The organism is Olivibacter domesticus (assembly GCF_900109575.1).
Lineage (GTDB): Bacteria > Bacteroidota > Bacteroidia > Sphingobacteriales > Sphingobacteriaceae > Olivibacter > Olivibacter domesticus.
The window spans coordinates 1-57,671 of record NZ_FOAF01000007.1; the positions used below are offsets into that span (position 1 = coordinate 1).

Annotated in this window: 47 protein-coding genes (1 of these 47 running past the window's edge); 20 read left to right on the forward strand and 27 right to left on the reverse strand. The window is 38.6% G+C overall.

Features of this window, described 5'->3' with window-relative positions; genetic code table 11:
- Positions 1-901: 901 nt before the first annotated feature.
- The gene (locus BMY50_RS20225) at positions 902-1,444 is read right to left on the reverse strand and encodes an RNA polymerase sigma factor (RefSeq protein WP_093328237.1); all 543 of its coding nucleotides are present in this window, start codon (positions 1,442-1,444) and stop codon (positions 902-904) included.
- 181 nt (positions 1,445-1,625) lie between these two features.
- Entirely contained in the window at positions 1,626-2,639 is a 1,014-nt protein-coding gene (gene murB / locus BMY50_RS20230) for a UDP-N-acetylmuramate dehydrogenase (protein WP_093328240.1), read from the reverse strand.
- A gap of 223 nt (positions 2,640-2,862) precedes the next feature.
- Between murB and BMY50_RS20235 the strand changes: the two genes are divergently transcribed.
- The 7 genes from BMY50_RS20235 to BMY50_RS20265 all read left to right on the forward strand — a co-directional run bounded on the left by BMY50_RS20235 (position 2,863) and on the right by BMY50_RS20265 (position 12,648).
- On the forward strand, positions 2,863-3,480 hold the full coding sequence (locus tag BMY50_RS20235; RefSeq protein WP_093328243.1) for a TetR/AcrR family transcriptional regulator: 618 nt from the start codon (positions 2,863-2,865) through the stop codon (positions 3,478-3,480).
- 201 nt (positions 3,481-3,681) lie between these two features.
- Positions 3,682-4,221 (forward strand): TetR/AcrR family transcriptional regulator, encoded by a 540-nt coding sequence (locus tag BMY50_RS20240; protein ID WP_238383833.1) that lies wholly within the window; start codon positions 3,682-3,684, stop codon positions 4,219-4,221.
- 237 nt (positions 4,222-4,458) lie between these two features.
- Entirely contained in the window at positions 4,459-5,838 is a 1,380-nt protein-coding gene (locus BMY50_RS20245) for a TolC family protein (RefSeq protein ID WP_093328250.1), read from the forward strand.
- Positions 5,839-5,883: 45 nt separating this feature from the next.
- Positions 5,884-6,963, forward strand: a complete 1,080-nt coding sequence (locus BMY50_RS20250; protein WP_093328252.1) for an efflux RND transporter periplasmic adaptor subunit — start codon at positions 5,884-5,886, stop codon at positions 6,961-6,963.
- 65 nt (positions 6,964-7,028) lie between these two features.
- Positions 7,029-10,196 carry an efflux RND transporter permease subunit gene (locus tag BMY50_RS20255; protein WP_093328255.1) on the forward strand — a complete coding sequence of 1,056 codons (3,168 nt, stop codon included), beginning with the start codon at positions 7,029-7,031 and terminating at the stop codon, positions 10,194-10,196.
- Between the two features lie 178 nt (positions 10,197-10,374).
- Complete coding sequence (locus BMY50_RS20260; RefSeq protein WP_093328258.1) at positions 10,375-10,686, forward strand: DUF3817 domain-containing protein; 312 nt, start codon at positions 10,375-10,377, stop codon at positions 10,684-10,686.
- Positions 10,687-10,707: 21 nt separating this feature from the next.
- Positions 10,708-12,648, forward strand: a complete 1,941-nt coding sequence (locus BMY50_RS20265; protein ID WP_238383834.1) for an LTA synthase family protein — start codon at positions 10,708-10,710, stop codon at positions 12,646-12,648.
- Positions 12,649-12,688: 40 nt separating this feature from the next.
- Here the strand turns inward: BMY50_RS20265 and BMY50_RS20270 are convergent, their stop codons facing one another.
- The 5 genes from BMY50_RS20270 to BMY50_RS20290 all read right to left on the reverse strand — a co-directional run bounded on the left by BMY50_RS20270 (position 12,689) and on the right by BMY50_RS20290 (position 18,555).
- A complete protein-coding gene (locus BMY50_RS20270; RefSeq protein ID WP_093328261.1) occupies positions 12,689-14,560 on the reverse strand; it encodes an LTA synthase family protein in 1,872 nt (623 codons plus the stop codon).
- 17 nt (positions 14,561-14,577) lie between these two features.
- The gene (locus tag BMY50_RS20275; protein WP_093328264.1) at positions 14,578-14,967 is read right to left on the reverse strand and encodes an acyl-CoA thioesterase; all 390 of its coding nucleotides are present in this window, start codon (positions 14,965-14,967) and stop codon (positions 14,578-14,580) included.
- Between the two features lie 65 nt (positions 14,968-15,032).
- A complete protein-coding gene (gene lpdA / locus BMY50_RS20280; protein ID WP_093328267.1) occupies positions 15,033-16,436 on the reverse strand; it encodes a dihydrolipoyl dehydrogenase in 1,404 nt (467 codons plus the stop codon).
- Positions 16,437-16,606: 170 nt separating this feature from the next.
- Positions 16,607-17,146: a plastocyanin/azurin family copper-binding protein gene (locus BMY50_RS20285; RefSeq protein ID WP_093328270.1), complete on the reverse strand. Its 540-nt coding sequence runs from the start codon at positions 17,144-17,146 to the stop codon at positions 16,607-16,609.
- Positions 17,147-17,385: 239 nt separating this feature from the next.
- The gene (locus BMY50_RS20290; RefSeq protein WP_093328273.1) at positions 17,386-18,555 is read right to left on the reverse strand and encodes a hypothetical protein; all 1,170 of its coding nucleotides are present in this window, start codon (positions 18,553-18,555) and stop codon (positions 17,386-17,388) included.
- A 212-nt stretch (positions 18,556-18,767) separates the two neighbouring features.
- On the opposite strand from BMY50_RS20290, the gene BMY50_RS20295 reads away from it, so the two are divergent.
- Entirely contained in the window at positions 18,768-19,502 is a 735-nt protein-coding gene (locus BMY50_RS20295) for a head GIN domain-containing protein (RefSeq protein ID WP_093328276.1), read from the forward strand.
- Position 19,503: 1 nt separating this feature from the next.
- Here BMY50_RS20295 and BMY50_RS20300 read toward each other — a convergent pair whose 3' ends face one another.
- From BMY50_RS20300 to BMY50_RS20315, 4 genes are all read right to left on the reverse strand, one after another.
- Entirely contained in the window at positions 19,504-20,502 is a 999-nt protein-coding gene (locus BMY50_RS20300; RefSeq protein ID WP_139202304.1) for a hypothetical protein, read from the reverse strand.
- A 133-nt stretch (positions 20,503-20,635) separates the two neighbouring features.
- Positions 20,636-21,892 (reverse strand): 2-oxoglutarate dehydrogenase complex dihydrolipoyllysine-residue succinyltransferase, encoded by a 1,257-nt coding sequence (gene odhB, locus BMY50_RS20305; protein WP_093328281.1) that lies wholly within the window; start codon positions 21,890-21,892, stop codon positions 20,636-20,638.
- 11 nt (positions 21,893-21,903) lie between these two features.
- Positions 21,904-24,714: a 2-oxoglutarate dehydrogenase E1 component gene (locus BMY50_RS20310; protein WP_093328284.1), complete on the reverse strand. Its 2,811-nt coding sequence runs from the start codon at positions 24,712-24,714 to the stop codon at positions 21,904-21,906.
- A gap of 200 nt (positions 24,715-24,914) precedes the next feature.
- Positions 24,915-26,216 carry a DASH family cryptochrome gene (locus tag BMY50_RS20315; RefSeq protein WP_093328287.1) on the reverse strand — a complete coding sequence of 434 codons (1,302 nt, stop codon included), beginning with the start codon at positions 26,214-26,216 and terminating at the stop codon, positions 24,915-24,917.
- Between the two features lie 320 nt (positions 26,217-26,536).
- On the opposite strand from BMY50_RS20315, the gene BMY50_RS20320 reads away from it, so the two are divergent.
- Genes BMY50_RS20320 through BMY50_RS20330 form a run of 3 tightly spaced genes read left to right on the forward strand, consistent with a single transcriptional unit; the run spans position 26,537 to position 29,653 of the window.
- Positions 26,537-27,406 (forward strand): Rossmann-fold NAD(P)-binding domain-containing protein, encoded by an 870-nt coding sequence (locus tag BMY50_RS20320; RefSeq protein WP_093328290.1) that lies wholly within the window; start codon positions 26,537-26,539, stop codon positions 27,404-27,406.
- Between the two features lie 29 nt (positions 27,407-27,435).
- Entirely contained in the window at positions 27,436-28,356 is a 921-nt protein-coding gene (locus tag BMY50_RS20325) for a TIGR01777 family oxidoreductase (protein WP_093328292.1), read from the forward strand.
- Positions 28,334-29,653: a cryptochrome/photolyase family protein gene (locus BMY50_RS20330; protein ID WP_093328297.1), complete on the forward strand. Its 1,320-nt coding sequence runs from the start codon at positions 28,334-28,336 to the stop codon at positions 29,651-29,653. Before BMY50_RS20325 ends, BMY50_RS20330 begins: the two co-directional genes overlap by 23 nt.
- Here BMY50_RS20330 and BMY50_RS20335 read toward each other — a convergent pair whose 3' ends face one another.
- From BMY50_RS20335 to BMY50_RS20380, 10 genes are all read right to left on the reverse strand, one after another.
- Complete coding sequence (locus BMY50_RS20335) at positions 29,654-30,592, reverse strand: FKBP-type peptidyl-prolyl cis-trans isomerase (RefSeq protein ID WP_093328299.1); 939 nt, start codon at positions 30,590-30,592, stop codon at positions 29,654-29,656.
- A 55-nt stretch (positions 30,593-30,647) separates the two neighbouring features.
- Positions 30,648-31,217 (reverse strand): FKBP-type peptidyl-prolyl cis-trans isomerase, encoded by a 570-nt coding sequence (locus BMY50_RS20340; RefSeq protein WP_162276644.1) that lies wholly within the window; start codon positions 31,215-31,217, stop codon positions 30,648-30,650.
- A gap of 184 nt (positions 31,218-31,401) precedes the next feature.
- Entirely contained in the window at positions 31,402-32,973 is a 1,572-nt protein-coding gene (locus tag BMY50_RS20345; protein WP_093328304.1) for a DHA2 family efflux MFS transporter permease subunit, read from the reverse strand.
- A 102-nt stretch (positions 32,974-33,075) separates the two neighbouring features.
- The gene (locus BMY50_RS20350; protein WP_093328307.1) at positions 33,076-34,188 is read right to left on the reverse strand and encodes an HlyD family secretion protein; all 1,113 of its coding nucleotides are present in this window, start codon (positions 34,186-34,188) and stop codon (positions 33,076-33,078) included.
- 56 nt (positions 34,189-34,244) lie between these two features.
- Positions 34,245-35,591, reverse strand: coding sequence for a TolC family protein (locus BMY50_RS20355; protein WP_093328309.1), 1,347 nt, complete (start codon positions 35,589-35,591; stop codon positions 34,245-34,247).
- An 11-nt stretch (positions 35,592-35,602) separates the two neighbouring features.
- Positions 35,603-36,241: a TetR/AcrR family transcriptional regulator gene (locus BMY50_RS20360; protein ID WP_093328312.1), complete on the reverse strand. Its 639-nt coding sequence runs from the start codon at positions 36,239-36,241 to the stop codon at positions 35,603-35,605.
- Positions 36,242-36,599: 358 nt separating this feature from the next.
- Positions 36,600-37,199 (reverse strand): RDD family protein, encoded by a 600-nt coding sequence (locus BMY50_RS20365; RefSeq protein WP_093328314.1) that lies wholly within the window; start codon positions 37,197-37,199, stop codon positions 36,600-36,602.
- A 162-nt stretch (positions 37,200-37,361) separates the two neighbouring features.
- Positions 37,362-38,306 (reverse strand): LiaF transmembrane domain-containing protein, encoded by a 945-nt coding sequence (locus BMY50_RS20370; RefSeq protein WP_093328317.1) that lies wholly within the window; start codon positions 38,304-38,306, stop codon positions 37,362-37,364.
- 4 nt (positions 38,307-38,310) lie between these two features.
- Entirely contained in the window at positions 38,311-38,856 is a 546-nt protein-coding gene (locus tag BMY50_RS20375; RefSeq protein ID WP_093328320.1) for a PspC domain-containing protein, read from the reverse strand.
- Positions 38,857-38,892: 36 nt separating this feature from the next.
- Positions 38,893-39,615 carry an SDR family oxidoreductase gene (locus BMY50_RS20380; RefSeq protein WP_093328323.1) on the reverse strand — a complete coding sequence of 241 codons (723 nt, stop codon included), beginning with the start codon at positions 39,613-39,615 and terminating at the stop codon, positions 38,893-38,895.
- Between the two features lie 245 nt (positions 39,616-39,860).
- Between BMY50_RS20380 and BMY50_RS20385 the strand changes: the two genes are divergently transcribed.
- The 3 genes from BMY50_RS20385 (at position 39,861) to BMY50_RS20395 (ending at position 42,633) form a co-directional block, all read left to right on the forward strand.
- Positions 39,861-40,595 carry an MlaE family ABC transporter permease gene (locus tag BMY50_RS20385; protein ID WP_093328326.1) on the forward strand — a complete coding sequence of 245 codons (735 nt, stop codon included), beginning with the start codon at positions 39,861-39,863 and terminating at the stop codon, positions 40,593-40,595.
- A 99-nt stretch (positions 40,596-40,694) separates the two neighbouring features.
- The gene (locus BMY50_RS20390; RefSeq protein WP_093328329.1) at positions 40,695-41,447 is read left to right on the forward strand and encodes an ABC transporter ATP-binding protein; all 753 of its coding nucleotides are present in this window, start codon (positions 40,695-40,697) and stop codon (positions 41,445-41,447) included.
- A 289-nt stretch (positions 41,448-41,736) separates the two neighbouring features.
- Entirely contained in the window at positions 41,737-42,633 is an 897-nt protein-coding gene (locus BMY50_RS20395; RefSeq protein WP_093328331.1) for a class I SAM-dependent methyltransferase, read from the forward strand.
- Here BMY50_RS20395 and BMY50_RS20400 read toward each other — a convergent pair.
- Positions 42,623-45,298 (reverse strand): TonB-dependent receptor, encoded by a 2,676-nt coding sequence (locus BMY50_RS20400; RefSeq protein WP_139202305.1) that lies wholly within the window; start codon positions 45,296-45,298, stop codon positions 42,623-42,625. The genes BMY50_RS20395 and BMY50_RS20400 overlap by 11 nt on opposite strands.
- Positions 45,299-45,311: 13 nt before the next feature.
- The gene (locus tag BMY50_RS20405) at positions 45,312-46,202 is read right to left on the reverse strand and encodes a GLPGLI family protein (RefSeq protein WP_093328337.1); all 891 of its coding nucleotides are present in this window, start codon (positions 46,200-46,202) and stop codon (positions 45,312-45,314) included.
- 340 nt (positions 46,203-46,542) lie between these two features.
- Here BMY50_RS20405 and BMY50_RS20410 point away from each other — a divergent pair, with 340 nt between their 5' ends.
- The 4 genes from BMY50_RS20410 (at position 46,543) to BMY50_RS20430 (ending at position 51,088) form a co-directional block, all read left to right on the forward strand.
- On the forward strand, positions 46,543-47,193 hold the full coding sequence (locus BMY50_RS20410) for a DUF6266 family protein (RefSeq protein WP_093328339.1): 651 nt from the start codon (positions 46,543-46,545) through the stop codon (positions 47,191-47,193).
- Between the two features lie 234 nt (positions 47,194-47,427).
- Complete coding sequence (locus BMY50_RS20420) at positions 47,428-49,128, forward strand: GMC oxidoreductase (protein ID WP_093328342.1); 1,701 nt, start codon at positions 47,428-47,430, stop codon at positions 49,126-49,128.
- A gap of 12 nt (positions 49,129-49,140) precedes the next feature.
- Positions 49,141-49,362, forward strand: coding sequence for a DUF2905 domain-containing protein (locus BMY50_RS20425; protein WP_093328345.1), 222 nt, complete (start codon positions 49,141-49,143; stop codon positions 49,360-49,362).
- Positions 49,363-49,384: 22 nt separating this feature from the next.
- Positions 49,385-51,088: an FAD-dependent oxidoreductase gene (locus BMY50_RS20430; protein ID WP_093328348.1), complete on the forward strand. Its 1,704-nt coding sequence runs from the start codon at positions 49,385-49,387 to the stop codon at positions 51,086-51,088.
- Between the two features lie 24 nt (positions 51,089-51,112).
- Here BMY50_RS20430 and BMY50_RS20435 read toward each other — a convergent pair whose 3' ends face one another.
- Positions 51,113-51,892, reverse strand: coding sequence for a LamG-like jellyroll fold domain-containing protein (locus BMY50_RS20435; RefSeq protein WP_093328351.1), 780 nt, complete (start codon positions 51,890-51,892; stop codon positions 51,113-51,115).
- A gap of 262 nt (positions 51,893-52,154) precedes the next feature.
- Between BMY50_RS20435 and BMY50_RS20440 the strand changes: the two genes are divergently transcribed.
- On the forward strand, positions 52,155-52,367 hold the full coding sequence (locus tag BMY50_RS20440; RefSeq protein ID WP_262496935.1) for an FAD-dependent oxidoreductase: 213 nt from the start codon (positions 52,155-52,157) through the stop codon (positions 52,365-52,367).
- 13 nt (positions 52,368-52,380) lie between these two features.
- Here the strand turns inward: BMY50_RS20440 and BMY50_RS20445 are convergent, their stop codons facing one another.
- Positions 52,381-53,157: a LamG-like jellyroll fold domain-containing protein gene (locus tag BMY50_RS20445; protein ID WP_093328354.1), complete on the reverse strand. Its 777-nt coding sequence runs from the start codon at positions 53,155-53,157 to the stop codon at positions 52,381-52,383.
- A 697-nt stretch (positions 53,158-53,854) separates the two neighbouring features.
- Here BMY50_RS20445 and BMY50_RS20450 point away from each other — a divergent pair.
- The gene (locus BMY50_RS20450) at positions 53,855-54,895 is read left to right on the forward strand and encodes a hypothetical protein (RefSeq protein ID WP_202907894.1); all 1,041 of its coding nucleotides are present in this window, start codon (positions 53,855-53,857) and stop codon (positions 54,893-54,895) included.
- A gap of 42 nt (positions 54,896-54,937) precedes the next feature.
- Here the strand turns inward: BMY50_RS20450 and msrA are convergent, their stop codons facing one another.
- Together msrA and BMY50_RS20460 are read right to left on the reverse strand one after the other, a co-directional pair.
- Entirely contained in the window at positions 54,938-55,453 is a 516-nt protein-coding gene (msrA, locus tag BMY50_RS20455) for a peptide-methionine (S)-S-oxide reductase MsrA (protein WP_093328358.1), read from the reverse strand.
- 89 nt (positions 55,454-55,542) lie between these two features.
- Positions 55,543-57,671: the 3' portion of a DNA gyrase/topoisomerase IV subunit A gene (locus tag BMY50_RS20460; RefSeq protein WP_093328361.1), read on the reverse strand. The gene runs 625 nt beyond the window's last position; the window shows 2,129 of its 2,754 coding nt (coding positions 626-2,754); its start codon lies beyond the right edge, outside the window; its stop codon occupies positions 55,543-55,545.

Here is a 57,671-nt window from a genome sequence, read left to right on the forward strand (position 1 = left end):
CTGCTAAAAACAGTGATCTCTTGCTGACTACTTCCCAAGCAGCAAACTATCGAATCCTTCGATACATCTACGCCAACACAATGTTTAGTTGTTTTCATGATAAAATGGGTTAATGAGACAGCAAAAGCTTCCATCATCTTTTCTCGCATTTATACGGGATGCCAAAGCTCCCTAAGTACTGTTCAGACTCGGAGAAGCATTAGGAGATGGTGAATGATTCTTTTTTCGGGATATTACCTTCAACTCCCTGAAACAAAATATTTCTTCCCTTCTCCTCTTGCTATTTCTCCAGAAACTTAATGATTTCCAAACATACGAGAAGCAAAAGTTCAAGGCTACACAGCCCTCGCTAAAAATGGTTCCCCACTTGTTCCGTGAAGCCGTTCGCTACACTCACTTGTCACAGAACGGGCATCACTCGCTGAAACCATTTTATTAACGCTCGTTCTGTGAGGCCGGTCCTTCCTGCGCTCCAGAACCACTTCTAATGATACTTTCACCATTCTTGCCCGCAAAGACCCTCCGTTCTACAAAAAATCCGCCTTAGTCAGCCGCGGTTTGTAGGTGGATGCACTAACATTCTCGCAGCTGTCTACAGCGGGAGCTTTTGCTTCTTTTTGCGGAAAAAAGAAGGCTAAAATAAAAGTTCATTTTTATCAGCAACAAGAAATAAACAGAACCTATTCTTCGATGGAGACCTTAATAAATTTGTTTGATACACTTGGTCAATATCCAGAAAAATTATTTCCTAATAGGATATCATCTAAAAAAAAAGTGTAGAAGTCAGTAAAAATAAATTAGTAGTTTATTTACTTTCCGTAATAACAAACAAAAAAGCGGATTTGATAGATTATCAAATCCGCTTTTTGCCGACCTTAAACGGCGCTTACTTTATATTTAACTACATAGCAGCTGCTATATAGCCGTGCAATTTCATACCTGATTGATAAGGTTTTAACGACTTCTTTAAGGTTTTCCTAGCAACATGTATTCTGGTTTTCACGGTACCGATAGGAATAGCTAAGTGATCCGCTATCTCGTGATACTTATATCCTTCAAAATACATTGTAAATGGCACATAATAATCATCCGAGAGGTTTGCCATCGCTTGCTTAATATCGTCCATAACAAACTTGTTTTCTCCCATATTACCGGTAGCACTGTAAGCTAAATTGGCAGATGAGATTTCGTCAGATTTAGTTACAAAAGAACTAATTTTCACAAAACGACGATAATTGTTTATGAAGGTATTCTTCATGATAGTGTATAACCATCCTTTTAAATTAGTCCCTTCTCTAAACTTTTCATAATAAGTAATTGCCTTGAGCACAGTATCCTGAACCAAATCATTTGCATCTTCATCATCATGTGTAAAGTGTAAAGCATACATTTTCAACGAGTCGGATTGCTGCGTTACCATGGTGTTAAACTCTAGCTTTGTCATACTGTTTAGGGTTTGCGGAAACAAGGCTTTCCTTGTTACCAAGTTTAATACAATCGCATTTTAAATATCTTAGTTATTTATAATACATTAACAATAATATCCATGCAACTATCTCGCCAAAACAGTATGATAATTTCTGAAAAAAATAATTTTTAATAAATAGTTAATTTATATTTAAGGGTTATATTACATTAACTTCTCGTTCTAAGGTTATACCGAATCGATTTTTCACACTTTCAATTATTTGCTCAGAAAATTCATAAATCTCTAAACCCGTGGCATTTCCTTGGTTTACCAGCACAAGTGCTTGATTTTTCCAAGTACCTGTATTTCCCACAATTTTACCTTTCCATCCGCATTGATCAATTAACCAGCCGGCAGCAATTTTTACTCTTCCTATATCAAAAGGATAATACACTATGTCCACAAAATCAGACACTAGTCTGTCGAGTGTGTCCACAGAAATTATCGGATTCTTAAAAAATGACCCAGAATTTCCAATAGTTGAAGGATCAGGTAATTTACTTACTCGAATAGCAGCAACTACGGCTGAAACATCTTTAATTGTTGGCTGGGTTATTCCTCTTTTGCTCAATTCTTCATTAATTGCTCCGTATGTTGTATTTAGTTTCGACTGACTAGAAAGTAAAAGGTTTAGTTGAGTAATTAGAAATCTATTTTTGTACTCATTTTTAAATACACTATCTCTATAACTAAATTTACAATCTGCGCTATTAAATGTTCTAAAACTACCATTACGAATATCAAAGGCGCGGCAAGAATAGAAGACATCTTGCAACTCCACACCGTAGGCACCAATATTTTGGACAGGCGCAGCACCAGCAGTGCCCGGAATGAGGCTTAGATTTTCGATTCCTCCGAATCCATTATTAACGCAATACATCACTACATCATGCCAACGCTCACCACCGCCAATGCAAATCTCTATCCCTTCATTTATTGGAAAGGCGTGAAGACCTTTAATATTCATATGAACCACGAGTCCATCGTAGTCATCTACAAACAGCATATTGCTTCCGCCACCAAGAAATAGTAATTTTTCTGTTTCAAAAGCGCCATCATTATATAATGCTAAAAGATCTTCTTCGTGATTAATATGTACCAATTTTTTGGCAGTTGCCTCTACACCAAATGTATTATAGTGTTTTAAAGAAACATTATTCAATATACTCATTAAAATTTTATGTCGTTTTTATTTAAAAACCTTTTGTAACCTTAAAAACCGTTTCCTTCCCTATTGACTTTTTTTTTCAAATTTTCAATTTTTGCGTATATTTATATCAAATAGTCGAGAAAAGAAGGCTATGTAAAAAAAAGATTGTCATGATAATTTATTTCCAAAGATAAGGTTAATAGTAATTTATTATACATTCCTTTGCACCAACTACTTTAAGCTAATGGATAATCACGATAAAAAGCGTACCCTTATTATTGAAGCTGCCACTAAACGTTTCGCTCACTTCGGTATAGCCAAAACAACTATGACTGAAATAGCGAAGGACCTATCTCTCTCAAAAGCACTACTTTATTACTATTTCCCCGATAAAATAAGTTTATATGCAGCAGTGTTCGAAAGCATTGCTACAAAAATGTTCGATAAGATCGAACAAGGATTAATTGATATCAACAACTGTGAAGAAGCGGTATTTTATTTAATAGACATGCGTTTAGCATTCGCTATGAAATACTACAATCTTTTTGATCAAAGCTTAAATACCGTTACCGAATTGGCAGATGAATTGTCAAGAGTGATACAATTAGTCAGTGAGTTAGAAATAAAAACCATTGCAAGTATTTTTAATAAAGCGAATAAAAGCGGAGAATTAGTTGTTGATAAACCCGATTATATTGCCGAAATCTTTTTAAACGCCATGATAGGCATGCGCTTTTGCGTTTTAAAAGATAAAAAAGCAATGTTTATACCCACCAAAGAAGAATTTGACGAAATTTCAAAAATGCAAAAAAAACTGGCTGTTATTTTCATAAATGGCCTTCGGAATCAATTGTCAAATTAACGTCATTTTAACACAAATCTATTCTATTTTTTTATCGAGCCAATTTATTGCCTTAATTTTGACCATTACATTTAAAAAGTCAAAAAGTATAAAGGTTAAAAAGTAAGGTCGTCAGCATTGGAACCAAACGAGATAAAAAAACAGCACATTATAGAAGCCGCACTTAAAAGGTTTTCACATTTTGGTATCAATAAGACAACCATGAGTGAAATTGCTGAAGATATTGCGGTATCAAAAGCGAATCTATATTATTATTTCCCGGATAAAACAGCCCTCGTAGTTGACGTAATAAAACATCTAATTGCGGAGGGTACACAGGCGTATGATGAGATCTTAAATGAATCCGTAAGCATACTCGAAATGCTCATTCGGTTTCTTAAAATACGGAAGGATTTTTTTGAGAAACATTACTTACTCCATATTACAATGGGTTTTGCAGATAGCAATTTGAATATGGAAGAATTAAAAACATTAAGAGAATATGCAGAAATGAGAGAACTCGAAATTCTGCATAAAACATTTAAAAAGGGTATTGATACCATGGAACTTGTAACATTTGATGTAAAGATTGTATCTCAGATGTATTTTACCATTCTGAAAGGAATAGCAATGGTATCTATTTCAAGGATTTCTAATAAAGATATACCTGAAATTTCAGTTTTCAGCGAAATCTTCGAAAAGCAAAAAATCGCAACTACTATATTTTTGAACGGATTACGATATGACATTATAAAAAATTGAGAATTAATTTTCTGATATCACTCGGAAGTCAATAAATATATCATTCGCCCAAGTATGGCGAATACTTCTAGTGTTATTGAAAATATACGAAACCATCATGATTTGTTCAAACCACACAGGGGATGAATAAAAGGCTTAGCCCTTCTTCAATACCGCTGAAAACAAAACAAGAATGAAAAATCTGATAGCTTCATCACCTTTAAAGAACAATTTATTAAGATGAAAAACAAGAAATAAATGAGCACCTCAAATTTTAAAATAAAACTAAAGCTAAAACACTCTCTAATAGTGTTCATCTCTCTTTTCTTAAGCTCGGGCAACCTTTTAGCCCAAGATTCTTTAACATTAACACAAGCACTCAACTACGCTATTAAAAACAGCGAAGTACTTGAAAAGGCAAGATTGGATATTTTAGGAGGAAAGCATAAAGTAGCGGAGGTTAAAGCGGGCGCACTACCTCAAATAGATGTTACCAGTACGTTAACCTATAATTTGCTAGTTCAACAATTTATTTTACCTGCAGAATTCATGGGAGGTAACCCTGGGGAATTCATATCCGTGAAGGCCGGTCAATCTTGGGGCGCATTAACACAGGTGCAACTAAATCAAGAGCTGTTTAATCAATCGGTCTTTACTGGCTTAAAAGCAGCAAAGAGCTCGGAAGAATATTATCGTTTAGCGGCAGAACTAAGCGAAGAGAATGTGTTACAACAAGTTGCAGCCAATTACTACCAAGTAATTATCAATAGAGAACAGTTGAAAGTAATTGATGCCAATCTAGAAAGAACGGAGAAACTGTTAACAATGGTAACTAGTCAATATGACTTGGGACTCGCTAAAAAAATTGATTTAGACCGCGTAAAAGTGAATAAAAGTAACCTGCTTTCACAGAAACAGCAATTGGAAACAACTGTAAATCAGCAAAAAAATCTGCTGAAGTATTATATGGGAATGCCCATTCAAGAAGAAATCAGTCTCCCGCAAGATGCCGTTCAACAGCTAGAAAATGAAGCCTTACAATTACATAACGACGGATTTAACTTAGAACGATTAGCCCAATATAAAGTACTAAAAAGTCAAGAGACACTTTTGCAACATCAACGCAAGGCGAATATTGCGGAATACTACCCAAGCCTATCTTTAGGTGCTAATTATATGCTTAATAGCCAAAGTAATCGGTTTGATCTTTATAGTAGCAAAGCGTTGAACTATGACATGTCTGCTGTTACATTAACGTTAAAGGTTCCAATATTCGATGGTTTTGGCAGGAGGTCGAGAGTCCGACTGGCAAATGTTGAGCTTCAAAAGGTCAACCAAGATATCCGCAACACATCAAACTCCTTGAAGATGGCGTATAATAATGCTACAAATCAGATAAAGAACAGTTTAACTACCATAAAAACACAAGAAGAAAATAAGCGACTGGCGGAAGAGGTTTTTTATAGCACACAAAATAACTATCAAAATGGTCTTGCAAGTCTCACCGATTTATTAACATCAGAGACGGATCTTGTTGCTGCACAAAACAGTTATAATGAAGCTTTATTGAACTATAAAGTGGCTGAGATAGAATTAATAAAATCAAACGGGAATATTAAATCACTTTTAACTGAATAATAGCGCGAGATACTCGCATAATAAAAACTTATTTATCTAAATAAAATGAAGAGAATAATTATTACTGTAGTCGTTGTAATTGGTGCGGCAGCTCTGATTGGATGGATACTTAACAACAATAAAAAAGAAAATCAAGCTAAAACAGATATTGTAGCCAAGGGAACAGGTGCCGTAATTGTACGTACTACCACGGCAAGCAAGTCGCCTATCAACTTAGATTTTTCTTCCAACGGAAACTTTGCTGCTTGGCAAGACCTTGCCTTAGTAGCAGAAAACAGTGGACGTGTTACGCGAATTTTGGTCGATGAAGGCTCACACGTTAACCGAGGGCAAATACTTGCTAGGATTGACGATGAATATTTAAATCTGGAGCTTCAATCAGCAGCAGATGAATTAAGTAAGCTTAAAACCGATCAACAACGATATGAAAGCTCTTTTAAAACCGGAGGGGTAACGAAGTCGCAGTTAGACGATATTAATTTGGATGTTCGCAATGCCGAAAATAAAGTACAACAGTCTAAACGCCGGCTAGCTGACTCCTATATAAAAGCCCCTATTTCGGGCATTATTAATAAACGCAGTATTGAAGTTGGAACGTATGTTTCTCCCGGTACCGCATTATTTGATATCGTGGATGTGTCTCGATTAAAATTACTCGTAAATGCAAATGAATCACAGGTAGTGAACGTTAAAGTAGGCGATCAGGTAAAAATTACTACGAGCGTCTTCCCCGATAAGACGTTTAGCGGTAATATTTCATTTATTGCGGCAAAAGCGGATAACACCCTTAACTATCCCGTTGAAATTCGCGTTGAAAATTCTTCTTCTCAATCATTAAAAGCAGGTATGTATGGGACGGCAGTATTTGACCTTCCAGAACAACAACCTACTATTGTTATTCCGAGAGGTGCCTTTATAGGTAGTGTAAGCAGCAATGAAATATTTGTGTTGGAAGATGGTAAAACGGCTAAACTTAGGAAGGTTACGTCTGGACGGATACTTGGAGAACAAGTTGAAATCTTGGACGGATTGAAAGAAGGAGAAACTGTTATAACAAGTGGACAAATTAATTTGGTTGACGGAACTGAAGTAAAACCACAAAACGACGATAAGAAAAACAGCTAAGCATAGACAAAAAAATTGGATAGGCCCATACGCTATATGTACCATTAAAATATAACAATTTACGGATGAAAATTGCTGAAATATCAATAAAACGCCCTTCTATCGTTATTGTAGTGTTTACTGCACTAACCTTATTGGGCATTATATCTTACCTCTCATTAAATTATGAGATGCTGCCTAAGTTCAGTCCAGGTGTTGTTTCTATTTCAACAATATATCCTGGAGCATCTCCAAATGAAGTAGAAAATACCGTAACGAAAAAACTGGAAGATGCCGTTTCCTCCATGGAGAATATTAAAAAACTGGAAGCAACTTCCTTCGAAGGGCTTTCGGTGATTACCATTACACTGACAAGTGAAGCGGATGTCGATTATGCGATAAATGATGCACAACGTAAGGTAAACGCTGTATTATCAGATTTACCAGATGATGCCGAAACACCGTCGCTTGCAAAGTTCTCACTTGACGATCTTCCCATCGTAACGCTTTCTGCTACCGCATCGATGGATGACGCGCAATTTTTTGACCTGATAGATAAACGTATTCAGCCAATTGTTTCTCGTGTAAATGGCGTTGCCCAAGTGAATTTAATCGGGGGGCAGGAACGCGAAATCCAGGTAAATTTAAATGCAGCGAAATTGGAAGCATATGGTCTATCCGCACTGGACGTCCAACAGGTTATTCTTAACTCTAACCTGGATTTTCCAACGGGCAGTGTAAAAACGAAGAACCAGGATATCCTAATCCGCTTGGCCGGTAAATATAAATCGGTTAATGAATTACGAAATCTCGTTGTCAGTACGGCAAATGACGGTGCGCAAATACGTTTGATGGATTTGGCGGATGTGCAAGATACGCAGGAAGACGCTGAAAAAATAGCGCGATTAAATCGAAGCGGTTCTATTATATTACAAATTATCAAGACCTCCGATGCAAATGCGGTAAAAGTGAGCGAAGGTGTAAAGGCAATTCTGGAGCGTTTGAAGGCCGACTATCAAAAGGAAAACCTCCAGGTGGTGATCGCAAATGACACATCCGATTATACGCTTGAATCAGCAGATGCGGTCGTACACGATCTATTTTTGGCGGTTATTCTCGTTGCGGTTGTGATGTTATTTTTCCTGCATAGTTTACGAAATGCAGTCATCGTCATGGTGGCTATACCCGCGTCACTTGTCGCTACCTTTATTGGAATCTACCTTTTCGGTTTCACGCTAAACCTGATGTCATTACTTGGTTTATCACTCGTGGTTGGTATTTTGGTAGACGATGCCATTGTTGTTATTGAAAATATTTACCGACATATGGAGATGGGGAAAAATAAGGTGCGGGCTTCTTATGATGCAACCAAGGAAATTGGTTTTACGGTGGTGTCTATTACCATGGTAATTGTAGTGGTATTCCTTCCCATTTCGGTAAGTACGGGTCTGGTGTCTGATATTCTGCGAGAGTTTTGTGTGGTGGTCATGATCTCTACGCTTTTGAGTTTATTGGCCTCCTTTTCCATTGTACCATTACTCACTTCGCGATTTGGAAAACTTGAACGCGTATCAAACAGTAACTTCATCGGAAGATTTATACTTTGGTTTGAAAAACAGTTACACCGCTTCACTAACTGGGTTACCGGTATATTAAATTGGGCGTTGGATCATAAAGCCATTACGCTTGTAACCGTGTCCCTCCTATTGGTGTCGTCATGTGGATTGACTTTCGGTGGTTTTATCGGCGCAGAATTCTTTGCACAGAGTGATCGGGGGGAGTTCTTAGTTCAGATTGAATTGCCGAAAGATGCATCCCTTGAGCTAACCAATCAGGTCACGCGGAAAGCTGAAGATTTCTTAAGTAAGAAGAAGGAGATTGTCTCGTTGATTACCACAGTTGGTCAATCGAGCGACAACCTCGGCGCGGATCAATCGACCGCCTACAAGGCAGAAATTACAGTCAAGCTCACCCCGAAGGAAGAGCGTGATGAGTCTTCCGACATCTATGCAGCCAAACTCAAGGGAGAAATTCAAAAGTTATTGGTGGGCGCAAAAGTAAAAACCGTACCGATTGACATTTTAGGGGCAGCCCAACAAGCACCAATTGAAATGGTGGTTACGGGGTCTGACTTGGATAGCGTACTCGCTTATGCGGAGAAAGCGCGTATCATATTATCAAAAGTACCTGGAGCCGCTGAAACAAAATTATCAGTAGAAAGTGGTAACCCAGAAATTACGGTTGAAGTAGATCGAGATAAGATGACGGCGCTTGGTCTGTCTTTACAAACTGTTGGGGGGACCATGCAAACGGCTTTTAATGGAAATACCGACGGCAAGTTCAGGCAAGGAGAATATGAGTATGATATTAATATTCGCTTCGAAGATTACGACAGAAAGAATGTGGATGATGTGAAGAATCTTTATTTCTCTAATAATAGCGGTAAATTAATCAAGTTGTCACAATTCGCCGAAGTGAAAGAAGGATCGGGCCCAAGTCAGTTGGAACGAAGGGATAAAAGCACCTCTGTGAAGGTACAATCGCAAGCAGTTGGTCGCCCTTCAGGTACTGTCATTCAAGATTTTGAAAGCAAACTTAGTCAGCTACGGAAACCTACCGGTGTAAACTATGTGTGGGGTGGAGATATGGAAAATCAATCGGAAGGTTTTGGAACATTGGGTGTTGCCTTAATGGTCTCTATTGTTTTGGTATACCTCATTATGGTGGCTTTATATGATAGTTTTGTTTATCCGTTCGTGGTAATGTTTTCCATTCCGCTATCTGTAATCGGGGCATTATTGGCCTTAGCGCTTACCAACAATTCATTGAATATATTTACCATTCTAGGATTGATCATGCTTATCGGACTGGTAGCAAAGAACGCGATCATTTTGGTGGATTTTACCAACCAGATGAAAGCAGAAGGACACAGTACACGGCAAGCCCTTATACATGCAAACCATGCACGTTTACGTCCGATCCTGATGACAACCATTGCGATGGTCATCGGGATGATGCCTATTGCATTAGCGTCGAGTGCCGGTTCTGAATGGAAAAACGGACTTGCTTGGGTCATTATTGGCGGGCTTATCAGTTCACTTTTCTTAACGCTGATTATTGTTCCTGTAGTTTATCAGGTAGTAGACAATATCTTACATCGTTTTGGACTTGATAAAAAAGGTGTACCAATCGATGAGCTTATGACTGCTGATTATGAGCATAAGGAGGTTAAAGAATACGAAAACCTACATTAATAACGCACTAAAATAATTTTGTAAAAAGGTTCTAGTTGACTGCTAGAACCTTTTTTATTTCTAAAATTTAACCCCTTAAATAAAAAAGTCAAAAAGGAGTCAAACCTCACAAATAATTAAAAATCAACTATTCTAAGTAGTACTTTTGTAAATTCATTATTAAATTAATATAAACAAAATGCCTCAAGACACTTCGCCCGACAGCAAGACTTTACATCGATTTAGAAAAGTGGCCTTCTTTGAAGGAGTTTCTTTCATACTGCTCGTTTTTATTGCAATGCCTTTAAAATATTGGGCTGATTTTCCATTGGCTGTAAAATATGTGGGCTGGGTTCACGGTGTATTGTTTATTGCTTATGTCTTCACATTAATTCAATGTTGGATTGAATATAATTGGAAATTTTCAAGAGTGATTTTATTTTTCTTTGCCTCGTTACTACCTTTTGCTCCGTTTGTTGTAGAGAAAAAATTGAAAAGGGAAGAGCATTAGATTATAAACTTATAATATTATATGATAAAGTTAAGGAAGGTAGAAACGTCTATTTTTATGGCGTTGGTAGCCAGATTTGCACTTTTACTTGGAATATATAGTCTTCTACGTATCGGTTTTTACCTATTCAATATAAGTTTATTTCCAAATGTAAATACATCGCAATTGCTGATTATGCTATTGGGAGGGATTAAATTTGATATTTCTGCTTTACTGTACCTCAATTCTTTATATATAGTTTTACAAAGCTTACCACTTCCTTGCCTATATAATACTTTTTATCAAAAAATATGTAAATGGGTCTTTATCCTAACAAATAGTTTAGGTATTGCTGCCAATTTAATAGATTTTGTTTATTACCAGTTCACTTTAAAACGCACTACCGGAACTGTATTTGAGCAGTTTGCGCATGAACAAAATAAATTAAAACTTTTTATAGATTTCCTTACAGGTTATTGGTATCTACTCCTTCTGTTTATACTGCTTGTTTTTCTATTAAGCAAGTTATATGATGCTTTCTCAATTAAACAACCTAATAGAGCTTTAGGATGGTCGTATTACTTAATGCGATCCCTGCTTTTTTTACTTGTTGCAGCATTAACCGTGGTTGGAATGCGCGGAGGTTGGCGCCATAGCACCCGACCAATAACACTTAGCAATGCGGGTGAGTTTGTCCAATCTCCTGCTCAAATGAGTATCGTCTTAAATACACCTTTTTCTATCATGCGTACACTTAAGGCTGTAAGTCTAAAACCTGTTCATTATTTTGATGAGAAGACGCTGGACAGCTTGTACTCACCCATTCATCAACCATCAGATACGGCGGCTTTTAAAAATCTGAATGTTGTTTTTTTAATTATTGAGAGCTTAGGCAAAGAACATGTAGGTGCTTTAAATAAAGACCTTGCGCAAGGTACCTATAAAGGTTATACACCATTTATTGATTCATTGGTGGAAAACAGTTTTACATTTACGCATACCTATGCCAATGGTCGAAAGTCGATTGATGCATTGCCTTCTATTATCTCAGGCATTCCATCCATAAGAGAGCCCTTTGTGCTCTCTACTTACTCAAGCAACAAAACAACCAGCATCGCTAAATTATTGGCAGAAAAGGGCTATGAAACTGCCTTTTTTCATGGTGCTCCCAATGGATCTATGGGCTTTTCATCCTATACAAAATTAGCAGGCATTCAACATTATTTTGGAAAAACAGAGTACAATAATGATAAGGATTTTGATGGGATGTGGGGTATATGGGATGAGCCTTTCATGCAATTTATGGCCCGCACCATTAACACCTTTCATCAACCCTTTTTCTCGGCATTTTTTTCACTTTCTTCTCATCACCCCTTTAAGGTACCCGAACAATATAAAGGCAAATTTCCAAAGGGCCCATTGGAAGTACAGGAGCCTATGGGCTATACAGATATGGCCTTAAGGAAATTTTTTGAGACAGCGGCTAAAATGCCCTGGTATAAAAACACCTTGTTTGTTCTTTGTGCCGATCACGCAACCGTATCTTTTTTTCCGGAATATCAAACCATTCCGGGGGCATTTTCCATTCCCATCTTATTTTATTATCCTGGAGGTAACCTTAAGGGAAAATTGGATAAATCTGTACAGCAGATTGATATCATGCCAACGGTTTTAAACTACCTACAATACGATAAACCTTACTTTGCTTTTGGCTTTGACGCTTTTTCCAAGCGGACTGATAACTTCATTATTAACAACAATGATGGCACCTTTAGTCTTTATCATGGCGATTATCTTTTGCTTAACGATGGACAGATAAGTACAGCTTTATACAATCTAAAGGAGGATCGACTCACTAAGCATAATTTAATCAAGAAAGAACCTGAAGTGTTGGAAAAATTGGAAACTTACTTTAAAGCCTTTATTCAGCAATACAATAATCGTATGATTCAGGATGATTTAACCTATCACCCCATTAAGTAATTCATATGAATGATAGGGAGGCATTTGGTATGTCCTAAATTCAGTAGGCGAGATATTGATGATAAACTTCCTGTAAATAGGCCTTACCTTCTTTAAGAAGGGTGCATTTACGCTTGTAGCAATAACGATCTCCTTTATAATAACTTACATGTTCGCCAATATGATCGTAGGCAATGGACTCGTTCATTTTTACAACTCCCCAGCCATCTGACCACGTAAAGAAAGAGAATGGAATGGTACGAGGATTTAGCAAATCCCTACTCCATACATAATGCGTAGCATCAAAACTTAATTGACTGCACAAGGTATTTGCTATATCTACCTGATTTCCTATTATATCATTTCTTTTTCCTCTAAATGAAGCTTTAAGCGCTCCACCAAAAAATAATAAAGGAATATGATAACGCTTTGGATTATTACTTTCCCATTGCTCAAGTGGTAAACGGTGACCGTGATCCGCCACTATGACAAAAAGCGTATTTTTATACCAAGCTGTTTTCTTTGCCTGCTCTAAATAATTGTACAGTACCGAATCTGTGTAATATGCAGTACTTCGAAAGAGATTCGGCAAATTATCATCTCCAAATTTATGTGGAACAGGCAAATCGAATGGTTCATGATTATTTAACGTGAGCAGCACGGAAAAAAAAGGTTCTTTTGCTTTTGATAGCTGGTTCAACTGCTTCGTAAAAGTAAGTTCGTCATAAACCCCCCATTTTGATCTTGCAGCCCAAAGGGGGAAATGTTGTTGATCAACGATTTTCTGACAACCGTGACTTAACATATACCCTTTAAAGTTATAAAATTCGCTTTCTCCCCCATAATAAAAAGAAGTGCGATATCCGGCACGTGCAAAATCTGCCACTAAACTAGGCAGTCCCGCCTGTTTATGAATATTTTTTATGATGCTTTGAGAAGATTGGGTGGGAAAAGCGCTAAGTATGGCAATCATCCCCTTGTCTGTCCGATCTCCAGACGCATAAACATGGTCAAACAACAGACCGTCTTTAATAACCTGTTCAAGCCGTGGTGCTACACCTTTTTCACCACCTAAACTCTCCACTAAATCTGCAGTAAAGCTTTCCAAAATGATAAAAACAACATTAGGGCGCTTCGTATTTAAAATGGATAAGGAAGCATTGGAAGAGCGGGTCATAAGGGGAGCTATTACGCGCTTCGCTTCATTTTCCTCCATTGTTTTATAAGGATTTTTTTTTAATCCTTTAGCATGTACGATATCATACATAAAATACCATGCAACGTTCGTGGCCGCATGATTTGGAAATGGAGCAACAGCAAAGTAAACCATGGATGGGTTTAAGGGCGTTAGTCCCCATCCTCCTCTGATCAATAAAAAGAGCATTAGTAATAAACCGCCCGAAGCAGTCAGTTTCTGATACCATTTAATGCCCGCGATATTGGTAACTGGCTGGTAAATCCTTAGTTTTTTTGCCAAAAAGAAACCTACTATACTTAAAAAAAGCAAAATAAAAATCGATAGAAAAATTGGAGAAGATGCTGCAGAAGCAATTGCCAAATGCGGCGAGTCTAAAAACATATCTACCACCTTATAGGAAATCAAGGTATCCCATTCACGATAAATATTAAAGTTGATGATATTTATGAGTGCGCAAACCATGATAACTGTCCAAACATAAAATCTGGAAAATTTCTTTAGGATGTTCAAATCCGTAATCCATAATTGTGCAATAAAAATCAATAGAGGCAAACTACAGATATATGCCGCCATAGAGGCGTCCATCCGCATCCCATAAATAAAAACTTTTAGTGTATCCGAGATACATAGGTTTGATAATTGTTCATGAAAGTAGAGAAGAAAAAACACTCTACAAACAAAAGCAAATAACATCCAAAAGGCAAACTGCCTCAGAACGATGCAATATTTATTCATCAAAATTTTGCGATAAACTAGGGTCTATCTCCAGCGAAAGCATAAGTAATCTCTGTTTTCCCGTGAGGGACTGGATTACCGTTTTCATCTAAATTTACAAACACCAACTTATCTATTGTTAAAATACTTTTCCTTGTGATTTTATTGCGCACTTCGCAGGTTAGCGTTATCGAAGTTTTGCCAAAATAAGTTGCTTGTATTCCGAGCTCAATAATTTCTCCCAATGTAGCAGAGCTCACAAAATTAATTTCTGAAATAAATTTAGTAACCACCTTCGGATTACCTAATTGGACAATAGCATATATAACCGCTTCTTCATCAATCCACCGTAATAACGTTCCTCCGAACAATGTGCCATTAGGATTTAGGTCTTCGGGTTTAACCCATTTTCGAGTATGAAAATTCATGTATATTATAAGACTTGGTTATAAAGGTATAAGACCAAAGCTTCCTTATACCTTTATAACAAACATTAAATATGAATTGCTCTATTAGCTGTGGCCGCTAAAGCAGCTTCCTTAAGCGATTCCGTAAAAGTTGGATGTGCATGGCATATACGGGCAATATCTTCCGCTGAAGCGCGATACTCCATGGCAACCACTGCTTCTGCTATGATATCTGCAACCCGCGGACCGATCATATGCACACCAAGTATTTCATCTGTATCAGCATCCGCTAGCACTTTAATAAAGCCTTCTGTATCCATACTTGCTCTAGCCCTTCCGCTTGCTTTAAATGGAAAAGAACCAGATTTATATTTTCTACCGTCAGTTTTCAACTGCTCTTCGGTTGCCCCAACACTAGCCACTTCAGGCCAGGTATAAACAACACCTGGAATAAGATTATAATTTATATGTGGTTTTTGTCCAGCTATCTGTTCAGCAACATAAACGCCTTCTTCTTCTGCCTTATGCGCAAGCATTGCTCCTTTGATGACGTCACCAATTGCATAAATCCCTGCAACAGGCGTTTCTAAATGTTCGTTCACGGGTATTTTCTTTCCTCTCTCTTCAAGTGTTATCCCAATAGCCTCTAGATTTAATCCTTCAGAATAAGCTGTTCTACCAACGGCTACCAAACAATAGTCACCTTCAACGCTTACTGGAGCACCTTTGGCATCTTCTGCTGTAACAGTTACAGTCTTTCCTTTTACCGAAGCCCCTGTAACTTTATGGCTTAGTAAAAACTCGAAGCCAAGGCCTTTCAGTGATTTTTGTAATTCTTTTCCAAGGCCCTTATCCATTGTGGGGATGATCGAATCTAAATATTCGATTACGGTAACTTTCGCACCTAAACGCGCATATACCGAGCCCAGCTCCAAGCCTATAACTCCACCGCCAATTAAGATAAGCTTTTTCGGAACTTCTGTTAGATTTAATGCTTCTGTTGACGTAATGATTCTTTTCTTATCAATCTTTAAGAAAGGTAATGAAGCAGGTTTCGACCCTGTAGCAATAATAACATGTTTAGTAGTAATCTCCTCCGCAGCTCCATCTTCCTTGGTAATTTTGATGGTATTTTTGTCAACAAACGATCCTATGCCTTGGTAAGTAGTTACTTTATTCTTTTTCATTAAAAAAGTAATTCCGCCTGTAGTTTGTTCTACAACTCCGTTTTTCCGTTTAATCATTTGCTTGAGATCAACCTTCAAATTACTTAGATTGATACCATGCTCGGGAAAATGTTTGCTTGCATTATGGTAATGTTCGCTAGAATCGAGCAGCGCTTTGGACGGGATACACCCCACATTTAAACAAGTACCTCCTAACGTATTATATTTCTCAATAATTGCGGTTTTTAACCCTAACTGACCACAACGGATGGCAGCTACGTAACCACCAGGTCCACTGCCTATTACTACTACGTCGTATTGCATGAATATATTTTATTTCTTTTAAAAATGATTAATCAAAGTTACAAAATTATTAAGCCCAATTCCTATTAAATCCCGCTAAAAACCTTTTGTATACCACAAAATAACATAAAAAAAACAAACCCCGCAGGATGTGCAAACCTACGGGGAAGAAGTAATCTTTTTTTGTAGAATTATTCGGCTACAATTTTTCCTTGCATCGTTCCCCAGTGTCCAGGAAAACTACAGATAAATTCATAAACACCCGCCTTAGGCAGTGTAAACTCTATTTCGTCAGATTGACCAGGGCCTAAAAGCTTTGTATGTGCAATAATCGAAGAAGCAAAGGTGGAAGGAATATATTCTTCTTCTTTCGCTTTAAAAGCCTCTCCTCCGAATGCTGCGACATCAGTACCTTGATCCAGTACAACCGCATTGTGTCCCATAGATTCAATTGGTTGCTCACCTATGTTTTTAAGGGTAAGTTTAACTTTTGAACCTGCCTTCACTTTGAACAAATCTTTATCGAAACGCATATCATCAGACGCTTGCAACTGAATATGATCGGTCGTTTCAACATTTTCTATTCCCGGAACAGATGCTGCAGGTGTTTCAGCAGGAGTAGAAGTGGTACTCTCATGTTCATGTGTAGCTGTTGAACTTTTATCGCCACCGCCACAAGACGCTAAAAATAATGCTGCGACAACAGCTGGCACCATAAATACTTTCTTCATTTCTTAATCTATTTTTGTTATCTTAAATTAGCTAACCACAAACTTATCAATAATTTATTTAAATTCCATTAGATTTCATGCTTATTCATTATTAGTTGTCAGTTATCAGTTGCAAGTTGTGAGCATTAGTTATTCTTGCGTAAAATTAACTTATCTATTCAACACTCAACCACCTAACTATTCAACCACTTAACCATTCAACAATTTGACTACTTAACTATTTAACGATCCGCCAAACGCTAAAGTATCGGATGCCTTTCAAACGGTTTTTCACGATCAAACAGATAACGATAGGTATGATGTGTTTTATAGACATAAGCTCCTATTTGATTTGCAAGATTCATCATTTTGGGATTAAAATCCCCTATCCAATTCATCTGCAACTCTTCATACCCTGTATTACTTTTTCCGTTAATGAATATTTTTGCTGCCTCCATAATAAGTGCCACTTCCACCCCTTTTCGCTGATGAGCGGGTACAACACCAAAGACAATACCGAACAGGGTCTTACATTTTTTGAAAAATTTGTTCCAACAAAGCATAAAAATACCTTTTAAGCCAATCTTTCCACGTACATATTTAATGAATAATTGATTAACATCCGGAATACTAATAAAGAAACCAATAGGTTCGCCTTCAAAATAGGCAAACCATAGGCCTATCGGGTCTACTACTGGCTTTAAGTTTCGCATAAGCTTATCGGCCTGCTCCTTTGTCATCTCTCCTACGCCATCATGCTTTACCCAGGCCTTGTTATAAACTTCCCGAAACTGTTCCGCTGCGTCAGAAAGATGCTTTCTTTTTATAAAATCAAAGCTATATCCTTTCATCCCCAGCAATCGCTTTGCTTTATTGGCATATCGTTCACCAATTTCACCTTCAAGGGTTCGCCTATAAGTATATTGTTTATAGTAAACCTGAAACCCATAGGATTCAAACAATTTTTGATAATAAGGAGGATTATAATTGCTGCAATAACAGGGTTCTGTAAAGCCCTCCACTAAAAGTCCCCACCAACGCTCCCTACTGCCAAAATTAATGGGCCCATCCATTGCTTCCATACCATGTTCTGCCAGCCAATTTCTGGCTGTATCAAACAACAAGAACGCTGCCTTCTCCTCATCTATACATTCAAAAAAACCGCAGCCTCCGGTTGGTTGTAAATAATCAATGGAACTAACCTTATCATAGAAAGCCGCAATGCGGCCGACACAGTTTTCTTTCGTATCAAAAAGCAGCCACCTACAACATTGACCCATGACAAACAGGGTATTCTTACTTGGATCAAAAATATCCTCTACATCATTATCTAAAGGTCGTATATAATTTTTGTCGGTTCTATATAAAGATTGGGGCATTTCTAAAAACAACCTAGCAAGCGCTGGACTATCTACTTTTTTAACTTTCATTCAAAGCGTATAATATCTTAAAGCACCCTTAACCTTTCTTCAAAAGTCGGGCAGAAAAATCAATTATTCCTGATCTTTTTCAGAAAAATTTAAATATATGCAACATTTCCTTATATCATGCGTCTTATTTGAAAATATCGTGAACGTCCACGTATATAGAATTTACCAATTTACTTCAAACGCTGAATAGTATTATCTTAAAATTATAACAAATGAAACACAAAATCGGTTCTACTGGCTGGCTAGCACTTTTACTACCCTTTCTCTTCATCGGCATTTCCCATGCGGCTATCGTGACTAAAAAATTATCTGATGAAACACGTGCTGTTTCGGGCTTCCATGCGATTGAAAATATCGGAAGTATTGACCTCGAAATAAGTATTGGTAATACAGAATCTTTAAAAATCTTCGGTAATAAAGAGGTAATTGATTTAGTAGAAACACAAGTCAAAAATGGCACCTTGGTTATAAGTATCAAAAAAGACGGACAACGATTTTTCAATAATTGGAAAGTTAACAAAAACCTGTTGATACAGATAAGTGCTAAGTCCTTAAACGCATTGAGTCAACGCGGGTCGGGCAATATCGTTGTTAAGAATCCTATTAAAGGCGATAAGTTTCAGTTGTCATTAACAGGGTCAGGAGATATCACGGTTCCTGTAAATGTAAGTAGCCTGACGGCGACTATAGTGGGTTCCGGAGATATCAGCATGCAGGGAACAGCTACCTCTGCCGATGTAAGTGTTAGTGGGTCGGGAGATTTCGACGGAGATTCTCTGAAAACGCAAGATGCAAACACTAAAATCAGTGGGTCAGGAGACATTGATATTTATGTATCAAACACCCTAAACGCGCAGTTATCTGGTTCCGGAGATATTTCTTACGGAGGCAACCCTAAGCAGGTGAATAAACGTAAATCCGGTTCGGGAGAAATTTCCAGTAGGTAAACTATTTTTTCAACCGAGCGTTTCCTCCCAAATTATACCGTAGCATCAACATCTGTTGGTTACTAACTTCTCCTGGGGTAAAATGTAGACTCAACATAAAATACCCCTCGAGATTTTGAGATTTGAAAGGTCGCCATCCCATATCTAACCGGTTATAGGTATCCTTTGTATAAAATCGATCTCCAAAACTGATATCATGTGCCTGCCCTTTATAAAAAGTGTTATTAACAAAAAAGGATTTGTAGGCACCATGTATATCTACTATGGCCCCTTTCGGCGTCCGGCTATCATAAACACCCCTTAAACGATCCAGAGATGCAAGTACACCCGCTCCAATCGTTAATGAATCCAGCACCGTTTTATCACTTAGGTCAACTCCTATTTGAAGCAAACCTACTGCGTTATCTCGCACGGGAAATGTTTCGTCTAAACTACTCGCTGAATGAAGCATTGTTAAATAATGCGTAAAATAGAAAATACCTGTTTGAACCTTACCCGATAAACCAACGATAAACTGCTCCCTCTTTTCATGTGTCTGGCGACTTGTCCAATCTACCCAGATTTGTTCATGAAAGTTCGCTTTCTGATATTTTAAAAATAAACCTTCAATATTTGGCCGATAATACATTAATGTATCGTTGAGCACCGCCCGTGGATAACTGCTTAACAAGTTAAATCGAGGAAAAGCTCCCAGATAAAACGAGAAACCTTTATCTTCATAATTATAGTAAATGGTAGGATTTGCTTTCGCACCAAACGGCTTATCACCAAATTCCTGTAGGAAATTTACGCCAAAACGTACACGGTGCACACTATCTATACTTAAACCCACTTCTGGTGCTATTCGGATACCAAAAATAGTTTGTGAATGTAAACCTGCTTTCAGGTATTCTCTGTTATCCGCAAAACCAAAAGTATTTACATTCCACTCAAATACCTCCTGCGATTTAGCAAAAAAACACACGAAACAAAAACATAGGGTGAAAAGGATTCTCTTCATTTAAAACTGATTTTATTAACACGTTTAAGGTTATTACACAATAGCCTCAAAAAATATTTGCTAAATTATAACTGTAAGGTCAAAAAAAAAGCGGTTGATTTAATAAACAACCGCTTTTTTACAGAAATATTATTTATATGCCCAACAACAATCTTGCTGGATCTTCTAATAGCTCTTTTACACGCACCAAGAAACTTACAGATTCTCTTCCATCCACGATGCGGTGATCATATGATAAAGCCACATACATCATTGGCCGTATAACGACTTCTCCGTTAATAGCAACGGGGCGCTCAATAATATTATGCATGCCTAAGATAGCAGACTGTGGCGCATTGATGATAGGAGTAGACATCATTGACCCAAATACACCACCATTAGTGATCGTAAAAGTACCGCCTGTCATCTCCTCTATTGTTAACTTACCGTCTCTTGCTTTTAATGCCAGATCCCGAACAGATTTTTCGATTTCATCTAAGGTCATCGATTCAGCATTACGGATGACAGGTACAACCAATCCTTTAGGAGCGGATACCGCAATAGAGACATCTGCAAAATTACTATATACAACCTCATTCTCCTCTATTCGAGCATTTACAGCTGGCCATTCGGCCAACGCAGTAGTAACCGCTTTCGTAAAGAAAGACATAAAGCCTAAGCCAATGCCATATTTCTCTTTAAATTTATCTTTATACTTCGCACGAATGTCCATGATCGGCTTCATGTCAACCTCATTAAAAGTGGTCAACATAGCTGTTTCATTTTTCACCGTTACCAAACGTTTTGCAATGGTCTTACGTAAAGAAGACATTTTCTCTCTACGCTCATCTCTTGCGCCGGTTGCAGCCTTCGGTGTAGTGGCAGCAGCTTGTTCAGCTGGCTTTGCACTAGGAGTTGCTTGCTGTTCGGCCGCTTTTTGTTCCGCTTTTACTGCATCTTCTTTCGTAATACGTCCGTCTTTACCAGTTCCTTTTATAGCGCTAGGATCAATCCCCTTTTCTTTCAAAATTTTTGCTGCTGCTGGAGAAGGTGTACCTGCCGCATAATTCTCTTCTTTTTCCTCATCCACATCAGCTTTAGGAGCTGCTGTCTTTTCTTCAGCTTTCACTTCCGCCTTTGGTGCATCCGTAGAAGGTTTAGCTGCAGCAGAACCGTCTCCCTCCTCAATGATACAGACCACTGCTCCAATCTCTAGCGTATCACCCTCTTGGGCAACAATTTTTAATATACCGGCCTTTTCAGCAGGTAATTCAAAGGTGGCTTTATCTGATTCTAATTCTGCAAGGTTTTCATCCATTTCTACATGATCACCATCCTTCTTTAACCATTGAGATAAGGTAACTTCGGTTATCGATTCACCAACGGCCGGAACTTTTATTTCTAATCCCATAATTGTCTATGTTAATCTACTTTTGCTGCTTCTTTAGTTGTCTTTTTTACTTGCTTTTTGGTTTCGGTCCCAGCGCTATCATCTGCAAAGGCTCTGCTTACCAATGAAAGTTGTTGTGTATTGTGTTGTTTCGAATAGCCTGTAGCAGTACTGCTGCTTTCTTTTCGTGATATCACATCTAATTCAACACTCGTTTTACGGTATTTGCGACAGATATGTGGCCATGCGCCCATATTTTCAGGTTCTTCCTGCACCCAGAAAAATTTGGTTGCATTCTTGTATTTATTCCTAAGCGCACGGATTTTATCGGTAGGTGTAGGATAAAGCTGCTCAACACGAATGATAGCAACATCCTTACGTTTATCATCTTGCTGCTTTTGCAATAAATCATAATACACTTTTCCGGTACAGAACAATACGCGTTTCACATCATTCGTTTTCACATAAGTATCGTCAATAATTTCCTGGAACTGACCGTTGGTAAAGTCGGCTAACTTACTAACCACTTTTGGATGCCTTAGCAAGCTTTTCGGTGTAAACACGATCAAAGGTTTTCTAAACTCGCGATGCATCTGGCGTCTTAGCAGATGGAAGAAACTTGCTGGAGTAGTACAGTTGGCAACCTGAATATTATTTTCTGCACAAGCTTCAAGGAATCTTTCGATGCGTCCCGATGAGTGCTCAGGTCCTTGTCCCTCGTATCCATGAGGCAATAGCATTACTAAACCATTGGAACGTTTCCATTTTGTTTCGGCACTTGACAAATACTGATCAACAATGATCTGCGCACCATTAAAGAAATCACCGAATTGCGCTTCCCAAATTGTTAAGCATTGCGGATTTGCCAGGGCATAACCATATTCAAATCCTAAAATGCCATATTCAGAAAGCAATGAATTATAGATGTCAAATTTAACATCACCATTATTAATTGCCCTCAAGGGGATATACTCTTCTTCAGAATCTTCCAGTGTGATGACAGCATGTCTATGAGAAAAAGTACCGCGTTCCACATCCTGTCCGGATATACGCACGCGAGATCCTTCTTCCAACAATGTTCCGTAGGCCATCAACTCGCCCATTGCCCAGTCATAAGAATCTTCCGAAATCATCTTATTTCTAGCATCGAACAACTTAGCTGTTTTGCTGAAGAACTTCTTATCTTTCGGTAACGTGGTAATTAGCTTGGCGATTTTTATAAATTCGTCTTTTGACACCGCTGTATTAGCTGGTTTAAAGATATCTTCATATTTTGCCGGTCTTAAACCCTTCCATGCCCCAGAGAACATTGGATTTGCCTCCGAAAGATTTTCCACCTCTTTCGATTCATCTAAGCGTTGCTGCAATAAGGCCTTGAAATCTTTTTCCATTTCCTTTGCAAGATTGGCATCAACACTTCCCTGTTCCATCAGCTTTTTGTTGTAGATTTCACGTGGATTTGGATGACTTGCAATAGCTTTATATAACTTAGGCTGTGTAAATTTAGGTTCATCCGCTTCGTTATGTCCATAACGACGGTAACATAAAATATCAATGTATACATCTGTATGATATCGTTGGCGATATTCTACAGCCATATTAATCGCAAACACTAAAGCCTCCACATCATCGCCATTTACATGGAAAACAGGTGAAAGCGTAACTTTTGCCAAATCCGTACAGTAAGTAGATGACCGTGCATCTTTAAAATTGGTAGTAAATCCAATTTGATTATTGATTACTAAATGAATGGTTCCTCCAGTTGAATAACCATCAAGCTTAGACATCTGCGCCACCTCGTAAACAATACCCTGTCCCGCGATCGCCGCATCGCCATGAATTAATATAGGGGCAATCTTTGATTTATCACCATCATATTTCATGTCTATCTTAGAACGTACCAAACCTTCCACAACAGGATCTACTGTTTCCAAATGCGAAGGATTAGGACATAAACTAAGGTGAACATCTTTACCTGTGTGGGTCTTGATATCGGTAGAGAAACCCAAATGATATTTCACATCACCTCCAAAATCAGGCTCGCCTGCATTCGCATATGTTTTGCCTTCAAATTCAGAGAAGATATCTTTATAGGTCTTACCCATAATATTGGCCAGCACATTCAACCGCCCGCGGTGTGCCATTCCAATAACAAATTCTTGTACGCCAAGGTCGCTTCCTTTTTCGATGACAGAATCCAATGCCGGAATTACCGTCTCTGCGCCTTCTAGAGAAAAGCGCTTCTGACCTAAAAATTTAGTACCTAGGAAATTTTCAAAAACTACCGCTTCATTTAATTTTTGAAGAATACGCTTCTTCTTTTCGATAGGAAAGTCTGGCTTATTCCTGGTACCTTCCATATGCTCTAACAGCCACTTGATTTTTTCAGGGTGTCTGATATAGGTGAATTCAGCGCCTATCGCCTGGCAATAGGTCTCTTCTATTAACTGACGGATATCCCTCAATTTAGCTGGCCCTAAGCCCACTTCTACACCCGCATTAAAAACGGTGTCCATATCAGCCTCTGATAAACCGAAAGTCTCCAGTTCTTTTCCCGGGTAATAAGGTCTACGCTCTCTTACCGGGTTTGTTTTGGTAAACAAGTGTCCACGGTCTCTATAACCGTGAATCATATTCAATACATTTATTTCTTTAAGGGAATGTTCAGAAACATCACCCCCTTCGACAGGTTTCCCTCCGCCATCCGTCTGCTCACCAAATTCAAATCCTTCGAAAAATTTCTGCCATCCAAAATCGACCGAATTGGGGTCTTCTTTATACGCTTTATACAGCGAGTCTATGTAACCTGAGTCTGCGTTACTAAGATATGAAAGTCTGTCCATTTACTTTACTAATACGATGTGCTGGCAAAGTTATAAAATATCTGACGGAATGCACATTAAATCACACTTAATTATAAATTAGCGTTAAAATTTGAGTGAGTCATTCATTCTTTTTTATCATCTCCTATGGCACAACAAAATAAAAACTTCCTATGTTTAAAAATTAACTAAATTTATTGAGGGTAAATCTAAATCATTTCTTAATCGGTAAGCGATATTTGTGCGCTGTTCCAGCGTTTCACATACTCGCCATTTGGATCAAATAAAGCTTTGAGCTTTTTAATGTCTTTAATACCATTATCCTTCACACTACTCCCCACCCCGGCAATGTGTGCCCAATTCCCGTAATTGGAAGCAGGCCCATAATCTATTAATTTATCTTCGAAATAGGCCGCTCCCAGCAAATGGTTAACCCCCATTTCATGTATTAAATAATGAGCCGCCAGTGCTCTGGGAACATTTGGCATAAAGCCAATGGTATTAAGTTGATTCATTGCAGCATCAATGATTGGTTCTCCTGTCTCTCCGTTCTTCCATCGATCAAACCTCTTTTCCACTTCTTTTTGTTCTTGCGGAACTTCTTCCGAAAAACCTTTCAATGTAAAAAATCTATTGCCATGTTTCTTAAACATGAACCGGAAATAATCACGCCACAATAAACCTGTAACTATTGCCGCTGCTGTTCTTTTTGACAGCCCTCGCTCTTCAAAACGTTTTACTGTATGGTACAAGGTATGGGCCGATAAGCACCCCAGCGCAATCCATGGCGATAAGACAGTCCCTTCCCCCATCAAAAAATCATTGTCTTGATCAGACTGATCTCCTTCTATAATGGCATTCAACTGTTTAAGCGCCTCTTTTTCACCTCCCTTAAAAACAGATTTATCTGCCATTTTTATCGCCGTATCAGTATACCCCAGTTCCTTTAACGTAGGAATATCTCCAGCTTCAAAGTCGTCCGGGAGCATCACATGGTTGGGTGTATTAACCGTTGGCCGTATAGACGTTTCCCGTTCTACCTTCTTTCTAAAAGTTGCGAACGTATCTGGTATGTCCTTTATAGGGAAAGGTAAATCTTCTTTATGATATAAGGTATGCCCTATAAAATGCTTCAAATTTAACCGCTTTTTCCATAACGATTCTTCTACCAGTGTGGACACATGTGTTTCCTCTTCTGCTACTTCCCTGTGATGATAAACTTCTTTTACATTATACCGCTCGGCTAAACTCAATAATAATTCTTCGGGACAACCACTGGCCACTAACAGATCAGCCCCCAATGCTTGTAAAGAAAGACGTAAGTCTAGCACACTCTCCAAAATAAATTTTGCTCGAATAACGCCGGTTTTTGACAAACCCCGCTCATCTACGATATAATGTCTGGGATCAAAAATATATACCGGGACTACCTTGTCTGCACGTTCTAACGCTTGCCATAATATCTCATTATCATGCACACGAAGATCATTTCTAAACCAAACAAGGATTGTATCTTTATTCATACTTAATATAGGAAACTTTTAACCTCAAATATACTTGTTTTTAACTTCATAAAGCAATGCTTAGGCGTATAATCAAGAACCTTTACACTATTCTAACAAATGTTCAAACAACATTTAACAAGTATATCGCTGGAATATTCGTATTTACGGTCCCGTTTTATTGTTCATCAACACCGTTCAACGATGAGGTAGAAAGCTAGAAAAAAAACCGTAGCGCTGTGAAAAAATCGAAAAAAGAGTTCGTAAAAAAACTATTTCATTTTAAACTAAACAGAAAGAACAATATAATTGTAGTATAAACGTGACATAGGCCTTGCGAAATGAATACATTGATTACCGGACTGAATAATTATTTAGGTAAAATACTAGCTCTTTTTCTTGCTAATGAGGGTTATAACATTTCTTGTTTGGTACGTAATGAAAGACATTTTCTCAAAAGCACCGAAAAGCATCCTAATCTCGTAGTGATGCAAGGAGATTTGGTACGTGAAAAATACACTCCTCCACTCAGTGGCAATATGGATGTAGCCATTTACTTAAGTCAAGATTCAGCGGAGTGGGGCGATCAATATAAAAACCTTGAACTTCTTTCATTAGTAAATTTTATCAAGCAGGCCCGGAAGACAAACACGCAGCAACTGATTTATATTACCAGGCTTAGAACGCCTTTTATCAAGGAGGTTCAACAGATTTTAACCGACAGCTATATTTCTTACACCATCATACGGATAAGTAATATCATTGGTGCTGGCTCCATACTAATGGAAATGATGAATAAAATATCCTCTAAATTCGTCATATTCGCCAATAAACGCCTCGTTAAAATGAGATCGCAGCCCATAGCGCTCCAAGATCTACTTACTTATTTAAATTTTATCGTACTCAATCCTGCCGCATTCAATCAGAGTTTCGATATTGGCGGCCCAGATATTCTTAGCTATAGGGATATGCTGAAAACTTATCTGAAACTACAACACCTGAGAAGACCCATTATCGCTTTACCAAGCCTTAGCAATAGGCTTTCAGCCATGTTTATAAGCCTCACTACAGGCGTGAGTGTTCCTACTGCCCGCGCTTTCGGCCAGCATATTACCGGCGATTTGCTATGTGAAAACAATCATATTCACAATCTATTTCCACATGAATGTTTAACTTTTGAGCAGGCCCTAAAAAAAGCCTTGGTCAGCTAATTATTTTAACCAATTATTACAATATTGATATGCAAAGAATCTTAATTAGCGGCACTACGGGACTGATCGGTAAAGCTCTCATTAAAGCACTAATAAATAAAGGTTATATTGTCAATGCGCTTGTACGAAAACCACAAGCCGACACAAAAAACATTCATTATTTTACGTGGAATGTGGAAGATGGTATTATAGATAAGACCTGTATAGAGGACGTTGACGCCATTATCCACCTCGCCGGCGCCAATATATCAAAGAAACCCTGGAGCAGAAATGTAAGATCTGCCATCCTGAAAAGTAGAACGGATAGCATTGCATTAATTTATTCCTTATTAGCTTCGGGCAATCATCAAGTAAAAACAGTTGTTTCTGCTTCTGCCACCGGTTACTATGGAAACAGAGCAGAAGAATTACTGACAGAGGAAAAACCTCCTGCAGACGATTTTTTGGGACAAACCTGTCTGGCTTGGGAACAAGCCGTAGCCAACGGCAAGTCTTACGGTTTACGGACGGTAGCCTTACGGTGCGGCATGGTATTAACAGAAGAAGGAGGGGCGCTTCCGGTGCTTACAAAGCCCATCAGCCTTGGCTTTGGAGCCGCCCTGGGTAATGGCAAACAATACATTCCTTGGATTCATTTAGCCGATGCAGTAGCCATGTACGTCTTTGCACTTGAGCACCTCGGTTTGAACGGTGCCTATAATATGGTAGCACCCCAAATCATCACGAATCACCAATTGAATCAGGAAATAGCCAAGAAATTAGGTAAACCACTATGGCTCCCTCCAATACCGGCATTCATCCTCCGGGGCATTTTAGGAAAGATGAGTGCTATTGTGCTTGACAGCACGAAGGTATCGGCAGAAAGAATAATAAATGCTGGTTTTAAGTTTAAATATCCAACCTTGCGCGAAGCATTAACCGCTACGTATGCCGAAACACGAGCAAAATAGAACCGTTATTCATTGGTTTAGAAGAGATTTAAGATTAAGCGACAATAGTGCATTATACAAGGCCTTGTCTGTTGGAACTCCCGTTCAACCTATCTTTATCTTCGATACACAAATACTCAATAAACTAGCAGACAGAGATGATGCACGCGTAACGTTTATATATGAAGAGGTAAAAGCGATCCACGCTTCGTTAAAGAAATACCATGGTGCTGTAGCTGTTTATCATGATGACGTCCTCCATGCTTGGAGAAAGATTATTACTGATTTTAACCCCGTTGCCGTTTATTATAATCACGACTACGAACCCTATGCGCTTGAGCGGGACGAAAAAGTTTCAGCCTTTTTAAGGGACCAGCAGATCGCTGTTTATTCTTTTAAAGATCAGGTTATTTTCGAAAGAGATGAGTTAATAAAAGCGGACGGCAAACCCTATACTGTTTTTACACCATATAAAAATAGGTGGCTCGAAAAGCTAACAAATGAGGATTTAAAAAGCTATAAAATAAAAGAGCAGCTTAAAAATATACATACTTTCAATCGGCCATTTCCTTTGTTAAGCCAGCTTGGTTTCACAGAAACCAAACAACAATTTCCGAACAAAAAATATAAAGATGTTATCGTCGATTACCATGACACGAGAGACTTCCCTGCATTAGAAGAAGGCACATCCCATCTAAGCATTCATTTAAGATTCGGAACAATCAGTATTAGGGAATTAATGAATGACGCGATCCGATTAAAAGATAAAACTTGGTTAATCGAACTCATATGGCGGGAATTTTATATGATGATATTATGGCATTTCCCGCACACCACCGATCATGCTTTTAAGTCGGCATACGACCGGATACCCTGGCGCAACAATGAACAGGAATTTGAGGCTTGGTGCAAAGGAAAAACCGGCTATCCACTTGTAGATGCCGGTATGCGACAGCTGAATGAAACAGGTTTTATGCATAACAGAGTACGTATGGTAGTCGCAAGCTTTTTATGTAAACATTTGCTAATTGATTGGCGGTGGGGTGAAGCCTATTTTGCCAGAAAACTGCAAGATTATGAACAGAGCAGTAATGTGGGGAATTGGCAGTGGGCAGCAGGATGTGGAAATGACGCAGCACCCTACTTCAGAATTTTTAATCCCGAATTACAGCTGAAGAAATTTGATCCCGATCTTGTTTATGTGAAGCGATGGGTGCCTGAATTTAATGATCCATTCCGATATCCTATGCCAATTGTGGAACATAAAAAAGCCCGCGAACGGGCTTTGAAAGTTTATAAAAATGCTTTAAAAAATTAATTAATTGTCTTTTATAGTTACATTAAATTCTAGAGAAGCAAAAGGAGCCGGCCCGCTACTAGAAATGCCGTAAGCCATGGTTGGGGGTGAGAAAAAATGCACTTCTCCACCCTTTTTAATTTTAGGTAAAATTTCCTGCCATGCTTTCACAAGGCTTTTTGGCGTAAAATTCACGGAGTCAGATTGATCGAATTCCGTTCCATTCAAGAGGTATCCTTTGTATACAGCCGTAACAGTGGAATCTATTGTTATTGGATTACCTTCACCCAGCTTACTTATATTGTAATAAATACCACTTTCAGTTTTTTGATAATCCGACAGATTTAATCCTAAAGCTTGTATTCTCTTTCTAATTGCTAAATCTTCATAAGCTGGTACACTGGCACTGTCCAGTACCCGAATCTCGTAATCCATAGAAGCATTTGGAGGAATACCCAAATCGGCATTTCCATTTCTGCTATCAGTAAATAATCTTGACGGCACTAGAATCCGGATTTTACCATTCGCTTTCTTTAACACGGTACGAAGTGCCATTTTTAGACCGTCATCTTTCTCTAAAATTTGTTGGTATTCGGGAATGTTTGCGATCACTGAACCTTGATTGGTTTCACCAAGGAAATATCCTAAAAAGTCCATGTAACGACTGGCTGAAGCGAAAGTATCAGCTACAGAATACGTACCGTCTAAGGATTTTTTTGTATAAATGATTGGGTAACTCTCCGTATATTTTAAATCACCACCTTTTCCTTCTTCTATAATCTGATAAAACATCCCAGTAGTGCCTAGTGGTTCCATCTGCAGGTTATTAGCTTGAATATACGCAGCTATATTTTCGTCATCAAGTGCTTCAACACTTGTATAGTCCTGTTTTTTACAAGCCGCTATTACTACTAATCCAAATAAGCACAGGAAGGGTAAATTTCTAATAGAAAGGTTCATTTATTTCTTGTTTCTCTTTTAAATTGGTACCAAATACCAAATCGTACATTTTTCATCAATCGGTTTTAACCGGCTCCTTAATATCTAGTACCTCTAATTCATAGTCAAGAGGGGAATTCTCTTTTATAATACCGTGACTTCGATTCTGGTAACCAAAAATAGACGGCGTAATAATTCTTATCTTTGCTCCCTTTCTTAGGCCCTCTTCAAAGAAACCTCCAACAAGCTTCGGATAAAAGGCAACTTTCCACGCTTCACTCTGTCCAGGCTCTGTTTCAGAAGGCAACAAAGATACATATGGGATCGAATCAAGTGCTACATTTTGTTCAAACACCGTACTGTCCAACAGCCTCCCTGTATACCTTACCTGCACCAACATATTTTTAATTGGTAATTTATCGGAAGTACTGGCAGAATCCAGGTAATTTACTGCCATATCACCAGAATCCTTTAAGACATACCATATACCGGTTTCCTGATGAAATTTAGCAGAATCGGATAAGCCTTGCGCCGTAATATACGCCGAAAGCAATGGTGCTTCGCGCTCTAAAACTGCTTGATAATCGTACACACCTGGCTCATCTTTATCGCATGATGTTACGATAAGCCCAATGATCAGAGTCATAAGGAGGGTACAGATTTTATTCATGTAATTCAACACTAATGCGCTTTTGCAAAGTTATCGAATTAATTCATTAAATGCACACATTAACATTTTTTAACAAACACAATTTGCTACACAAATTGCTTTCTATCTTACCCTTCGTTTATACAAATAGTTAAAATCTTGTTGGAAATGTGACCATCTATTAATGAACATTTGACATATCTACCTTCGCTTTTGCATTTTTTAGCATTAATATAAAAGGAACACAAATTAGGAACATAATACCTATATAAAGAAATACATCCATATAAGACAGTACGGAAGCCTGTCCCATTAACGACCCATCCATCGCTTGTAGGGCCGCTGCCTTCGCCTGGTTCGGAGCCATGCCGTGCTGAATAAAATTACTTACCATTCCTTGGTATTTTTGCTGAAAGAGCGGGTTATTTGGATTGATATGCTCAATTAAGTTATTTCGATGAAAGGCATTCTGCCTAGTCATGAATGTTGTAATTAAGGCAATTCCGAAGGATCCTCCCAATTGTCGCATCATACCAGTAAAAGCAGCCCCCTGACCAATTTGTTGTCCTTTTAAAGTGGAAAGCGACAAGGTACTTATTGGAATAAACAGCATGCTCATGGCCAATCCACGTAGCATTAACATCCAAAAGAAATTGCCTTCCCCGGTATCTGGTGTCAGAATCCGAAATCCCCAGAAACAGAACATAAAAAATAAAAACATCCCCGCAGCTGCCAGGTATTTCTGTTTTAATCCGCGCTGCAAGACCTGCCCAATAATCGGCATCATAAAAGCTGTCATCAAAGAAGAGGGTACCATTAACAATCCGGCTTGATAGGCCGTCCATCCCAAATTGTTTTGGGTATATAATGGAATAATAAATGTAGACCCATATAAACCAAAGCCCATAATGAACGAAAGGATCGTTCCTACACGCAGATTGCTATCCTTCAATACCCGCAATTCAACGATAGGATTCTTTACCGTCAATTCCCGCCATATAAAAAGATAGATAAATGCAACACACATAACACTGAATGCCAATATCATGCTATTATTAAACCAATCCTCTTCCTGGCCCCTTTCCAATACAAATTGTAAAGATCCTACCGCCCCAGCCAAAAAGACAATACCCCACCAGTCAATCTCACTCGCCTTTTTCTTTTCACCATATTTAGGGCTTTTCACAAATTTCAACGTAAGCATGGTGGCTATAATTCCGATGGGAATATTAATATAAAATATATATGGCCAGCTATAATGCTCTACAATATACCCCCCCAGCGGAGGGCCTAAAGTTGGTCCAACAATTACCCCTAAACCATATAGCGCCTGCGCCATGCTTCTTTTCTCTAGCGGGTAAACTTCTGTGATAATAGTTTGTGAGGTAACCAGCAAGGCACCCCCACCTACGCCCTGAAGAAAACGGAAGAGAATTAGCTCCCACATAGTGGTAGCGTTTCCACAAAGGAATGAACAGATGGTGAACAGGACGACCGATGCCGCAAAATAATTCCGCCTACCAAATTGTTGGGAGAAAAAGCTAGTTAAAGGTACCACAATCACATTACCAATGGCATAAGCGGTGATAACCCAGCCAATCTCACTTAATGTGGCGCCCATATTTCCCCGCATATCGTTTAAAGCCACATTGATGATGGTGGTATCGACAATTTCCAATAAGGCACATAAAATGGCCGTTATCGTGATAATTGCTCTACGCCAACCGTATTCTACTAATGAATTTTGTTCCATTATATACTCTTTCGTTATCCGTTTCTGTTTATATTCAGGCGGTTATCAACCACTAAACATTACTCTTAGCTAACAATTAATAGCCATGAAAGCAACCAATAACTAATTTAAATGCACGTCAACTAACACATTCATTCCGGCACGAATTTTATCAATAAAGGCAGGGTCTTGGCCTTCATTAAAATTAATGCGAACCGGTATTCTTTGCACAACCTTCACAAAGTTTCCAGAAGCATTATCCGGTGGAAGAAGCGACTGCGAAGCGCCGGTGGCAGGTGAAAAAGAACTTATTGTTCCTTCTAGATCGGTATCTGGATAAGCGTCTACTTTGATGCTCACTTTCTGTCCCACCTTCATTTTAGTTAATTGTGTTTCTTTGAAATTAGCTACTACCCATTTATCATTTACCGGTACAATGTTGAATAAGGATTGACCTGCAGACAGGAATTGGCCGGGTTGCAAATTTACCTTACCGATTTGACCATCGATAGCCGCAGTAATGATAGTATAAGAAAGGTTAAGCTTAGCGGCTTCTACTTCTGCTTCACGTTGTTTTACGGTAGCGCTGGCTACAGAAACCTGACTGGTACTAACTGATTTTTGTGTACTTACGGCAGCGGCTTGACGGGCAGCGGCTTGTTTTTGTGATTCCAAAATGACCAATTGCTTTTCTGCCACTTGTTTAGTAGCCAAAGCCTGCTCAAATTGTTGTTGTGTAATGCTATGATCTTTTATAAGATTTTCATAACGATTAAAATCTTGCTCAGCTCTCCACAAGTTGATCTTTGCAGATTCAATTTGTGCCTCTACCGTTCCAATATCCACTTTGGAAGTGTTGATATTTGCTTGGGCTACGTGTATGCCTGCCCCAGCTACACTCGCATTACTTGTAGCGGAAGCCAATCCTGCTTCTGCTTGGGCAAGTGTGATCATATAATCTCTGTTATCGAGCACCACAAGGGTATCACCTTTATGTACTAGCTGATTATCGCTTACATGTACTTCTTTGATATAGCCGGCAACACGGGGTATAACCGGACTAATAGTGGAAACAACCTGGGCATCATCTGTTTCCTCATGCTTCTGGGCATGCAGGTATTTGATTACCCCATATGTTCCTCCAACCAGGATTAAAAGAATAAAAACGATTGCAAAGCCCTTGTTTCCAGATTTCTTTTCTGTAGGATTTGCTGTAGTTTGATTATTGTTTTCCATTATCTTCTTTATAAAATCTGCTTTTTACTTAATTAAAACACTTATAGTTTTTATCCCTACTCACCAACACCTACACCAGCACTTTCGTGCAATTTATTATAGGCAACAACCGCATCAGCTTTTGCGTACTCATAATCAATCCCTGCTTGTAAACGAGCAACATCTGCATCCAGTAAATCAGTTGTTGTAGCCAAACTATTGTCGTATTTATTTTTCGTAATACGGTAATTTTCATTGGCCTGTTCCACGGCTTTCATATATACCTGGATTTTTTTCAGGCTTTGATTGTAATCCTGGTAGGATTTATGAATCTGGCTCCTAATGCCATCACTTAACTGTTCTTGATTCCAAGCCAGCTGCTCTTCCTGCGCCTTTGCTTGTTTTACTTTTGCACCTGCTTTATACAAGGCTGCCAGATTATAACTGAGCCCAGCTCCTACATTTACCGCATTCGTTACCGTAAGTGCATTCGGTACATTAATACCGACATAACCCGCGGAAAGTCCTAATGACGGATAATAAGCCCCCTTAGCAATTTGCACTCCTTTATGAGCCGCATCTTGACGTTGTCCTAACGCTTGAAAATCAGCTCTCTTACTTAAGGCTAAACTTTCCCATTCGGACAATGATTTTACAACTGGTCTGCTATCTAGACCCGTACTATCCAATACAAGTTTAGTTTGCTCATCTAAACCGAGCATTAAATCAAAGTTAAAGTTGGTGATCTTTTCATTGTTTTCCGCAGTAAGCAATGCTAGTTCCAAGTTACTTTCCTGCAACTGTGCTTTCAATAAATCATTTCTCGGTATTAAGCCATTTGCTTCCATGCCGGTAAAATCTTTCACACGTTGTTTAGAACTATTAAGGTTTTCGGTAACCAGTCGCACGGATGCTTGTGCTTTATACAAATTATAATAGGCTTCAACCGTATTCTGTACAACTTCTTCCTTATTACGAACAGCATCTAATGCTGCAGCCTTCTCTAAAAATTTGGCAGATGCAATACCATTTGTTATTGTTCCACCCGAAAAAATAGGCAATTTCACTGTGGCCATACCAAACATGGCCTGACTAACGTCTGGCGCTTCAGTAGCTTCACCACCTTCTTCGCCGGAACCACTATTCTGCAATTTAAAATCGACATTCGGCTTATTCACACGCATATATTGTCCAGAAATGTCAATATCCGGCAGCCTATTATCCTTCGATTCCTGTAGGGAAGCTACTGCCTGTTTTACTTTGCTACTGCTCACCTTTAGCTCCTTACTGTTCTGAAGGCTTAATTCAATAGCATCTTTTAAGGTGAGCATCTTTTGCTCTTGCGCAAATGTTGTGTGAACACTCACACCAACAATACAACAGCCAAACAACACTTTATTTATACTTTTTATTATACTATTCATTAGAATCTTTTTTACTTGTTGGAATCATAGGTTAAATACGCTATAAACATTCTTTTAAGGTGAATTCTTAAGATCTCGATCCGCTCCTTTTTAAAGGCTTCTTTACTTTCTCCTTCCAGTTTTGCACTTCGAGCTTCGTATCTGCAGTTAGCCAACATCTGGTTTACACTTCCGATCATCACTGAAGAAAGAAATACCACACTCACATCTTTACGAAAAACACCTAAACGTTGTCCACTTTTTACTGCCCGCTCCACCAGTTTACGATTTTTGGTTTTCATCTCTAAAATCATATCAAATAGAGGTCCTTCATTTACCACACTCGACTCGCGCATCATCAACTGATTAAATTTTTGTCTGCTAAAAAGCGTATTAATAAACACATCAATGATTCTTTCTACCTTTTCAAAGGCAGAGCTCTCTTTTTCATATAATATGTTTTCTAAAGTGGTTGTTATAAAAGAAAAGTGGTTTCTAAAAAGTGCTTCCAAAAGCTTTTCTTTTGAACCGAAGTAATAAGACACCATCGCCACATTTACGTCCGCTGCTTGTGCTATATCCCTAATAGAAGTTTTGTCGTACCCCTTTTCTGAAAAAAGCTTTAAAGCTGTATCCATGATCTGGAGTTGTTTCTCACTGTATTCCGTCATTCGCTGGAAAATTAACGCGGCAAAATTAAACAAACGTTTAATTCAAACAAACGTTTAATTAATAATTCTTCGAAAACAAACACAAAAACAACACAACTAATTGAAAAACATATATTTAAAAATGTCATAGAAGCGTAAATTGCTTTTATAAAGGTTTTAAAGTGAGTAAGATCTGGCAGAATGACATTCCCTGCCTCCGATTTTATTGAGAGAAACGAATAAACAATAACGCACAACTACTCTTTACTGGCAACCTCATCAAATGAAGACTATCCCCCATACACGCTGAGAACGTCTTCATACTTGCATCTTGCTGCTTGATACGCACAACGAATAACTAACAACCAGTAAATAACAACTATAAAAGTCGGCCTTTAATAACAAGTGTTTTAGCCAACTTATCATGGAAACATTGCTGCCGTCGATCAAAAAAACCGGTGAGATAGCCAATGCCGAGCGTAAGTATACATGTAATCTTCGCCACATTTCGCCATAGCGCTCTACCGAAGCCTATGGGATCCCCCTTTTCATCGGTTACTTTAATCTGTAAAAGGAGTTTACCCGGAGAGGCATTTTTACTCGAACCTTCTGAAATTACATTTATAAAAAACTTAATGAAAGGGATAAGTGCTAAACCAAAAACTAATAAACTTAATTGTTCTTGTTTGTTTTCTGCTTTGATAAGTATTGCTAATGCGAAAATACAGTAGATTATAAAAGCAAAAAAATAATCGATCGCCGCCGCTAAAAGGCGAACATCAAGTGTTGCGAAATATTGCGGAATAGCCCGCTCAAACTTAATTCCCAATTGCTCACTAAGTGCTGGAATCTCTCGCAGCTCCTTATAATCATCCCATCCATCTTGTTTTATAAAATCAGTCCCAACAAGATCCATGGCCTTTAATTCTTCTAAAGAGAGCGGTCCGTGGGGTTTTCCATTTTTAACAAGATAGTACATATTTTATTAGTTGTGAGTTGCCAGTTGTGAGTTGCGAGTATTTAATTAACCCGCAATGTTTACCTCTCTTACCTATTTAACCAATTAACAACTTGACTATTCAACTTATCAACTATTTAACAACTCGACAATTTAACCTTTCAACTATTCAACTAATAACACTCAATATCGCTGCACCGAAAAAGAACTTAAACCACCCTTTAAATTGATCAGATAACGGTGGCCAGACTCTTGAAAGCCTTCTGTTATGTAAGAGCCGTCATCTTGTTTTATAAAACCTGGAAATTCTTTCGATGACAGGCCCGATTTAACCTCAATGCGGCACGGCGCTTCTTTCGGAATTTCAATTTCAACACTTGCCACACCAGATTCCGCGTTAATTTCGCAGACTCCGACTGGGTTTCCCAATTTTGTTTCAAAGGAAGCAGCACCCCCTTTAAGATCTAGCTTCGCTATTTTATACTTACTTAAATCGAAATTAACAGCACCAGCCCCAACATCTACTCGAATATTCCAAAAAGGTTTCACGTTAAGCGCTATCTCTGCTGAATTTTCATTTTCATCGAGGTTCCATTCTTTTTTCTTAACGTTTTTCATCCGAAAAGACAGGTCTGCTACAGAATCTCTCACCGAACTCTGTAGTACGTGGCCTGCAAAAGCACTTTTTGTTTCGGCTTTAAACAAATCTTCCGTTTCCCCAGCAATTTTATATTCCACTGCTCCACCCTTGATTTCAAGATTTGCTGTTTTTATATGGCTTTCATAGGGGCTTACAAAATCAGCCTTCCGAACTTCTCTCCGGTCTTCTCTATCCGTTGGTACATCTTCATCATTTTCGTAAACTGTAGCTCCTCTATCCCAATTGTTTCTCGGATGTGAGGACTGGAAGCCTATGAAAACCAATGCAGCGATAGTGGCTACCACCGAAATAACGTTTCCGACACCTTGTCGTGGTACGAGCAGATTAACCCCCAAAATAATCAAAAATATAGGCCAAAATCTCCATAAGCTCGACCAGTAAAAGGATATAAACCCTAAATTGCTTAATAGCCACATGATACCTATAAATAATAGTACCAATCCCCAATTTAATCTATCTCTGTTCATAAGCTTAATGATTTTGATTATCGGAATAATTATCTTTCATGTCATCCGTTTCTGACGGAGGTGTGTCTTCTTGTTCACTGGAATTCAAATGGCGCCACTCTTTCTGCTTCGTAAAGGAAGTAAGAATAGTATATAGTCCCGCCAGCACAAATACCGTTGGCCAATAATTAAATATAGTTCTCCAAGAAATAAAGTCTAATTGTATTACTAACAGAAAAACACCGATACATAAAAGTATCAAACCAGCAGACCGTCGCTGTTGCTTCTTATTTTGCTGTATTTTTTCATATGGAGCTTGTGTAGCTTTATAATCTACGTTATAAAAATTCGGATCAACATTTGGAAATACATAAGGTTTCCTGGGCACTACAATCCATATGACAATATATGCAATGGGTCCAATTAGCCCAATCCCTATAGCACTAAAAAAAATGCTCAGCACAAATAATGCCCTCACCCATGTCTTATCAACACCTAAATATTCTCCAATTCCTGCGCAGACTCCTCCTATCATTCCCTCTTGTTCATTGCGCTTTAACTCTCTTTCCATTTTATTTGCTTTATAGGTCTCACGGTTTACGCTATGCTAAACATCCCCGTATAGTGGTGTAATTACTATTTCATCTACATTTGCGCCTTTAGTCATCGTTAAACAAGCAACAACAGCTTGCGCTATATCTGTAGCAGCAACGAATCTTTCTTCCGGAATGGTAACGCCTTCCCAAGAAGATGTAAAAGTGGAGCCTGGAATAATTTCGGTTACCTTCACGCCATGTGGGCCAAACTCCTGTCTTAATACAGAGGTTAGACCATGAACAGCATACTTTGTTACACTATAAGAAGCAGCCTTCACAAAGGGAGATTTTCCGGCTATTGAACCGACATTAAACACATGCCCACTTCCCCTCTTACACATGCTTTTTCCAAAGTATACAGATAAATAATGCATACAGAAAACATTTACGGCCATATGATCCGTAAAGGATTCAGTAGTTTCGTCTAAAAATCCTGATGGGATAAATAAACCAACATTATTAACCAAGATATCAATTTGGCTAAAATGGGAAACGGTTTTATTGGCCAGGTTTTTTACTTGCACCATATCACCGCAGTCAGCCTCCATATACTGTATCCGTATTGTCGGATACAATACAGAAAGCTCATTCTGTAGCGTTGCTAATGCAGCTGCTGTTCTTGCCGATAACATCAAATTACAGCCTTCTTTTGCTAAAGCATAAGCGATGCTTTTACCTATTCCCTTGGTTGCACCTGTTATAAGAACATTGCGTCCTCGTATTGAATTAGACATTTTTATTTTGTTATTGGTTAATCGTTATTAGTTGTTCGTTGCTGGTTATTCGTTTCTTAGTAGCAAGGCATTGTCCAGTTATTGCTTGTTCGTTATCTACTAACTACGCAGCCAAACAAATATATCAAATTGCTGTTCTTAATTCTGTTTGCGAATAAACAATACTATGTAAGGGCTTCAAATTGTATTTCAAAGCAATTTTACATAAGTTTGGAAATAATATCACGACTGTTTGATTATACTTTATGTTTTTTACAAGCTTCGGTAAATATTTATTATTACTAAAAACGGTTTTTAAAAAACCGGAAAAAGGCAGCATCTATTGGAAGGAGATTATGCATGAAATGAACAGCATTGGCGTAGGTTCTTTAGGCCTGGTAGCTATTATATCTACTTTTATTGGTGCTGTAATGACCATGCAAATTGCTTTTCAGCTTGTTTCGGATCTTATACCAAATTCTATTATCGGCCAAATCAATCGTGATTCCAGCATACTGGAGCTAAGTCCTACCATTTCTGCGCTGGTTTTAGCTGGCAAGGTGGGTTCATCCATTTCTTCGCAAATTGGTTCCATGCGTGTGACCGAACAAATAGATGCCTTAGAAATTATGGGCATAAACGCCCCCGGATACCTTATACTTCCTAAAATTTTAGCAGGTATTACAATGGTTCCAGTGTTAGTTATCATTTCTATTTTTTTGGCACTTAGCGGCGGCTTAATAGGTGGCGCGTTGTCGGGTGCCGTCACCCCATCAGATTATATAATGGGCATTACGGGCGACTTTAGAGGGTACACAATTGCAGTAGCCTTGGTTAAGGCCTTCGTATTTGGCTTCATCATTACTACAATAGCCGCCTATCATGGCTTTTACGTAAAGGGAGGAGCACTAGAGGTAGGTCAAGCCAGTACCAAAAGTGTTGTCGTTAGTTGTATTATGATATTGGTTGCCGACTATGTAATTACAGCATTAATGTTATAAGCTGGCAAGTATCTGGACACGAGTTTAGAGAGCATAACATAACTTTGCGTGTCAAAATTTACTGGCTAAATAAAGAATCTTCCTACTTGATACTAAAAAATGATTGAAGTAAACGACATTTACAAATCTTTTGGAGATAATGAAGTCCTTAGGGGTATTTCAGCGAACTTTGAACCTGGGAAAATCAGTCTGATAATTGGTGGTTCGGGTTCTGGAAAAAGCACATTGCTCAAATGCATGGTAGGACTTCATGAGCCCAATAAAGGAAAAGTGCTATATCAAAAACAAGATTTTACGCGCTTAAATTTTGAAGAACGTATACCGATTCGTAAAGAAATAGGAATGCTCTTCCAGAACTCTGCATTGTTTGATTCCATGACTGTTGAAGAAAACATTACCTTTCCCTTGCAGATGTTTAGTGAGATGTCTAATAAAGAAAGAATAGAACGCGCCAATTTCTGTTTAGAGCGCGTTAATTTAGAAGGTAGAAATAAATTATTTCCTGCAGAGCTATCAGGTGGAATGAAAAAACGTGTAGGAATTGCTAGGGCCATTGCAATGACACCCAAATACCTCTTTTGCGATGAACCAAATTCTGGTTTAGACCCGCGGACCTCCATCGTTATTGACGAACTCATTCAGGATATTACGGAAGAGTATAATACAACTACAGTGGTGGTTACACATGATATGAACTCCGTTATGGGCATTGGCCAATATATTCTTTTCTTATATCAGGGTGAAAAAAAATGGGAAGGATCTAACAAGGAAATTGCGCATTCCGATGTCGAAGAATTAAATGATTTCGTATTTGCCAGTCCGTTTATGAAAATAGCTAAGGAAAAATTTTAATAATTGAATCGTCATTAGTTAAGGGGTTGAGTAGTTGAAAGGTCAAATTGTCGAGTAGTTGAATAGTTAAGTTGTTAATTGGTCAAATAGTAAGGGAGGTAATCATTGCAGGTTAATTAAATACTCACAACCTACAACTGGCAACTCACAACTAGTATAATCTTGCTACTTATGTCTGATGTCTTGATAACAATAATGAATACTCTGTCAAATCAATAACTAACAACCAGTAACGAGCAACGAATAACTAACAACTAATTCCCTATCTTTGCCCAAAAGATTCAACATTTTGACACAGACGCCCAACACGATACAATTACTTACACCACAATATTGGAAAGATTACGAACTTATAGATTGTGGTAATTTTGAAAAACTCGAACGTTTTGGCGAGCTAATACTGATCAGGCCCGAACCACAGGCAGTTTGGCCAAAATCGCTCCATGAAAGCGAATGGAACAAACTGCATCACATTCGTTTCAAAGGTAGGTCGGCAACCAGCGGCGATTGGTTAAAAAAAAATCCTAAAATTGCCGACAGGTGGCATATTAGCTACCAAAACAAGGAAGCCGCTATTAAATTCCGCTTGGGCCTCACTTCTTTCAAGCATGTCGGAATTTTCCCTGAACAAGCCGTTAATTGGGATTATATATCATCCACTATTAAATCCTTTAAAAACCCTCAACCAAAAGTATTGAATTTATTTGCTTATACCGGAGGGGCATCATTGATTGCTAAGGCTGCAGGAGCCGATACTACACATGTAGACTCCATTAAACAAGTAGTAACTTGGGCAAATGAGAACCAGGAATTATCCGAATTGGATAATATCCGTTGGGTAGTGGAAGATGCACTAAAATTTGTGAAGCGTGAGCTAAAGAGGGGCAATAAATACAACGGTATTATTTTAGACCCACCCGCCTATGGGCATGGTCCTAAAGGAGAGAAGTGGAAATTGGAGGATCATATTACCGAAATGATGCATGATGTAGTACAGCTATTAGACCCCCAAGAACATTTTTTAATTCTGAACACCTATTCCTTAGGTTTCTCTTCAGTTATTGTAGAAAATCTTATCAAGAGTTCTTTTCCGCAAGTAAAGAACCTGGAAACCGGAGAACTCTACCTTCAGGCAACAGCTGGCAGTAAGCTTCCTTTGGGTGTTTTTGGTAAATTTAGAAGCTAAATGTATATTTTAGGACAGCCATACGCCCTCTTAAGGAATAATGGCTGTAGTAAAACCTATTACCCGATATACTATAGGTTTCATAGTCTTTTACATCAGCTAGGTTAATTAAATTCATTTCAATATCCGAGTGCCATTTATCGATGCGGTAGCGCACATTAGCATCGACAAAAAAATAACTTAGATGCTGTCGCTTCTGTTGCCTAAACTGCTGCCTTCCTGTAACCGTCATGAAAAGACTTTTATAGGGCGCAAAATTGAATTGAACCGACTGATCGTATAGAGTTATCTGCTGCTCAGGGAGAGAGGGGGTGCCTTCTTTCGCAACCGCCTTACTTTTCATCCAGGTACCTGTTGCATTATAGGATAAAGAAATGGCACTCCATAAACGAGCCTCTATACTTGGACTTAGAGAGAATGTGCTATTTGCATAAGGAAAGAGATGACCATTCAATAACTGATTATAACGCGCATTGTCCCATGACGCCTTTATCGCCGCGGTAGCACCGAAGACAAATATATATTTGCTAGCGCCGCCGTAAACAGAAAAAGTACTCACATTGTTAGAGAGTGGTACCAGCACCGTTTGCGTTATATTATTCGTTACCCGGCTAGATAAAATTGCATTCGCTGTAGCTTTGCTCCAGCTTAAACCTCCATGGAGAAACAACATAGTGATAGCATGTTGGAAATTATAAGACAGCCCTGCTTGATGATTATTTTGCTCCTGAAGTAAGGCGTCATTTGATTGAAGGCTTCTATAATTTAGCAAAATTGCACCACGGTATACATTATTAATATCGCCAACCTTATTATTATAGCTATAATTCAACGAAATAAAATCCTCTACTGTCGTCATTACTTTAAGCCTTAGTGATGGATTAACAAAAAACTGCCTTTTATGGTTATCTACTTGAAAGTTGTGGTCTTGATAACGAATTATTTGCCAAGTCATTGGTATTGAAAAAGAGGCCTCCAATTTCTCCATTTTGTATTCATAGATAGCATTTGTATACAGGCGACTCCTCGTCCAACGCAGGTTATTATCATCACTTCCTTCAAAAGGATTGGTGTGTCCATCGAGCTGTTCAAGCCGTAAGGCACTTTTTAACTGTTGTATTTCATTTAATAGCCCAATTTGATATTGTTGTTTAATAAGCCCGTTAACTAATCCGTATGCTAAAGACATCTTATTAAACCAAGAGGGTGTTTGAACCATTTGCTCAGCGCGCGCGTAAGCACTGTCTCTATTGAGCACTTGGTCATTTATACCAGGCCATATAGTAAGTTTTTGAAAATTCCTATAATAACTGGTGTACCATTCAGCCCGGATAATATTTTTGTTTTTAAGCATCGGTACATATTCTAAATGATTGGAGAAATCACTAATATGATCGTTTAGCTGCTGGTCTAGTTCAAATTCATTACTCCCTAATTCAGCGCGAATCGGCTGCCCGGTATAAGCAACACGCAGTCGGTTTCTGAAATAGTATAGCTCCTTATTAGCTTCCGCACTCAGCGAAATATCCGTTAAGAAGAGGCTTTTAAAGACTTTTTGTTCTTCACTATAATGAACCGTATCATCTTCCAAGTACAGATCATTAAAGCTATTATATTCCAAAACATTCCGGTCGGACAGCACATTGATATTCGATTTAAGCTGGATGCCATTTTTAAGATTCACGAGATTATTGGCGTTAAGAGACCCTGAACGATTGAAATAGTATTGATTTTTCGGTAACTCTGGCACGGCTACTGTGCTAGCCGACAATAGTGCTTGCGGATGGCCATTGTCCATCGCTGCAAGGAAAGACGATTGGTTAAAAGCAGTAAAATCGGCTAAAAGGTCCTCGCCAATATTATTTGCCTTCAACACATTTAACATCTTATATTTTTTATTGAACAGTACAGTATTTAACTCACTATCGTACTGATGTGGCGCGCCCAATCCGATTTTTGCCTGTCCTGTTAATTTGAGTTTTGCCTTCTCTTTTATGACAAGATTTAGTGCTACCGCATCGCTCAGTACTCGTTGTCGCAGCACCTTAATCGGTTGATGGTTTTGCAGAATTTCTACCCTTTTCACCATATCGTGCCGAATTGTTTTTGAGCCAATTGCATAACGGTCATTCAACAGATCATCATCATCAATATAGAAATTGGAAATACTTTTTCCATTGTATTTAATTTCTCCCTTATCATTTACCTCAATTCCTGGCATTCGTTTAAGCACATCGCCGATAGAACGGTCTTCATTCTTCGAGAAAGTGCTCACTTCATAAGACAAGGTGTCGCCCCGCCTGTCAATGCGTGGTCTACTTTTCACTTCTACCTGAGAAAGGTCTATCGCTTGTTCTTCCATTACGATCGGGTAGTTTTTTTTTAGATCGGTTATCGAAAGTTTTATGGTTTTATAGCCTAAATGTCTAATTTCTAATCGTATCGGATACAATATTAAAGTGTCTGGCAACAATAGAGCGAAATCTCCTTTTTCATCACTAGCCTTAAAGCTGACGATATGATTTCGCTCATTTTTGACCATGACGCTGGCATAAGCAATAGCCGTACCTGCTCTATTTTTAATATTGCCCTGGATCTGCTTCTGTTGTGCAAAGGCAAAAGCATACCACCCCATAAAAAACAGGCACATGAAAAAATGCTTCATGATGATAAAAGGATTAATCCCGAAGTTCTAAGGGGTTATTCATTATCTTAGAGACGTTATCCAAATTGTCTGTCTTTTGTACATGAATACTCTTGATTCTGGAAGGATCGGTTAATGGATTTCCCATTAAGGTTGCCGAAGGAGTACTTCTAACTAAAGACATGTCTTTTCCTTTGGATTTAGCAGACATCGCCGCATTAGGATTCTTCTTCAAAGCCTCTCTTAATTTTTCAAGTGCTTTTCTGTTCGTTTTTACCAGGTAGTTTGGAATTCCAAACAGCGTACGATCGTTACTCATCTTCTCAAATCCTGCGTACTGGAAAAAAACTTCATTCCTTGCATCCTTCACTTCTAGGATTAAGCCTGGTAAGCCTTGCAATTTCCACGGGCCATAAGGAAAGGGCAAGTCGGCAGCAAACCAAGCTATATATCTCCTTCCCCTAAATTCCGTATCAGCCCGTTGGCAGGAGTATCCGCCTATTTCTTTAATTTCATCGCTTATTTTCCAGTTAACAGCCGGATAAGTACCATCCAGTAAATATTGTTCATCGCCTAACTTATATAATTCCTTAAATTTTTGACTTGCCGGTTGGAAGTAATAAGACTCACTTGTTGTTCTGCTACTTCCGGTGATCGTTATGTTGCCGTCAAACGCAGGATCTTCCATCTGTTTTTCCAGACTTTCTTTCATTCTTTCCTCGGTATAGGTGGCGTATAACGAAGCGTCTTTTCCAATATAAAGTACCATTTCCTCCTCGTGCTGTTTGGATCTTTGCGTCGTGTCGTTAATATGAATGAATTTATAATAACATTTGGCTAATACAGGTTCTGTTTCTTGTGCTTTCAAGGCAACATGTAGAAAAAGGATCGCGAATGCAAAAGATATTTGTTGGATGGTTTTCATAATACAATTGTTTATAAATACGAATATATAGTAATATTACGAATTTTTCGTAGATACAAATAAATTAATTTTCACTCTTCAAAAGATAACTCATAAAATGATCTTATAAACGTTGGATATCGTATGACCATGATCGTATTAAACTTCTATTAAGAAGTAAAATTAATAGGATTTAATACGGATTTTATTCGGACTTTGTTCGGACCTTATTCGGACAAAAGCGAATAAAGTCTTATTTATTTCCTATTTTTATTATATTTGTTAAAGACTTAATTGATATTTTATACATAAGATATCTGCTTTTTAAAGGCAAGCATTATAAACCTTAAATGAACCAATTATGGGAAGAGTGATCAACGGCGCTAATGGCGCAATTTCAGGTAAAGTAGGAAGTGTAGTTTTTTGCAAGTGGAAAAACATCGATTATGTAAGAGGATTACCGCGTATAAACCGTAATAGAAAAGCTACTGAAGAGCAAGGGAAACAGCGCAGCAAATTCGGCTACATGCAAGACATTTTGGGATCTATTGTTCCATTGGTGAGACTTGGATTTATGAACTATGCCCCTAATAGGACTGGTCATAATTCGGCCATGTCACATAATATTAAGCATGCAATCACTGAAACTGAAGCAGGCTTGAGAGTTATCCCAGAAAACTTTATGATCAGTGGTGGCATATTACCTGCACCAAGGGAAGCCAGTATTAGCCAGGAAGGAAACGACTTTATTTTTAAGTGGGCATATGATGCTATAAATGTAGATCGCAGTCATGCTGGAGATAGAACACTTCTACTCATCACTGATTTTAAAGAATCTCCAAATTATACAAAATCAGGTGGTTTTAGAGATCAGGGAGAAGACCGTTTAACCATGTTTCGAGAAAAATACAGATCTGGCACAATACTACACGGTTATATGGCGTTCTTTGCTACAGACGGCAGTAATAACAGCTCTAACAGTGTTTATGTCGGATCAATAGAAGTCAAATAAATTACAAATTTTTACCTACATTTATGTTAAAACAATGTAGGTTAATGATCAAATATGCTCATGGAAAATAAAGAGAGCCCATCACAAAATAAATTCATGATCTGGCTAAAGAGAGTGGGTTTTTGGGGCTTTCTATTTTTTCTACTGAAAGGAATTGTCTGGTTGATATTAGGGTACTGGGTGTTAAAGTAGTCTTCAAATGTTTTCGGATTAGACAAACTGAAAAAATAAAACATGAATATTTTAGGGAAAGCACAAGCAACGTATGATGCCATAGTGATAGGATCAGGTATCAGCGGTGGATGGGCGGCAAAAGAACTATGTGGTAAGGGCCTTAAAACACTTGTGTTAGAGCGTGGCGGTATGGTAAAACACATTCAAGATTACCCTACCGCCATGAAAGCTCCTTGGGAATTTCCATACCGTGGCGCACTTCCCCAAAAAACAGCCACTGCTAATCCGATTGTTTCCCGTTGCTATGCCTTTGATGATACAACCGAACACTTTTTTGTAAAAGATCAAGAGCATCCCTATATTCAAGAGAAACCATTCGACTGGATCAGAGGTTATCAAGTCGGAGGTAAATCATTATTATGGGCTCGACAGACTCAGCGCTGGAGTGATTATGAATTTGACGCCCCTGCGCGCGATGGCTTTGCAGTAGATTGGCCTATCCGCTATCGAGATCTAGCACCGTGGTATAGTTATGTTGAAAAGTTTACAGGCATCAGCGGTACACGAGACAATATTCCGAATCTTCCCGACAGCGAGGTGCTCCCGGCTTTTGAAATGAATGCGCTCGAAAAGCATATTAAGACCAAAGTGAAGGAGCACTTTCCTGAAAGGCATGTTATTATTGGCCGCTGTGCCCATCTTACACAACCGCAGGAAATACACGTTAAACAAGGACGTGGTCAATGTATGGCCCGCCATCTCTGTCACAGAGGGTGCCCTTTTGGCGCTTACTTCAGTTCTAATTCATCTACTATCCCTTGGGCACAGGCAACAGGTAATCTCACATTAATGACCGATCAGGTGGTCCATTCTATTCTATATGATGAGCATAAAGGAAAGGCAATAGGTGTACGGACCGTAAATCGACACACGAAAGAGATACAAGAATATTATGCTAAGATTATTTTTGTGAATGCTTCTGCCTTAAATACCAATTTGATTTTATTGAATTCTACATCATCCCGTTTCCCAGAAGGTTTGGGAAATGATAATGAGTTATTAGGCCGATATATCGCTTTTCACAATTATCGCGGAAACATTTCCGCCTCTTTTGAAGGTTTATCTGATAGCTATTACTACGGTCGAAGACCGACTAGTATTTTTATGCCTTCGTTCCGAAACGTATTCAAGCAAGAAACTGATTTCCTGAGAGGATATATGGTCGCATTCAATGCAAGCAGAGCGGGCTGGCCCCGTTCTTCCGACGGACTTGGTGCCACTTTTAAAGATCAGTTAACAGCAGCAGGACCGTGGCAGGTATTTATGATGATGCAAGGAGAGACCGTGCCGCAATATGAAAACCATGTGCGCCTTAGTCAAGACCAGCAAGATCCTTGGGGAATTCCACAGCTCATCACCTCTGTTGACTATACGGACAATGATGTTAGACTGATGCATGATTTTTTGGAGCAGGGTACCGCTATGCTCGAAAAATCAGGCTGTCATAGCATCAGTCAGCTTGATCGTCACGATGCCCCAGGATTAGACATACATGAAATGGGTGGTGTACGTATGGGACATGATCCTAAAACATCTCTTTTAAATAAGTGGAACCAATTACATCACTGCAAAAATGTTTTTGTAACGGATGGTGCCTGTATGACTTCCACAGGCAATCAAAACCCTTCTCTTACCTATATGGCTCTGACCGCCCGTGCCGCTGACTATGCCGCAAAAGCCTTATCCAAAGGAGAAATTTAATTAAGTTATGGTATGAAAGAGATAGCAAGAATGATGATGGTTGGTGGAGGGATTATCATGCTTATCGGCCTGACCATTTATTTCGCAGGAAGTTATTTTAAATGGTTTGGTAGGCTACCAGGAGATATCCGTATCGAAAAACCCGGATTTAACTTTTATGCGCCTATCATCAGTATGCTGATTATCAGTGGTATCATTAGCTTGTTAGTATGGCTTTTTAAAAAGCTTTTTTGATAAAACAAAGGCCTCTTAAATTATGAATAGAAGAAAGTTCATTTCGGGCGTTACACTTGGAGGCACCTATCTAGCCACGCAGCCTTCCATAACCTTAGGATCAAACATCGGACAGACCTATCACACTAAACTTCGGGAGTTTTCCGCAGACATTGTGGTTGTTGGCGGTGGACTGGGAGGTTGTGCAGCGGCTCTTGCCGCCCTACGTAATGGGCAACGCGTTATTTTAGTAGAAGAAACAGACTGGTTAGGTGGCCAGTTAACACAGCAGGGGGTGCCGCCCGATGAACACCAATGGATAGAAACACAGGGTGCTACAAAATCTTACCGTACGTTCAGGGATAAGGTTCGGTCGTTTTATGTACGAAATTATCCGCTGACAGAAGAAGCGAAGAGCCGAAAATACCTCAACCCCGGTGATGGATCGGTATCGAGGTTATGCCACGAACCATGTGTTGCGCTCGCTGTACTAGCGGAATTATTGGCACCCTATCTAAGTAATAGGAAACTGACTTTGCTCATGGAATACCGTGCTATACGTGCAGATGTAGAAGGAGAGCAAGTGGCCACCATTGAAGTGCAGCATCAAAAAGACGGAACTAAGTTGGCATTACACGGCCAGTACTTTATAGATGCCACAGAGCTCGGAGACTTACTCCCGCTCACGGGAACTGAATATGTGAAAGGCACGGAATCTAAAAAGGAAACAAATGAACTGCATGCACCTGAAATAAGCGACCCTGAAAACCAGCAAGCTTTCACGATGTGTTTAGCGATGGACTATATCGAGGGAGAGGATCATCTAATAGATAAGCCTAAAGATTATGCCTTTTGGCGAGATTTTGTGCCGGATATGCAACCCTCGTGGTCCGGAAAATTACTGGACTTATCCTATTCGAGTCCGCGCACCCTTCAACCCACAAAATTAGGTTTTCATCCACAAGGTGACGAAACTGGAAAAATGTTAAACCTTTGGAATTATAGGAAGATCATTAATAAACATAACTTCTTGCCAGGCAACTACAGCGGCGACATTAGTATCATGAATTGGCCTCAGAACGATTATTTTCTAGGAAGTCTACCAGATGTAAGCGACGAGACATTCAAAAAACATGTTGATGCCGCGAAGCAGTTAAGTTTATCGCTCTTTTATTGGTTGCAAACCGCCGCTCCACGACCTGATGGCGGAGAAGGCTGGCCAGGATTAAGACTTAGAGGAGATATTTTGGGAACAACGGATGGCCTGGCTAAATACCCATACGTAAGGGAGTCACGGCGTATAAAAGCACTCTTCACTGTTTTGGAGGAGCATGTGGGTGCGGAGAACAGGGCTTTCGTGAGTAATGAGCACCAAAAAGCTGACGAATTTTATGATAGCGTAGGCATTGGCTACTATCATATCGATTTGCATCCTAGTACGCAAGGCAATAATTATATTGATTTTGGTTCGCTGCCTTTTCAAATCCCATTGGGTGCATTGATCCCGATCCGGATGAAGAATTTATTAGCAGCCAATAAAAATATCGGCACGACCCACATCACCAATGGCTGTTATCGCCTACATCCGGTTGAATGGAATATTGGAGAGGCTGCTGGTTTATTAGCAACTTATACCTTAAGTAAGAAGACTACACCTCACGCAGTTAGAGCAAATGAGACACTACTAAACGATTTTCAGCAGTTTTTGCGAAAAGAAGGCATTGAAACGATTTGGAAAAACATCTAGTGATAATCTAACATTTAAAAACAATTATTCTTCAATCGTGTACAGTGCTTCGATCTCTTCATCACTGATTCGTCTATTATAGCGTCTGAGCTCATCGACTTGACCTTTGAAATACGATAGATAATCTCCGGTATCATGGCCGCCGTAATGCCAAGTGGCTCCCATAGTCTGTGAGTCACCCTCAAGATCGTCCATTAAAAACCAGTTCGCGAGGTAAGGAGCCGATGTTTCCAGTTTATTATCGACAAAGATTTCAACGAACTCATCAGCATCGGACCATCGAACAACAATATGATGCCATCTATTGGGCCTAATAATTGATACAGTTTGTAGCGGATTAAAGGATGACATACTATCTCGACTCCCCCATCTGTTAACATCTGAAATAAGTGAAACTTCACCTTCGCTTACTCCTAATCCATATCGAAGTACCCCCAATTGCTGATTTCCTTTAGCGAATAAATATGTTTGATACCTCGTTGTATCCGGAATACTTACCCAAAATGAGAGGGTCCCTAACGAATTCCCCATTCCAACATCTATATTCAGATAATTCTTACTTAAACATAGCGATGACTTGGGTCTATTAAAGCGATCATGTGAATAGGTAGCGCCATGTGTGTCATATGTTACGTCCGTTATTGTTTCAGTGCTATTTCCATCAAATGGAAAATACATCTCCAGGCCCTCTTCTAGGTTAACCTTATCAATAGGCTCTAAACCTGTCCCTTTATTACACGATACCAATAGGCCTATGAATAATAGACTACATAAAAAAAATGAACTAGTAAATATTGATTTCATAATTCAGGTGTTTTTTATTATAGATTGTGAAATCAAAATTATATAAAATATCAGGTCAGTGCCCCCGTTCTCCCTTTCTGTTAAAAAATCGTGTATTATTGTCTAAGTATGGCATTTTAAATGTTCCGCGCCCCGACTATTAGCTCCATATTTTCTCATTATTCTCTATTGCTGTTTTTTAATTATGATAATTTGAGATAGTTAAGAAATAAATAAAGCGGATATCTCACGACAGCGCGACAGCAACAGCGCCAATAAAAACATCGGCACTACCTGCATTACGAATGGCTGCTATCGCTTACATCCGGTTGAATGGAATATTGGAGAAGCTGCTGGTTTATTAGCTGTATATGCCATCCATAAAAAGGTTGCGCCGCAGACTGTTAAAGCAACGAAGACACTGCTAACCGAATTTCAACAGTTCGTGAGAAAAGAAGGCATAAACGGTGTGAAAAAAGATCTAGCGATAATTTAAGATTTAAAGACAATTATTCTTCAATCGTGTACAGGGCTTCAATCTCTTCATCACTGATTCGTCTATTATAGCGTCTGAGCTCATCGACCTGACCTTTGAAATACGATAGATAATCTCCGGTATCATGACCGCCGTAACTCCAAGCGGCTCCCATAGTTTCAGTCTCTTCATATTCATCTTCAGTTACCAAACGCCAGCCTTCTAAGTAAGAAGCTGATGCTTCCAGTTTATTATCGACAAAGATTTCAACAAACTCATCAGCATCGGACCATCGAACAACAATATGGTGCCATTTATTCGGTTTGATAACGGATGCAGTTACTAGGTCGTCAAAATACGATATACTGTCAACCCCCCATCGGTCTCGATTTGAAATAAGTGAAACTTTACCTTCGCTTACTCTTAATCCATATCGAAGTACCCCCAATTGCTGATTCCCTTTAGCGAATAAATTTGGTTGAAATCTTGTATCCGGAACACTTACCCAGAAGGAGAAAGTACCTACCGAGTTCCCCATTCCAACATCTATATTCAGATAGTTCTTACTAAAACATAGCGATGACTTGGGTCTATTAAAGCGATCATCTGTGTATGTAGCGCCATGTGTGTCATACGTTACGCCCGTTATTGTTTCAGTGCTATTTCCATCGAATGGAAAATACATCTCCAGGTCCTCTTCTAGATTAACCTTATCAGTAGGCTCTAAACCTGTCCCTTTATTACACGACACCAATAGGCTTATGAATAATAGACTACATAAAAAAAATGAACTAGTAGATATTGATTTCATAATAGGTATTTTTTATTTATAGATTGTGAAATCAAAATTATATAAAATATGAGATCAGTCACCTCGTCCTCTTTTTTTGTTAAGAAAACGTGTATTGTTGTCTATATATGGTGTTTTTGAGATAGGAGTATTGATTATTAGTTCCATATTTTCTCATTATTCTCTGTTGGAATTTATTAATTCTTTCATATAATTGAAATAGTTAAGAAATAAATAAAGCGGATATCTCCCGACAACCGCTTTACACTAACTAAACTAAACAAAATATAAACCATCGATATATGGTGATCTTTATATCTTTTCATTAAATAATACGGTATTCCCAAAGGGATCAATGAGTGTCATTGATGATTTAATTTTAAAGTTCCGGTCCGTCATCCCAACACGAAGGACCGAGAACTTTAAACCAACCAAACCTAACATGAAACATGTTTTCCTTTACATTGTTTAAGATCCTAATTTAGTTTTGAATATTATTTAGAATCATTATCAATTACAACGCAAGTATAGCTCTTATTTAGAACAAGTACAAATAATATTTATAGAAATTTTTATATCGCTAAAAAACAGTGTATAGAAGATCCTTTGCTAGGCCGCCTCCTTATAATAAATCGTTTGTGAAATATTGCTATTTTTGTTGGTCGGTGCTAATTATTGTAAGTCGACATGGATGCTTAAACCTGTTATTCCCAGATAGATGAATATTATTTTGCTTTTAGCCAAACGCCTGCTTTTTTCTATCCTATTTCTCACGGTCGTTAGCACAGCTTTATCATGCGCTCAGTTAACCGTTACCGAAATAACGTCAAATAATGCAGTGGGAGCTGTTGTAAGAGATTCCCTTACTACGCAGTATGTAGATAGCATGGATTACTTTTCCAGACTATATACTCTTGCGAACGACACCGCTGGAAAATGGCCTGTTTTGAATCAACCTCTTCCTTTACAAGGTGCTATTTTACCTTATAACCGGATTATTGCCTTTTATGGCAATCTCTACTCCACTAGAATGGGTATCTTGGGGGAGCTTCCACCTAAGCAAATGTTGGCAAAGCTTGATCAAGAAGTAGCAAGATGGAATCGGGCAGATAGCAGTTTAAACGCCATACCTGCTCTTCACTATATTGCCGTTACTGCCCAAGGGGATCCCGGTAAAGATGGGAAACACCGTCTGCGCATGCCAAGTAAACAAATAGACTCTGTTCTAAGCATTGCTGCCATGCGTGACCACATGCTTGTTTTCTTGGATATACAAATTGGTCTAAGTAATCTAGAACAAGAAATTCCCCGTTTGGAAAAGTATCTTCAGTTGCCCTTTGTGCATCTTGGTATCGATCCAGAATTCTCTATGAAAGATGGAAGCAAACCGGGTTCAAGGATTGGAAACTTCCATGCACAAGATATTAACTATGCATCGGATTTTTTAGCGCAATTGGTAAGAAAATATAGACTCCCTCCTAAAATATTAGTGGTACACCGTTTTACAAAGGCGATGGTTCAACAGTATCAAGCTATTAAACTCAGGGAAGAAGTACAATTTGTAATGGAAATGGATGGCTGGGGAGCCCCAGAATTAAAGAAAGGCACCTATAGGCATTTCATTTATGCGGAGCCTGTACAATTTACAGGATTCAAGTTATTCTATAAAAATGACATCAAACAGGCTCCAAAAAGAATGCTTACACCCGAAGAGTTGCTAAAATTAAAGCCAAAACCAATCTACATTCAATATCAATAGGCAAATAACCATCAACGTTAGTTATTTGCCTATCTATCATGGTTAATGATCTTGGCTTTTTAGAAATTTCTGTAATTTAGGTTGGATAACAGCTGCACAATAAGGGTTATCTGGATTATTATTAAAATAATCATGATGATAATCCTCCGCTTCATAAAAGGTTTTTGCATCCACTACCTCTGTTACAATTGGATCATCATATATTTTCTCTTCAGACAATTTGTTAATAAGCGTTTCCGCTTCAAACTTTTGCTCCGGTGTATGATAAAAAATAGCAGAACGATATTGTGTGCCAATATCATTACCTTGGCGATTTAATGTTGTCGGATCATGCGTTTTAAAAAATATACCAAGTAGCTTTTTATAAGAAAGCTTATCGGGATCATAATCTATTTGAACCACCTCGGCATGTCCCGTTTCACCTGTACAAACTTCCTTATATGTTGGGTTTTCTTTATGCCCTCCCATGTAGCCAGGTAAAACAGTATTTACCCCCTCAAGCTGTTGAAAAATCGCTTCTGTACACCAGAAACAACCACCTCCGAATGTTGCCTTCATACGATTAAGTTAAAAAATTAAAATTAAAAATTAAAAAAGCTATTAGCTATCAGCTTCTATTATACTTCTGCTCGCTCGCAACTCACAACTTAAAAAAGAGACTGCTGTCCATTATCATCTAAATCGATATCATCTGGATTCGTAATTTCAAAATCTACCTTTGGTTTGGGCTTTGCTATTGGCTCTTCGTTATTTGACCCTTCGCCATCAGTTGCGTCATCTTCTTCTGCACCCGTCCCAGATTCTTCAACAGCTATCTCTGATTCTTCTGCATCAGCTGTCTCCATTTTCGATACGACTTCATTTGTTTTCTTATTCAGATCTTCTTCCGCTGTTAACAGTGCTACTTTACGGATATCATGCTGACTAAGGCGGTTACCCTGTGCCTTCATTCCTTTGACATCAACAATTTCATTAAGATGTTGTTCTAACGATTCAGCATTTTGACTTTTACCTTTCAATAAATCTATCTGAACGACAGGGTCATTTCCATTTGTAAGCAGGATTAGTTTAGACCCTGGCTCTTCATTAATAATCGACGTACTTTTCCCCAAAGGTGTATTTTCAAATAAGAATCGCTTAACCAAGTAATTACCTGATTTACCATCCAAATGAACAGCAGTATAGACATGGTTCGCATGATACTTTTCAATCCGGATCATTTTAGGATCAAAATGATTGGTCAATTCGAAGCTACTCAAATTATAAGTACCGTCGGGCATTACAATCAAAATACGGTCATCTCCATCGAATTCGCCCAAGTACTTTCCTCTCCCATCAACATTTAAACGATGAAGTATATCGTCGTACCAAATCTTTCTGCCTGCGAGTGTAGATACCCCTTTTGACTTCAAAATAATCTTCTTGATAGGGTATTTACTTACAATATTTCCTTGCGAACCTCTTCCTTTAATCGCGATATCTGCAAAATCCAAATCAAACTGCAATTTACGCAATTTAGAATGGGGTTTCAGTTGTACATTTACTACTTCTGCCTCTCCATTCGGGTTAGCAGTGAAGTACACAATTTTGGATCCTTTGCTACCCTTGGTTAGATCGTATGCTTTATCACGCGTTACACCCAAAATGGAAAAACGTTTGACGTAGGAAACACCCGTCTTGGCATCTCGATAGATTAGATTATATACCGTTCGTTCATCCCCTTTCTTGAACACACCTACATGGATAATGTCTTTTCCTGCAAAAACTTTATCTTGCACTTTGGTAACTAAACAGGTACCATTCTCGTGGAACGTAATGATATCATCAATATCTGAGCAGTCGCCCACATACTCGTCCTTTTTAAGACCAGTACCAATGAAACCGTCTACCCGATTTACATAAAGTTTAACATTTGCCAAAGCAACTTGCGCCGCCTCTACTTTTTCAAACACACGCAATTCAGTTTTTCGCTCACGCCCTTTTCCATATTTTTGTTTCAACCGCTCATACCAGGCGATAGCATAATCTGTCAGATGTCTTAAATGATGCTTTACTTCTTTGATTTCCTCTTCCAAGGCCTTCATTTGCTCATCAGCTTTTGTCACGTCAAAACGAGTGATACTACTCATAGGTTTATCTATAAGCTTTTTATAGTCCTCCGCTAAGATTTCGCGATAAAATTGATGGAAGAATGGTGTAAACAATCGATTCAAAACGCCTACCACCACCTCGAAATTTCCGGAATTTTCATAGCCGGGATGCTTATACATCCCTTCTTGTATAAATATTTTCAGCAATGAGCTAAAAAAGATCTTTTCAAGCAGTTCATTCAGCCTAATCTCGAGCTCCAACTTGAGTAATGCTTTTGTGTTTTTCGTGTTTTCTATGAGTATATCATTCACACTCATGAAATGAGGCCGCTCATTACGAATCACGCAAGTATTAGGAGAGATAGATACCTCGCAATCGGTAAAAGCAAAAAGTGCGTCAATCGTTACATCTGGTGAGATTCCAGGTGCCAAATGGACCATAATCTCTACCGAAGCTGCTGTATTATCTTCTATCTTCTTAATTTTAATCTTACCCTTATCATTTGCTGCGATGACACTATCTATCAATCCCCCCGTAGTCGTCCCAAAAGGTATTTCAGTTATAGCTAATGTCTTTTTATCACGCTCTTCAATTCTTGCTCGTACTTTTACTTTACCTCCTCTAAGACCTTCATTATAAGTAGAGACATCTGCCAATCCACCAGTAGGGAAGTCAGGCAATAAAT

Excerpts from the sequence above, each read along its gene's own strand:
- msrA (WP_093328358.1), bottom strand. The coding sequence starts at position 55,453 with ATGAAGGCAACATTCGGAGGTGGTTGTTTCTGGTGTACAGAAGCGATT.
- odhB (WP_093328281.1), bottom strand. The coding sequence starts at position 21,892 with ATGGGATTAGAAATAAAAGTTCCGGCCGTTGGTGAATCGATAACCGAA.
- BMY50_RS20430 (WP_093328348.1), top strand. The coding sequence starts at position 49,385 with ATGAATAGAAGAAAGTTCATTTCGGGCGTTACACTTGGAGGCACCTAT.
- BMY50_RS20405 (WP_093328337.1), bottom strand. The coding sequence starts at position 46,202 with ATGAAAACCATCCAACAAATATCTTTTGCATTCGCGATCCTTTTTCTA.
- BMY50_RS20385 (WP_093328326.1), top strand. The coding sequence starts at position 39,861 with ATGTTTTTTACAAGCTTCGGTAAATATTTATTATTACTAAAAACGGTT.
- BMY50_RS20265 (WP_238383834.1), top strand. The coding sequence starts at position 10,708 with ATGATAAAGTTAAGGAAGGTAGAAACGTCTATTTTTATGGCGTTGGTA.
- BMY50_RS20410 (WP_093328339.1), top strand. The coding sequence starts at position 46,543 with ATGGGAAGAGTGATCAACGGCGCTAATGGCGCAATTTCAGGTAAAGTA.
- BMY50_RS20315 (WP_093328287.1), bottom strand. The coding sequence starts at position 26,216 with ATGAATAAAGATACAATCCTTGTTTGGTTTAGAAATGATCTTCGTGTG.
- BMY50_RS20255 (WP_093328255.1), top strand. The coding sequence starts at position 7,029 with ATGAAAATTGCTGAAATATCAATAAAACGCCCTTCTATCGTTATTGTA.
- BMY50_RS20380 (WP_093328323.1), bottom strand. The coding sequence starts at position 39,615 with ATGTCTAATTCAATACGAGGACGCAATGTTCTTATAACAGGTGCAACC.
- murB (WP_093328240.1), bottom strand. The coding sequence starts at position 2,639 with ATGAGTATATTGAATAATGTTTCTTTAAAACACTATAATACATTTGGT.
- BMY50_RS20300 (WP_139202304.1), bottom strand. The coding sequence starts at position 20,502 with ATGAAGAGAATCCTTTTCACCCTATGTTTTTGTTTCGTGTGTTTTTTT.
- BMY50_RS20240 (WP_238383833.1), top strand. The coding sequence starts at position 3,682 with ATGAGTGAAATTGCTGAAGATATTGCGGTATCAAAAGCGAATCTATAT.
- BMY50_RS20295 (WP_093328276.1), top strand. The coding sequence starts at position 18,768 with ATGAAACACAAAATCGGTTCTACTGGCTGGCTAGCACTTTTACTACCC.
- BMY50_RS20330 (WP_093328297.1), top strand. The coding sequence starts at position 28,334 with ATGCCGAAACACGAGCAAAATAGAACCGTTATTCATTGGTTTAGAAGA.
- BMY50_RS20270 (WP_093328261.1), bottom strand. The coding sequence starts at position 14,560 with ATGAATAAATATTGCATCGTTCTGAGGCAGTTTGCCTTTTGGATGTTA.
- BMY50_RS20425 (WP_093328345.1), top strand. The coding sequence starts at position 49,141 with ATGAAAGAGATAGCAAGAATGATGATGGTTGGTGGAGGGATTATCATG.
- BMY50_RS20275 (WP_093328264.1), bottom strand. The coding sequence starts at position 14,967 with ATGAATTTTCATACTCGAAAATGGGTTAAACCCGAAGACCTAAATCCT.
- BMY50_RS20285 (WP_093328270.1), bottom strand. The coding sequence starts at position 17,146 with ATGAAGAAAGTATTTATGGTGCCAGCTGTTGTCGCAGCATTATTTTTA.
- BMY50_RS20420 (WP_093328342.1), top strand. The coding sequence starts at position 47,428 with ATGAATATTTTAGGGAAAGCACAAGCAACGTATGATGCCATAGTGATA.
- BMY50_RS20245 (WP_093328250.1), top strand. The coding sequence starts at position 4,459 with ATGAGCACCTCAAATTTTAAAATAAAACTAAAGCTAAAACACTCTCTA.
- BMY50_RS20370 (WP_093328317.1), bottom strand. The coding sequence starts at position 38,306 with ATGAACAGAGATAGATTAAATTGGGGATTGGTACTATTATTTATAGGT.
- BMY50_RS20355 (WP_093328309.1), bottom strand. The coding sequence starts at position 35,591 with ATGAATAGTATAATAAAAAGTATAAATAAAGTGTTGTTTGGCTGTTGT.
- BMY50_RS20260 (WP_093328258.1), top strand. The coding sequence starts at position 10,375 with ATGCCTCAAGACACTTCGCCCGACAGCAAGACTTTACATCGATTTAGA.
- BMY50_RS20320 (WP_093328290.1), top strand. The coding sequence starts at position 26,537 with ATGAATACATTGATTACCGGACTGAATAATTATTTAGGTAAAATACTA.
- BMY50_RS20290 (WP_093328273.1), bottom strand. The coding sequence starts at position 18,555 with ATGAAAGTTAAAAAAGTAGATAGTCCAGCGCTTGCTAGGTTGTTTTTA.
- lpdA (WP_093328267.1), bottom strand. The coding sequence starts at position 16,436 with ATGCAATACGACGTAGTAGTAATAGGCAGTGGACCTGGTGGTTACGTA.
- BMY50_RS20340 (WP_162276644.1), bottom strand. The coding sequence starts at position 31,217 with ATGACTCTGATCATTGGGCTTATCGTAACATCATGCGATAAAGATGAG.
- BMY50_RS20400 (WP_139202305.1), bottom strand. The coding sequence starts at position 45,298 with ATGAAGCATTTTTTCATGTGCCTGTTTTTTATGGGGTGGTATGCTTTT.
- BMY50_RS20310 (WP_093328284.1), bottom strand. The coding sequence starts at position 24,714 with ATGGACAGACTTTCATATCTTAGTAACGCAGACTCAGGTTACATAGAC.
- BMY50_RS20450 (WP_202907894.1), top strand. The coding sequence starts at position 53,855 with ATGAATATTATTTTGCTTTTAGCCAAACGCCTGCTTTTTTCTATCCTA.
- BMY50_RS20350 (WP_093328307.1), bottom strand. The coding sequence starts at position 34,188 with ATGGAAAACAATAATCAAACTACAGCAAATCCTACAGAAAAGAAATCT.
- BMY50_RS20435 (WP_093328351.1), bottom strand. The coding sequence starts at position 51,892 with ATGAAATCAATATTTACTAGTTCATTTTTTTTATGTAGTCTATTATTC.
- BMY50_RS20250 (WP_093328252.1), top strand. The coding sequence starts at position 5,884 with ATGAAGAGAATAATTATTACTGTAGTCGTTGTAATTGGTGCGGCAGCT.
- BMY50_RS20390 (WP_093328329.1), top strand. The coding sequence starts at position 40,695 with ATGATTGAAGTAAACGACATTTACAAATCTTTTGGAGATAATGAAGTC.
- BMY50_RS20235 (WP_093328243.1), top strand. The coding sequence starts at position 2,863 with ATGGATAATCACGATAAAAAGCGTACCCTTATTATTGAAGCTGCCACT.
- BMY50_RS20445 (WP_093328354.1), bottom strand. The coding sequence starts at position 53,157 with ATGAAATCAATATCTACTAGTTCATTTTTTTTATGTAGTCTATTATTC.
- BMY50_RS20365 (WP_093328314.1), bottom strand. The coding sequence starts at position 37,199 with ATGTACTATCTTGTTAAAAATGGAAAACCCCACGGACCGCTCTCTTTA.
- BMY50_RS20335 (WP_093328299.1), bottom strand. The coding sequence starts at position 30,592 with ATGAACCTTTCTATTAGAAATTTACCCTTCCTGTGCTTATTTGGATTA.
- BMY50_RS20375 (WP_093328320.1), bottom strand. The coding sequence starts at position 38,856 with ATGGAAAGAGAGTTAAAGCGCAATGAACAAGAGGGAATGATAGGAGGA.
- BMY50_RS20225 (WP_093328237.1), bottom strand. The coding sequence starts at position 1,444 with ATGACAAAGCTAGAGTTTAACACCATGGTAACGCAGCAATCCGACTCG.
- BMY50_RS20360 (WP_093328312.1), bottom strand. The coding sequence starts at position 36,241 with ATGACGGAATACAGTGAGAAACAACTCCAGATCATGGATACAGCTTTA.
- BMY50_RS20345 (WP_093328304.1), bottom strand. The coding sequence starts at position 32,973 with ATGGAACAAAATTCATTAGTAGAATACGGTTGGCGTAGAGCAATTATC.
- BMY50_RS20325 (WP_093328292.1), top strand. The coding sequence starts at position 27,436 with ATGCAAAGAATCTTAATTAGCGGCACTACGGGACTGATCGGTAAAGCT.